This window comes from Pararhizobium antarcticum (assembly GCF_001885585.1).
Lineage (GTDB): Bacteria > Pseudomonadota > Alphaproteobacteria > Rhizobiales > Rhizobiaceae > Pararhizobium > Pararhizobium antarcticum.
The window spans coordinates 1-55,571 of the sequence record NZ_LSRP01000078.1; the positions used below are offsets into that span (position 1 = coordinate 1).

The 55,571-nt window shown below is 61.3% G+C and carries 57 protein-coding genes, 1 tRNA gene and 1 pseudogene (1 of these 59 running past the window's edge); 27 read left to right on the forward strand and 32 right to left on the reverse strand.

All coding sequences use genetic code 11. The annotated features are described in order from the left end of the window. Positions 1–30: 30 nt before the first annotated feature. The 3 genes from AX760_RS09665 to AX760_RS09675 all read left to right on the forward strand — a co-directional run bounded on the left by AX760_RS09665 (position 31) and on the right by AX760_RS09675 (position 1,337). Positions 31–393, forward strand: coding sequence for a hypothetical protein (locus tag AX760_RS09665; protein ID WP_071832681.1), 363 nt, complete (start codon positions 31–33; stop codon positions 391–393). A gap of 117 nt (positions 394–510) precedes the next feature. Then, complete coding sequence (locus AX760_RS09670) at positions 511–738, forward strand: hypothetical protein (protein WP_071832682.1); 228 nt, start codon at positions 511–513, stop codon at positions 736–738. Positions 739–827: 89 nt separating this feature from the next. Continuing rightward, the gene (locus AX760_RS09675; RefSeq protein ID WP_071832683.1) at positions 828–1,337 is read left to right on the forward strand and encodes a DUF3489 domain-containing protein; all 510 of its coding nucleotides are present in this window, start codon (positions 828–830) and stop codon (positions 1,335–1,337) included. Positions 1,338–1,420: 83 nt separating this feature from the next. On the opposite strand, the gene AX760_RS09680 is transcribed toward AX760_RS09675, so the two are convergent. From AX760_RS09680 to AX760_RS09775, 22 genes and pseudogenes are all read right to left on the reverse strand, one after another. After that, a complete protein-coding gene (locus tag AX760_RS09680) occupies positions 1,421–1,861 on the reverse strand; it encodes a hypothetical protein (RefSeq protein ID WP_071832684.1) in 441 nt (146 codons plus the stop codon). Next, positions 1,836–2,126, reverse strand: coding sequence for a DUF7220 family protein (locus AX760_RS27420; RefSeq protein WP_210187372.1), 291 nt, complete (start codon positions 2,124–2,126; stop codon positions 1,836–1,838). The genes AX760_RS09680 and AX760_RS27420 overlap by 26 nt, the downstream gene beginning before the upstream one ends. Positions 2,127–2,140: 14 nt before the next feature. Next, positions 2,141–2,626 carry a hypothetical protein gene (locus tag AX760_RS27425; RefSeq protein ID WP_210187375.1) on the reverse strand — a complete coding sequence of 162 codons (486 nt, stop codon included), beginning with the start codon at positions 2,624–2,626 and terminating at the stop codon, positions 2,141–2,143. Between the two features lie 205 nt (positions 2,627–2,831). Further along, positions 2,832–3,416, reverse strand: a pseudogene (locus AX760_RS27430) (DNA cytosine methyltransferase); the annotation flags it as partial. Further along, a complete protein-coding gene (locus tag AX760_RS09695; protein ID WP_071832686.1) occupies positions 3,340–4,713 on the reverse strand; it encodes a site-specific DNA-methyltransferase in 1,374 nt (457 codons plus the stop codon). The gene AX760_RS09695 and the pseudogene AX760_RS27430, both read right to left, overlap by 77 nt. A 544-nt stretch (positions 4,714–5,257) precedes the next feature. Then, complete coding sequence (locus AX760_RS09700) at positions 5,258–5,704, reverse strand: DUF6362 family protein (protein ID WP_071832687.1); 447 nt, start codon at positions 5,702–5,704, stop codon at positions 5,258–5,260. Continuing rightward, on the reverse strand, positions 5,697–5,900 hold the full coding sequence (locus AX760_RS09705; protein ID WP_083531132.1) for a hypothetical protein: 204 nt from the start codon (positions 5,898–5,900) through the stop codon (positions 5,697–5,699). Before AX760_RS09705 ends, AX760_RS09700 begins: the two co-directional genes overlap by 8 nt. After that, complete coding sequence (locus tag AX760_RS09710; RefSeq protein ID WP_071832688.1) at positions 5,897–6,415, reverse strand: hypothetical protein; 519 nt, start codon at positions 6,413–6,415, stop codon at positions 5,897–5,899. Before AX760_RS09710 ends, AX760_RS09705 begins: the two co-directional genes overlap by 4 nt. 362 nt (positions 6,416–6,777) lie before the next feature. Beyond that, positions 6,778–9,240 carry an AAA family ATPase gene (locus tag AX760_RS09715; RefSeq protein ID WP_210187373.1) on the reverse strand — a complete coding sequence of 821 codons (2,463 nt, stop codon included), beginning with the start codon at positions 9,238–9,240 and terminating at the stop codon, positions 6,778–6,780. Beyond that, complete coding sequence (locus AX760_RS09720) at positions 9,192–9,959, reverse strand: hypothetical protein (RefSeq protein ID WP_071832689.1); 768 nt, start codon at positions 9,957–9,959, stop codon at positions 9,192–9,194. The genes AX760_RS09715 and AX760_RS09720 overlap by 49 nt, the downstream gene beginning before the upstream one ends. Beyond that, positions 9,959–10,159, reverse strand: coding sequence for a DUF6511 domain-containing protein (locus tag AX760_RS26245; RefSeq protein ID WP_083531133.1), 201 nt, complete (start codon positions 10,157–10,159; stop codon positions 9,959–9,961). Before AX760_RS26245 ends, AX760_RS09720 begins: the two co-directional genes overlap by 1 nt. A 266-nt stretch (positions 10,160–10,425) precedes the next feature. Beyond that, on the reverse strand, positions 10,426–12,117 hold the full coding sequence (locus tag AX760_RS09730; protein WP_071832690.1) for a DEAD/DEAH box helicase: 1,692 nt from the start codon (positions 12,115–12,117) through the stop codon (positions 10,426–10,428). Between the two features lie 12 nt (positions 12,118–12,129). Further along, complete coding sequence (locus tag AX760_RS09735) at positions 12,130–12,795, reverse strand: hypothetical protein (protein ID WP_071832691.1); 666 nt, start codon at positions 12,793–12,795, stop codon at positions 12,130–12,132. A gap of 13 nt (positions 12,796–12,808) precedes the next feature. Next, positions 12,809–13,696 (reverse strand): ATP-binding protein, encoded by an 888-nt coding sequence (locus tag AX760_RS09740; protein ID WP_071832692.1) that lies wholly within the window; start codon positions 13,694–13,696, stop codon positions 12,809–12,811. Then, a complete protein-coding gene (locus tag AX760_RS09745) occupies positions 13,693–14,166 on the reverse strand; it encodes a hypothetical protein (protein ID WP_071832693.1) in 474 nt (157 codons plus the stop codon). The genes AX760_RS09740 and AX760_RS09745 overlap by 4 nt, the downstream gene beginning before the upstream one ends. Next, on the reverse strand, positions 14,156–14,938 hold the full coding sequence (locus AX760_RS09750; RefSeq protein WP_071832694.1) for a hypothetical protein: 783 nt from the start codon (positions 14,936–14,938) through the stop codon (positions 14,156–14,158). Before AX760_RS09750 ends, AX760_RS09745 begins: the two co-directional genes overlap by 11 nt. Then, positions 14,935–15,471, reverse strand: a complete 537-nt coding sequence (locus tag AX760_RS09755; RefSeq protein WP_245294972.1) for a hypothetical protein — start codon at positions 15,469–15,471, stop codon at positions 14,935–14,937. The genes AX760_RS09750 and AX760_RS09755 overlap by 4 nt, the downstream gene beginning before the upstream one ends. Beyond that, positions 15,468–15,812 carry a hypothetical protein gene (locus AX760_RS09760; protein ID WP_071832738.1) on the reverse strand — a complete coding sequence of 115 codons (345 nt, stop codon included), beginning with the start codon at positions 15,810–15,812 and terminating at the stop codon, positions 15,468–15,470. The genes AX760_RS09755 and AX760_RS09760 overlap by 4 nt, the downstream gene beginning before the upstream one ends. A gap of 75 nt (positions 15,813–15,887) precedes the next feature. Continuing rightward, positions 15,888–16,037: a hypothetical protein gene (locus AX760_RS27145; RefSeq protein ID WP_175552038.1), complete on the reverse strand. Its 150-nt coding sequence runs from the start codon at positions 16,035–16,037 to the stop codon at positions 15,888–15,890. A 10-nt stretch (positions 16,038–16,047) separates the two neighbouring features. Next, a complete protein-coding gene (locus tag AX760_RS09765) occupies positions 16,048–16,257 on the reverse strand; it encodes a helix-turn-helix transcriptional regulator (RefSeq protein WP_071832695.1) in 210 nt (69 codons plus the stop codon). 204 nt (positions 16,258–16,461) lie between these two features. Then, positions 16,462–18,324, reverse strand: coding sequence for a 7-cyano-7-deazaguanine synthase (locus AX760_RS09770; protein WP_071832696.1), 1,863 nt, complete (start codon positions 18,322–18,324; stop codon positions 16,462–16,464). Further along, positions 18,321–19,124 (reverse strand): hypothetical protein, encoded by an 804-nt coding sequence (locus AX760_RS09775; protein WP_139276478.1) that lies wholly within the window; start codon positions 19,122–19,124, stop codon positions 18,321–18,323. Before AX760_RS09775 ends, AX760_RS09770 begins: the two co-directional genes overlap by 4 nt. A gap of 457 nt (positions 19,125–19,581) precedes the next feature. On the opposite strand from AX760_RS09775, the gene AX760_RS09785 reads away from it, so the two are divergent. From AX760_RS09785 to AX760_RS28160, 7 genes are all read left to right on the forward strand, one after another. Beyond that, positions 19,582–20,037: a DUF2924 domain-containing protein gene (locus tag AX760_RS09785; protein ID WP_071832699.1), complete on the forward strand. Its 456-nt coding sequence runs from the start codon at positions 19,582–19,584 to the stop codon at positions 20,035–20,037. Next, positions 20,034–21,350, forward strand: coding sequence for a recombinase family protein (locus AX760_RS09790; RefSeq protein WP_071832700.1), 1,317 nt, complete (start codon positions 20,034–20,036; stop codon positions 21,348–21,350). Before AX760_RS09785 ends, AX760_RS09790 begins: the two co-directional genes overlap by 4 nt. Continuing rightward, entirely contained in the window at positions 21,347–21,736 is a 390-nt protein-coding gene (locus tag AX760_RS09795; protein ID WP_071832701.1) for a hypothetical protein, read from the forward strand. The genes AX760_RS09790 and AX760_RS09795 overlap by 4 nt, the downstream gene beginning before the upstream one ends. Before the next feature lie 109 nt (positions 21,737–21,845). Next, positions 21,846–22,034, forward strand: coding sequence for a type II toxin-antitoxin system Phd/YefM family antitoxin (locus AX760_RS09800; protein ID WP_071832702.1), 189 nt, complete (start codon positions 21,846–21,848; stop codon positions 22,032–22,034). 3 nt (positions 22,035–22,037) lie between these two features. Beyond that, complete coding sequence (locus AX760_RS09805) at positions 22,038–23,588, forward strand: site-specific DNA-methyltransferase (protein WP_071832703.1); 1,551 nt, start codon at positions 22,038–22,040, stop codon at positions 23,586–23,588. Positions 23,589–23,598: 10 nt separating this feature from the next. After that, positions 23,599–26,229 carry a DEAD/DEAH box helicase gene (locus tag AX760_RS09810; protein WP_071832704.1) on the forward strand — a complete coding sequence of 877 codons (2,631 nt, stop codon included), beginning with the start codon at positions 23,599–23,601 and terminating at the stop codon, positions 26,227–26,229. 91 nt (positions 26,230–26,320) lie between these two features. After that, positions 26,321–26,653, forward strand: coding sequence for a phage portal protein (locus AX760_RS28160; RefSeq protein WP_083531135.1), 333 nt, complete (start codon positions 26,321–26,323; stop codon positions 26,651–26,653). A gap of 285 nt (positions 26,654–26,938) precedes the next feature. Here the strand turns inward: AX760_RS28160 and AX760_RS09820 are convergent. Together AX760_RS09820 and AX760_RS09825 are read right to left on the reverse strand one after the other, a co-directional pair. After that, positions 26,939–27,028, reverse strand: a tRNA-Ser gene (locus AX760_RS09820). Between the two features lie 231 nt (positions 27,029–27,259). Next, positions 27,260–29,485 carry a caspase family protein gene (locus AX760_RS09825; protein WP_071832705.1) on the reverse strand — a complete coding sequence of 742 codons (2,226 nt, stop codon included), beginning with the start codon at positions 29,483–29,485 and terminating at the stop codon, positions 27,260–27,262. Between the two features lie 375 nt (positions 29,486–29,860). Between AX760_RS09825 and AX760_RS09830 the strand changes: the two genes are divergently transcribed. The 4 genes from AX760_RS09830 (at position 29,861) to AX760_RS09845 (ending at position 32,543) form a co-directional block, all read left to right on the forward strand. Beyond that, positions 29,861–30,217 (forward strand): PilZ domain-containing protein, encoded by a 357-nt coding sequence (locus AX760_RS09830; protein WP_071832706.1) that lies wholly within the window; start codon positions 29,861–29,863, stop codon positions 30,215–30,217. Positions 30,218–30,306: 89 nt separating this feature from the next. Further along, a complete protein-coding gene (locus AX760_RS09835; RefSeq protein ID WP_071832707.1) occupies positions 30,307–30,720 on the forward strand; it encodes a DUF2177 family protein in 414 nt (137 codons plus the stop codon). A 207-nt stretch (positions 30,721–30,927) separates the two neighbouring features. Then, on the forward strand, positions 30,928–31,296 hold the full coding sequence (locus tag AX760_RS09840; protein ID WP_071832708.1) for a PilZ domain-containing protein: 369 nt from the start codon (positions 30,928–30,930) through the stop codon (positions 31,294–31,296). 131 nt (positions 31,297–31,427) lie between these two features. Further along, entirely contained in the window at positions 31,428–32,543 is a 1,116-nt protein-coding gene (locus tag AX760_RS09845; protein ID WP_071832709.1) for a pyridoxal phosphate-dependent aminotransferase, read from the forward strand. A gap of 148 nt (positions 32,544–32,691) precedes the next feature. On the opposite strand, the gene AX760_RS09850 is transcribed toward AX760_RS09845, so the two are convergent. Together AX760_RS09850 and AX760_RS26700 are read right to left on the reverse strand one after the other, a co-directional pair. Continuing rightward, positions 32,692–32,958: an SEL1-like repeat protein gene (locus tag AX760_RS09850; protein ID WP_071832710.1), complete on the reverse strand. Its 267-nt coding sequence runs from the start codon at positions 32,956–32,958 to the stop codon at positions 32,692–32,694. A gap of 240 nt (positions 32,959–33,198) precedes the next feature. Next, positions 33,199–33,453: a hypothetical protein gene (locus AX760_RS26700; protein ID WP_139276076.1), complete on the reverse strand. Its 255-nt coding sequence runs from the start codon at positions 33,451–33,453 to the stop codon at positions 33,199–33,201. Between the two features lie 29 nt (positions 33,454–33,482). Between AX760_RS26700 and AX760_RS09855 the strand changes: the two genes are divergently transcribed. The 5 genes from AX760_RS09855 (at position 33,483) to AX760_RS09865 (ending at position 36,574) form a co-directional block, all read left to right on the forward strand. After that, positions 33,483–33,824, forward strand: coding sequence for a DUF2147 domain-containing protein (locus AX760_RS09855; protein WP_071832711.1), 342 nt, complete (start codon positions 33,483–33,485; stop codon positions 33,822–33,824). A 333-nt stretch (positions 33,825–34,157) separates the two neighbouring features. Further along, on the forward strand, positions 34,158–34,325 hold the full coding sequence (locus tag AX760_RS26470; protein WP_087149210.1) for a hypothetical protein: 168 nt from the start codon (positions 34,158–34,160) through the stop codon (positions 34,323–34,325). Positions 34,326–34,338: 13 nt separating this feature from the next. Then, the gene (locus tag AX760_RS27150) at positions 34,339–34,515 is read left to right on the forward strand and encodes a hypothetical protein (protein WP_087149211.1); all 177 of its coding nucleotides are present in this window, start codon (positions 34,339–34,341) and stop codon (positions 34,513–34,515) included. 139 nt (positions 34,516–34,654) lie between these two features. Continuing rightward, the gene (locus AX760_RS09860; RefSeq protein ID WP_071832712.1) at positions 34,655–34,981 is read left to right on the forward strand and encodes a YnfA family protein; all 327 of its coding nucleotides are present in this window, start codon (positions 34,655–34,657) and stop codon (positions 34,979–34,981) included. Between the two features lie 90 nt (positions 34,982–35,071). Beyond that, positions 35,072–36,574: an AMP nucleosidase gene (locus tag AX760_RS09865; protein WP_071832713.1), complete on the forward strand. Its 1,503-nt coding sequence runs from the start codon at positions 35,072–35,074 to the stop codon at positions 36,572–36,574. 15 nt (positions 36,575–36,589) lie between these two features. Here the strand turns inward: AX760_RS09865 and AX760_RS09870 are convergent, their stop codons facing one another. Both AX760_RS09870 and AX760_RS27155 read right to left on the reverse strand, forming a co-directional pair. Continuing rightward, on the reverse strand, positions 36,590–37,504 hold the full coding sequence (locus tag AX760_RS09870) for a diacylglycerol/lipid kinase family protein (RefSeq protein WP_071832714.1): 915 nt from the start codon (positions 37,502–37,504) through the stop codon (positions 36,590–36,592). Positions 37,505–37,548: 44 nt separating this feature from the next. Further along, the gene (locus AX760_RS27155) at positions 37,549–37,710 is read right to left on the reverse strand and encodes a hypothetical protein (protein ID WP_175552039.1); all 162 of its coding nucleotides are present in this window, start codon (positions 37,708–37,710) and stop codon (positions 37,549–37,551) included. Here AX760_RS27155 and AX760_RS09875 point away from each other — a divergent pair. Further along, positions 37,709–38,248, forward strand: coding sequence for a histidine phosphatase family protein (locus tag AX760_RS09875; protein WP_245294973.1), 540 nt, complete (start codon positions 37,709–37,711; stop codon positions 38,246–38,248). The genes AX760_RS27155 and AX760_RS09875 overlap by 2 nt on opposite strands. A gap of 70 nt (positions 38,249–38,318) precedes the next feature. Here AX760_RS09875 and AX760_RS09880 read toward each other — a convergent pair whose 3' ends face one another. The 3 genes from AX760_RS09880 to AX760_RS09890 all read right to left on the reverse strand — a co-directional run bounded on the left by AX760_RS09880 (position 38,319) and on the right by AX760_RS09890 (position 44,449). After that, a complete protein-coding gene (locus AX760_RS09880; protein ID WP_071832741.1) occupies positions 38,319–38,936 on the reverse strand; it encodes a L,D-transpeptidase in 618 nt (205 codons plus the stop codon). Between the two features lie 398 nt (positions 38,937–39,334). Continuing rightward, complete coding sequence (locus tag AX760_RS09885; RefSeq protein WP_071832742.1) at positions 39,335–40,999, reverse strand: electron transfer flavoprotein-ubiquinone oxidoreductase; 1,665 nt, start codon at positions 40,997–40,999, stop codon at positions 39,335–39,337. Positions 41,000–41,185: 186 nt separating this feature from the next. Then, positions 41,186–44,449, reverse strand: a complete 3,264-nt coding sequence (locus AX760_RS09890; RefSeq protein ID WP_083531137.1) for a type ISP restriction/modification enzyme — start codon at positions 44,447–44,449, stop codon at positions 41,186–41,188. A 425-nt stretch (positions 44,450–44,874) separates the two neighbouring features. Between AX760_RS09890 and AX760_RS09900 the strand changes: the two genes are divergently transcribed. The 5 genes from AX760_RS09900 (at position 44,875) to AX760_RS09910 (ending at position 49,193) form a co-directional block, all read left to right on the forward strand. Continuing rightward, on the forward strand, positions 44,875–46,173 hold the full coding sequence (locus AX760_RS09900) for an Hsp70 family protein (protein ID WP_071832716.1): 1,299 nt from the start codon (positions 44,875–44,877) through the stop codon (positions 46,171–46,173). 46 nt (positions 46,174–46,219) lie between these two features. After that, on the forward strand, positions 46,220–47,164 hold the full coding sequence (locus AX760_RS09905) for a uracil-DNA glycosylase (protein ID WP_071832743.1): 945 nt from the start codon (positions 46,220–46,222) through the stop codon (positions 47,162–47,164). 154 nt (positions 47,165–47,318) lie between these two features. After that, complete coding sequence (locus tag AX760_RS26480) at positions 47,319–47,495, forward strand: hypothetical protein (RefSeq protein ID WP_087149212.1); 177 nt, start codon at positions 47,319–47,321, stop codon at positions 47,493–47,495. A 50-nt stretch (positions 47,496–47,545) separates the two neighbouring features. Further along, positions 47,546–47,692 carry a hypothetical protein gene (locus tag AX760_RS27160; RefSeq protein WP_175552040.1) on the forward strand — a complete coding sequence of 49 codons (147 nt, stop codon included), beginning with the start codon at positions 47,546–47,548 and terminating at the stop codon, positions 47,690–47,692. Positions 47,693–47,912: 220 nt separating this feature from the next. Next, positions 47,913–49,193: an MFS transporter gene (locus AX760_RS09910; protein WP_071832744.1), complete on the forward strand. Its 1,281-nt coding sequence runs from the start codon at positions 47,913–47,915 to the stop codon at positions 49,191–49,193. Between the two features lie 18 nt (positions 49,194–49,211). Here AX760_RS09910 and AX760_RS09915 read toward each other — a convergent pair whose 3' ends face one another. Continuing rightward, entirely contained in the window at positions 49,212–50,150 is a 939-nt protein-coding gene (locus tag AX760_RS09915) for a DMT family transporter (protein WP_071832717.1), read from the reverse strand. 460 nt (positions 50,151–50,610) lie between these two features. On the opposite strand from AX760_RS09915, the gene pepN reads away from it, so the two are divergent. Together pepN and AX760_RS09925 are read left to right on the forward strand one after the other, a co-directional pair. Then, positions 50,611–53,259, forward strand: coding sequence for an aminopeptidase N (gene pepN, locus AX760_RS09920; protein ID WP_071832718.1), 2,649 nt, complete (start codon positions 50,611–50,613; stop codon positions 53,257–53,259). Between the two features lie 209 nt (positions 53,260–53,468). Then, positions 53,469–55,571 carry the 5' portion of a PAS domain-containing sensor histidine kinase gene (locus AX760_RS09925; protein ID WP_071832719.1) on the forward strand. The gene runs 225 nt beyond the window's last position, so only the first 2,103 of its 2,328 coding nucleotides appear in the window; it begins with the start codon at positions 53,469–53,471; the stop codon falls past the right edge of the window.

A 55,571-nucleotide genomic window follows, 5' to 3' on the forward strand; every position in this document is an offset into this window, starting at 1 on the left:
AGATACCCCCATGCCCGAAAGGCCCCAGCTATGACTTTTACCCTGAACTGCCTGCCCGAAGGCGAGGTCCTCGCCGACCTGATCCGCCGCAACTGCGCCATCGGCTTCGACCTGCGCTTCTGCCGAAGCGTTGCAGTCAGTCCCGACGACCGCGACACCATCACCTGCGACCCGGGCGACGCCGAATTCGCCACGCTCTACGCCCTCACCGATCTGGGCGAGGCCATCGCGATCCATGACGTCACGCTTTCCAGCGCTGGAGCCGACGAAGTGGCCGCCGTCGCCCGCGCGCTGTTCGTGGCCATGGTCAACGCCCGACTCGACCCGCCAGATGCTGCGCAGCGCCATGAGGCCGAACAGACGGCGCTGATCGATCCCGACCGGATTGGATGACATGGCGACGCACGATCATAAAGCACTGATATTGCTTGGATTAGCCTACGACAATCAGCCCAGCAGAGCGATGGTTGTCACAGGAAAACGATGCAACTCACCCCCGGAGACCAAGCCATGACCACCCGCCGCGCCACCGACAATTCCAAAGCCCTCGACGCATTCCTCGCCGCGAAGATCGAGATCGACACGATGCTCGAACGCCTGACCACCCTCAGCGCGGACCATTTCGACGCCCATCCTGACGAGATCAATTGGGGCCATGTCGGCACCCTCAATCATCATGCGGGCCTGCTGCGCCAGATCACCGACAGCGCCTTCAAGGAAGGCGAACATGCCGAGTAACGCACCAGCCATCGCGCCAGCCCCGCCGTGCGGGGCTTGGCCTCGTAGAAGGGCCCGCATTCCGCGTTGCCTCTTACCGGGAGACCGTCATGACCCAGATTCAGCTGTCCGATGCCCAATCCATCATCCTGTCCACCGCCTGCGCCCGTGCAACCGGTCTGATCTTTCCCGTCACTTCCAGTCTCAAGGGTGGCGCTGTGGGAAATGTCTGCAAAAGCCTTCTGAAGCGCGGGTTGATCGAGGAAATCTCCGCCGCTGATCCCGACACGGTCTGGCGGCATGACGACGCGGGCCCCCTTACCCTGCGCGCCACGCAATTGGCCCATTCGGCGCTCGGGCTTGGCGACGCTGACGGCGATGCGGCCGCTCCGCAACAAGACCCGATATCTCCGACCCCGCGCAAAGGCACCAAACAGGAGGCGCTGATCGCCATGCTGCGTGCCGACGGCGGCGCGACCATCGAGGAGATCATGACTGCCACAAATTGGGCGTCGCACACGATTCGAGGTGCGATGTCCGGGGTCCTGAAGAAGAAGCTCGGCCTGACCATCACTTCAGAAAAGGTCGACGGTCGGGGGCGGTGCTACAAGATTTCTTGAGTCTGACCTCAGGCCGCAACACTGCCCATATTGCCGCCGTCGACCGAACCCGGTCGGCGGCTTTCACGTTCAGGCCAGTCTGATTATTGGCCGATCTGGCGCTGCTCCAGTGTTTCGTCGTCACCGTCCGACTTCATTACATCGGCGATGAGGTGGTTCACCATCTCGTCGAAATAGCGGGTCAGTTCCCGATGAAGGCTTTGAAACTCGGCAGCGATTGTCGCCTCGAAAACACTCTTGCGGGCCCGCACCATGACCGTCGTTCGCCGCTGACGAGGGTACCGATAAGGCTTCACATCATGCTTGCGGCACAACGCCACGAACACTCGCACGGCCCAAACATCCGGAAGGATATATTGCAATTCGGTTTCTGGCTCACCCTTCTTGCTTCCGGCCAGATCCAAGCGTGCCTGCATCCGCCCGAGCGCTGCCCCGGCTGCTGCCCGTTCTCCGGGTGTTGCCCCACGCGCGAAGAGCGCCTCGAGCTTTATCAACTTGTCACGGATGTCTTCGTGGTTGTTCATCTTCACCGCGCCCTGTTGCTTCCGGAGCGGCCGTAAAGCACCACCGCTTCAGCAGGTCAACCACGGCTTGGGCGTCTCGTCCTCGCTCGAACAGCCGCCGTAACAGATAGCCACGCACCAGCGAGACGCCGACGAAGGCGAGCCCAATGGTCAGGTGCTCTGCAAGGCCGGTCGCGATGCCGAACCATGGGAACACCACGATTTGCGTCGCAATGGCCAGCACGTAGCCAACCACGATATTCGTCGCTGCCTCGCCCAGCGACATGGCGCGCTATTGCTTCATGCTGGCGCCCCGTTATCCAACGGCCAGCAATTCAGCTGCCAGAGTTCGCAGCGCATGCGCTGCAACCAAGGGAACCACTCCGTTGCCACAAAGGCGAAGCCGGTCCACCCGGTGGGCCAACCCATCAGCGCCTCGACGAACAGCGGGTTCAAGGTCCGGCGCACATCGGAGGTATCGCTCCCAGCCATCGGCGTCACCAGGACCTGGCGGCCAAGCAGGCCGTTGACCGGCGTGTTCGCCAATGTCGTCGCCCCGTCCTTGTGATCCCGCGCAGTTGGCGTCATCCAGAGACGGCTGACATGGGTCAGATCGGCCGTCCGGCGATTGCCCGCGCTTGGCTTGCAGCCGTCGTTCGCCATCGGTGTCGGCCAGTCGCGCGCCATCCCGTCCAGACCCTTCTCGTCTTTCCGCTCGCCACCCCGGCTGCGGAAACTGTCGGTCTGCGGCGTCGGCCACAGCGCAGCCGTCGTCGCGAGGTTCATCCCATGCTGGCCCGCTGCCTGTGACGGTGTCGATTTCGTCTGCCGGTTCTCGTTGGCACTGGCGCGGGGCGTCGGCCACAGCCGCATCATTTCTGTCCGGTTCCCGCCACTCGACCGGGTCCCAGAGCAGGCGCGCGGGGTCGGCCAACTCGTCACCCTCGCGGGTGGCGAGAATGAACAGCCGCTCGCGCCGGTGGGGCGCACCGACTTCCGCCGCCGTAAAGAGGCCTGCCGCAAGCTTGTAGCCCATGCCGACCAGTCCGCTGGCGACTTCGGGGAAGCCGAGGCGGAGATGATGGGCGACATTCTCGAGGAAGACGAACGGTGGTTCGCATTCACCGATGATGCGTGCGACATGCGGCCAGAGATGGCGCGGATCCTCGGTACCGAGCCGTTTGCCTGCAACCGAAAACGGCTGGCATGGATATCCTGCGCTGAGGATATCCACCGCGCCGCGCCACGGTCTGCCATCGAAAGTGGCAACGTCGTCCCATACAACAGCCTGATCCAAGGCCGCGTCTTCCACCCGCGCCACGAGAGTGGCTGCGGCGTAGGTTTCCCGTTCGACATAGCCCACAGCACGATATCCGGGGATGGCGATGGTGAGGCCGAGGTCGAGCCCGCCTGCGCCGGAGCAGAGGGACAGGCCGAAGAGGCATGCGTCTTCGGTTCCGGAAGCGCGTCCGGTGGGATGTAGAGCCAGGTCATGCATGTCACGCTGCGGATTTGGGTTTGCGGGCACGTTCTGGATCGGCGTCTTTGTCGGGTGCATCGGCGGGGGCGTCAGCATTATCGCCCAGCCGCTCGGTTCTGATCTGTGCAAAAGCTCTGCCATCGCCATCAAGGATCGCGTCGCGGCCGGTGTCGGCCTGCCAACGTTCGACCGCGACGTCGATGTAGGCCGGGCTGATCTCCATCGCGAAGACGCGTCGCCCGTTGGCCTCCCCCGCCATGATCTGCGAACCCGAACCACAGAACGGCTCGTAGCAAAGCCCGCCGCGCGCCACATGCTGGCGCATTGGGATCCCAAAGGCGTCCAGCGGTTTCGGCGTCGGATGATCGGGCCGATCAAGCTTGGCGAAACTGGGCAAAGCCCAAGTGGATGCGAGGGTTTCCTCGGCCACCTTCGGCGGGCGATTGCCCCTGATCCAGCCCATGAAGCAGGGCTCGTGTTTCCAGAGGTAATGCGACCGGGTGAGAACACCGCAGTCTTTCACCCAGATGATCTGCTGATGGACGAACGCCCCGACCTTTTCCCAGCAGGCCTCCAGCATCGCTTGGCGACGCGAGGCGTGCCAGCAATACCAGGCTGCATTTTCTTCGATGGCTTCGGCGACAGCCGCCGCGATGAAGCCATCGTAAAGTTCGGCACCTTGGCTGCTGTCGTCCCAGGTGACACCATAGGATTGCGACCAGTCCTTGTTGCGGGTCGGATGGTTCGATCCGTCATAGTCGACGAGGTAAGGTGGATCGGTCGCAAACAGGATCGCCCGCTCGCCGTTCATCAGGCGGCGCACATCGGCGGCGCTGGTGCTGTCACCGCAGAGCAGCCGGTGCTCGCCAAGGATCCAGAGATCGCCGGTGCGCGAGGCCGGGTTGCGCGGCGGTTCCGGGATCACGACTGGCGGCGCGCTGGCCCCGCCGCCTTCTTCGCCTTCGACTTCCGGCACGTAGGCCAGCAGCTTGTCCAACTCGCCGTCGGAAAACCCGACCAGCGACAGGTCGAAATCATCTGCCAGCAGATCGTTCAGTTCCGCCGACAGCAGCGCCTCGTCCCACGTGCCAAGTTCCGTAAGCTTATTGTCCGCGATCCGATAAGCCCGTCGCTGCGCTTCGGTCAGATGGCCGAGCACGATCACCGGCGCTTCGGTCAACCCGAGTTGCGTGGCGGCAAGCACCCGGCCATGGCCTGCGATTAATTCGCCGTCCTCTGCCACGAGGCAGGGCACCGTCCAGCCGAACTCCGCCATGCTGGCAGCGATCTTGGCAACCTGATCCGCGCCATGCGCCTTGGCATTGCGGGCATAGGGCTGCAAACGCGCGAGCGGCCATTGCTCGATGCGCTCCGGGGCGAAGCTGAGGGTCATGTGGATTGTCCTGTTGCAGGATTGTCTGGCTTCCGCGCTGGACTCCGGTTGCGGAATCCATGCTGGATTTCACTGGCTTCAAGCTGGACTCCGGAGTCCAGGGTATCCACCCCGGAGTCCACCAGCCAAGTGTCTGTTATATTGCGCTATTTCGGGGCTTCAGGGGTGGCTTCCCGAGGGGGTGGCTTCCCAAAAAAATCGCTCTGACGCTGGCGATATGCCGCGCTGCGCCCCCCAGCATACGTTTTCGGCCAAAAAGGAACCGGAAAACAATGGCTTAGGGTTTTCGCTCAGTCCCGTTCGGTCATCCCTTGGTCCGAAAAAACTGTCGCCACCCTCGCACACCGTCAACCGCCTGCCGCTCGCCTTCGAACCGTCTGGACTCCGATCTGGATTCCGGTTCGGACTCTGGGGTCCACCACGGAATCCATCCGAAGATCGTTTGCGCTGGCGGTCACCCGCACGCGCCTCTCCCGAGCATATCCCTTTTCTAACGCTCTGGCCGAAATGTGTAAGGCCCTGCGATGTACACCCGAAAATTCTTTCACAGGACGATTTTCCTTGACAGCCGATTGGCGTTTTCGATGACGAACTGCTGCGAACGACGCGATGACGGCACGCGTCCGTGCAGCCGCCAGGTCATCACCGCCAGACCGAACTGCCAGCGCCTGGTGGCAGCCGTCCGCGACAGCCCGAACTGCCAGCAGATCGGTTTCCATTCGATACCATCGGCCCGTGCCCAGACGAGCCGTGCATCGTCGGGCTCCAGCCAACGCAGCCAGAGCATCGCTTCCTCGGCTTGCGTGATCTGACGCGGGCTCGGGCGTGGCCGCCGCATCTGCGGCTCCTGACCCACCTTGTCCGCGAAGCTGTGGAAATACTCGGGCCAGGCGTTGAAGAAACCCACCGGCTTCACGCCGGGGATCTGCCGCATCACGCCTGCCGCGAGTTCCAGCCGGTCTTGCACCAGCACTGTCGTCCACTCACCCATGGCGCACCTCCGGTTCGCGCTTGCCGTAAAGCTTCTCGCCCAGTTGCCGGACGAGCTCGCGTTCCGGCCAGGACAGCCGGTTGTCATCGACAGCCACCGCAAGCAGCCCCTGTTCCTTCCAGCCCTCGCGCTTGATCTGGTCGGGGTTGCGGCGGCAGCCGCCGTACCCTTTTGGTGTGAACCGCATGCCGGTCATTGCAGACCTCCCCGGGTCGCCAGCGCCCAGAATAGGATCGCGATGGCATCGGCCTCGTTGTCATCGACCGGGCTGAACCCACGCGCACGGGCCGCAGCCATCATCGCCTCCTTGGGTGCGTTACCCTTGCCCGTTGCGTGGCGTTTGATGGTGCCGACCGGTACGCCCTGATAGGCGATGCATGAAGTTTCCGCCCATGCCGTCAGCGTGGCAAGCAGCCCGCCATAAACATGGGCCGCATCGGTACCCACATGCCTGCGCACCTCCTCGAAATGAATGGCCATGATCGGACCGGCATCCCGTGCAAGCTGCTCGAGCCAGCCCCGAAACCGAAGGTAGCGCATGCCGCCACCGTCGTAGCGGCTCGGCCGGAACGACACCGTACCGCTGGTGATCAGACCGTCCGCGGCCTGCACTGCCCAGCCAGTCGTAGTGCCGAGATCAAGCGCGAGGACGATGGCTGCGCCGGGAAGCTGGGCGATCATCGGTGTCGGGGTCAGGGAGAGTTGGGCCATCGGGGGCTCCTTTCCGGTTTGTGGTTTATGGGGAGGATCGGGCCAGGACTTGGGTCCGAGAACGATGCCCAAGGGGTAGGTGGTGAACTTCCCGCGCTTAGCGGGGAGGTCACCTACCCCTTTAGGGGGACTTTTTGCCAAATCTGAAATCTGGCAAAAGTCCCTGAATTCATTGGTTAAATTCAGATTTGGATTCAGATTTGGCAGGCACCCCAGCCAAATCTGGAATCGACGCATCAAGTCATTGAAATCAAGCGCAAAATGCCAGATTTCAGATTTGGAACAGATTCCAGATTTGGCAAAATCTGGCCAGATTTGGCTCCGGACAGTCCAGATTTGGCATGGCATTTTTGGGGGGTTGATCATGGTTCCTGGCCCTCGGCACAGACCCAGACACTTCGGTTTTCGACCGGCAGCACAGCTCCGGTCTGGGAGCATTTGTAATGGCTGGGCAGGATCCGGACGGCCTCGGGCAGCACCTCGCCGGTGTCGGCGTCGACAGTTTCGGCGCCGGTCGCGAGCACCATGTCCTCCACGCAGAGATAGCCGTATTTGCTGCGGTCGGACGGCAGGCCGAGTGCGCTCGCTGCATCGCCCTTGACGAACTTCACGACACCCTTGGTCGTGAGGACATTCAGCCTGTCACGGATGCCCGATGCGCCGCTGAGGCCGCTCTGGTTCTCGAAAGACTCGGCGAACAGGGTCATCGTGTACATCTTGCCCTTCAGGGCCTCGTCCAGAAGGATGGTGACGATCACCTCGCCCTTGCGATCCCGCTCGGCATCGTGCCTGGCCCCAACCTCGGCGCGCACCAGACGTTCGTTGAGCGGGTTGATCTCGACCCATTGGCCGCCGACCTTGTCGATGAGCTTGGACGGCAGCGCCGGGCCGTTGCGCAGTTCGATCTCCAGCTTGCGCTCGGCCGCCTCCTCGTCGGGCCGGTGCAGGATCAGGCCGGAGGTGTAGAAGCCGCGCAGCGCGCTGGCGCCGGAGAGGGCAAGAAACGGGTCGTCCTTCAGCTGCAGCTTCGAGAGCTTCTTGGTGTGATGGACGAGGATCACGCCACAGGCGGGATTGATGTAGTCGCGCAGCACCTCGACGCGGTCCTTCAGAAAGAACATCATCGCGGTATTGTCGTTTTCGCCGCCGCCGTCGGGTCCGCCGTCGAATAGGTTGCGGATCGGGTCGATGCAGATGACGTCGACTGGAGCGTCCGGGAACGCCGCTTGGATGGCGCGCGCCGCCCGCACGCTGCCGTCGGTGTCCAAGAGCATCTTCAGCTTGGGCGTTGCCACGAAAGTGTCGCGCGCGGCGGCAAGGATCTTCGGTGGCAAGGCGATCTGCTTCAGCCGTTCGCGCAGGTAGTGGTATTGGATTTCCGCCTGCAGGTAGAAAATCCGCAGCGGGCGCGGTGGAGTGAAACCAAGGAACGGCACGCCTGCGGCCATGTGCACCAGCCAGCTGATGGTGAGATCGCTCTTGCCCACCTTGGGCGCGCCGCCCAACACCAGAAGACCGCCCGGCGTCAGCACGCGCGGCGCAATGATGTCCTCGGGCATCGGGCTCTGGTCATCCAGCAATGCCCCCAGCGTGAAAGCGGGCGTCTCCTCCGGACCCGGTGCCCCGGTGGCCAGCCTGATCAGCGGCGGGCCGTTTTTCTGGACGTGCAGTTCCCACAGACGCTGGGACTCGCGCTGCAGCCGCTCCATCGGCCAGGCAGGCCGCAGCATCGCGGCATTGTAGCCGCAGATGCCTTCCCAGCCCTCGTCCTTCGACATCCGGCCTTCGTGGACCATGCGGATGAAATGCCCGATCGCGGCACTGGCGCCCTCAAAGCGCGACCAGTCATCCTGCGCAGCCTCGCGCACCGGTGTGACCAGGACATCATCGACGGCAGGTTTGTCGGGATGGGTGAAGTCCGGCTGCAAGGACACCCCCGGCGCAGGCGGCATGTCGGCAACGGCCTCGATGAATTCGCCAAGATCGCGTTCCAGCGCGGGGTTCATTTCCACGATCCGAACTTGGGTCTTGAGGTTGTTCTTGTAATAGACCGAGCCTGCCACCCGGATCGGCTGGTGCGCCGAGCGGAAGTGCATGTCACCGCCGACCTTGGCGGCGATGTCACCGCGCAGGCGGCACACCCGGCGAATGTCATCGCCCTCGGCGGGCTCGCTGAGTTTCCACCAGACATGGGCCTTGTGCTGCCCCTCTGGCGTCACGCCGCCGCTTTCGACCACCATGGTCGGTGCGCCCAGATGGCGTTCCAGATGGGTGCGCTTGGCGGCAATATCGCCGGTGTCGATATCCACGACCACGGTCTGCATCTGCAGGATTTCTGCCGCCTTGGCCTGACCCGGTGCAGCGACTGTACCTGGGATGACATAGACCGCTGCCCCCTCACGCGACGCCCATGTGGCGAAGGTGGCCATCTTGTCGGGGGTGGCCTGACCCGCCTCGATCCAGATGTTGTGCGGGCGGCCATCGATGCCTTGGCCCTTGTCGATGAAGCTGCGCACCGGGATCAACCCGTCGCAATAGCCGAAAACCACCCCCATGAACTGGGCGATTTGCGCAGGGTCCGGCTCGTCTCCGAAGACATCCACCAGCGAGACCGCATCGTTAAAATCCCGCCACGGGTTGAAATGGATCAGATTTTCCTTGTGCTGGTCGATGGGCGGCGGCGTGTCGGACGGCGCGTGGTGATCGTCGTGATCAGTACTCATTTTGGATCCCTCGAATTGGTTTGGTAAGCTGGGTTGGTCTTTGGGTGAGTCGGTCATGTTGGCATCCCCCAGCAGCGCTCCGCCCATGGGCAGAAGCGGCATTCAAAGAAGTCGCGATTTTGGGCCACACGCGGCAACAACTCGCCCGCGTCGGTGGCCTGCAGGATCCGCACGCCGCGATCCGACATGCGCTGCGCGAGATCGGCATCGAAGGGCACCAACTCGTGGTGCATCTCGGCGGTGTCCTTGTTGATTGCGGTGAACAGCGCTGGTGCGGCCGCGATGCCGAGGACCGTCGCGTCCATGTAGGCCTGGTAGACCGCGATCTGGGCGGCATAGACCGGCTTGGACTTTGTGACCCCGTCCTTGACGCAGGCGCGCCAGTTCTTGGCATTCATCGTCTTGCATTCCCAGAGCGCAGGAACGCCAAGGTCAAAGACAGCTGGTCCTTCTGCGATGATGCCATCGACATGGCCACGGATGCGCCCACCTGCGACAGAGAAGCCGAACTGGCCGCCATCGGGGCGATTGCCCTTCCGCGTGTAAAGATCGAATCCCGCGCTGCGCAACCAAACCACCGCCAGATCCTCAAGTGCATGACCGATGGCGAAGATGCGCAGCAATTGTCCGCTGAAATCCTGGCCCTCGTCTTTCGGCGCATGCGTGAACTCAAACTGCAAGGCGCGGTCGCAGGCATGGCCAAGGCGCGAACCGCCGAGATAATCGCGTGGCGTGCGGGCGGCATTGTCGGTGGTCAGCGCTGCGTCGACTGCGGCGTTCACCTTGTCGGCAAAGCTGGGCCTGTGATTATAGTCTAGCATCAGAAGGGGATCTCCGATTGGCTGGCGATTTCGGCCATCTCGGCGCGGAATGCCGCGATGATCGTCACGATCAGCCGGTGCATGTCGTTCCGGGTCAGCTGGCCCAGCGAGCGGTCCCAGCCGATGCGCTCCATCTCCGGGGCGAGAGCGCGCATGACGGTGGGCAGCGCCTGCGTTTCCTCTTCGGTGAAATCGACCATTTTCAATCCTTTCCGGGCTTTGAGAGTGAAGGCCGCCTGGCAGCCCATGGAGCAAAACCAGCGGCGGGTTCGGTGAGCCGGATCAGGAAACGGTCCGGGGGACCGTTTCCCCGGCGAACGGCGCGGCTGGTTGGGATCGAACCAACCGAAACCTCGGGTGCATGATGTGCAAACGGCGCAAAGCAGAGGACGCGGGTGCCAGAGGCGATCAGGGCGCGGCCGATCCGGAGCCGCTGCGGGCTGGGACAGGATTTGCGCGACATGGCTCATGCGGCCCTCCGCTGGTCGGGGGCGGCGGTCATGACGAGATGGCGGATCGCCCGCTTGTTGAAAGTGAAGGTCATCAGTGCCGAGGCGTGATAGCGGGTCAGCCCGTAATCCTGCCGATAGGCGGGCGGCAGATATTGCAGCTGCTTGTCCGTGGCGGCCTGTTTCAGCCAGCCGCGCGTCTTGAAGGCGCTTTCATCAGTCTCGACTTCGTTCAGCCAATCATCGGCTTGCGCGAGGCAGACCGTCCTCTCACCGATGCCCAGCAACCGGGGGCTTTGGCCCTTCGCGCCACCGACCGCATGCCAGCGTCCTTCCAGAAAGAAGATGCCGCCCCAGGCGTTGAACCCGTTGGCCATCAGGGCGTCATCCGCCCCGAAAAGGTCGATCCAGGCGAAGCTGGACCGCTTCAGAAGATCGATCTCCGTCATGATGAAGCCGGTCAACTCGGCGCGCCCCTGCGCATCGGCCTCGCCGTCTTCATCGTCGCCAAGAACCTCGCCACACAGCGGGCATTCAAAGCAGGCCAGAGGAATGTCGGCGCCACAGGCAGGACACGCTTTGGTCGGGGCGTCGCCGGTCTCGGTTTTGCCGTCGAGATCGACATCCTGCTCCAGCGTGCCGTGGATCAGGCTTGAGGTGCCAAAATCCAGCACGACGCAGTCGGTCTTGATGACTCCGGGGTGTTCCTCCGGATCGATGGTGCGCAGCCCGCGGCCCACCATCTGGATCATGGTGGATTTATAGGATGAGGGCCGCAGCAGCACGACACAGGAGGTCGGCGGGTGGTCCCAGCCTTCCGTCAGTACCGCCACGTTCACGATGACGCGAATATCTCCGGCGGCGTAGGCGGTTAGAATATCGCGGCGATCCTCGCTCGGTAGATCGCCGTGGATCAGCCCGGCAGGCACATCTGCAGCGTTGAAGGCCTCCGTGACATGGGCGGCGTGGGCGACAGTGGAACAGAACACCACGGTTTGCCGGTCACCCGCCTTCTCCTTCCAGTGCCGGATGACCTCGTCGGTGACCGGCGCGCGGTCCATGATCGACGCGACCTCGGCCATGTCGAAATCTGCCAGCGACTTGCGTACAGCGCGCAGCTTGTCCTGCACGCCCACATCGATCACGAAGGTGCGCGGCGGGACCAGATGGCCCGAGGCGATCAACTCGCCCAGACGCACCTGGTCGGCGACATTATCGAACACCTCGCGCAGGCCCTTTTTGTCGCCCCGGTTTGGGGTGGCGGTAACGCCGAAGATGCGGGCGTCAGGATTGGCATTGCGGACATGGTCGATAATGCGGCGGTAGCTTGCCGCCACCGCATGATGCGCCTCATCAATCACCAGCAGATCAAGCTGTGGCATGGCCGCGAGATTGCCGATCCGGGCCAGCGTCGGCACCATGGCGAAGGTCACCTGACCCGCCCACGACTTGGCGTTGGCATCGACCACCGACGTGGTCAGGCCCGGATTGACCCGGGCAAACTTGCCCCGGTTCTGATCGGTCAGCTCGTCGCGGTGGGCGAGTACACAGGCCTTGGCGGCGCTGTCGCCGATCACCTCACCAGTGACCGCCGACAGCATGATCGTCTTGCCAGCACCGGTGGGTGCTATGCCCAGCGTGTTGCCATGAGCGTCGAGTGCTGCAAGGCTGCGCTCGACGAAGGTTTTCTGACGGGGGCGCAGCCGCATGGTTTGTCCCCCTCACTCGGCCCAGCTGGGACGCCCGGAAAAACCGGGTGTCGCAGGGGTTTGCGGTGTCTGCTGCTGGGGGCTGGGTGCAATGTAGCCTTGCGGCGGCGGGACATAGCCCTGCTGCGGCGCACTGGTTGCCGGGGGCTGGCTGTAACCCGGCATCTGGGCAGCATTGCCGTGTCCCATCAACTGCGCATAATCTCGGTGACTGGGTGTGACGGCCGCGCGGACCTCGTTCTTGTCCTCGCCATTGGTGTCAGACCCGATGTCCATCCGGGCGATGAATTCGATCCCGTCCAACTCGGCGAAGCCGCTGATCCGGCGGCGGGCCTGCGCCTGTGCCGAATTGTCCTTGTCGGCGATGCCACGCGCCGAGTTCAGGATGCCCTTGATCAACCCGCGCCCAGCGTTGCCCCAATCCGGGCCCTTGGGGCTATAAAGCCCGATCAGCGACCAGATTTTGCGTTTGGCGTAAGGCCCCTCGACCACGGTGTATTCGGCGTCGAGATAGACAGCGCCGGTCACGCCGCGCTTGGCATAACCGCCGGTCCAGCCTTGCGAGGGATCGTCGAAACCGCCGGGGCGGATGGTCAGGCGGACCTTGACCAGCGTGCCCTTCGGGATGACGGTGCCGTTGCTTTGTGCAGAGTTGAAATCGTTCCAGAGTCCGGTCATCGGATTTGTCCTTTCAATTGACGTGGGAGGGGTTTGCGGCGGCAGCGGCAGGCAGACCTTCGACTGCGGGAGCATAGGTCAGGCGGGCTGCCGCGGGGCGCACCGGGCCGTGGATCTTGGCCATCAACTGGCCCAGATGCGGCACTTCGATCATGTCGAGCCGCCCGGAGCGATCCTTGGCCGGAAACCCGAAGGGGTTCAGCGTCTGACAGACGAAGGCGCGTGCGGGCTGGCCATCGGCACTGGCAATCTCGGCCATGGTGATGACCTGATCGACGATTCCGGGCAGTTCCAGCCCGGTCTTGGCGCCGTCGATCTGCGGCGAGAACACCTTGCGATTGAAGTCATCGAGCTTCTCGTCGAGGATGCCGACGAACCAGATGTTCTTGCGGCGCGTGTGCTGCAAATGCGTGAGCCAGGCGATCATCTCGCGGCCATGGAGCCCATAAGCGCCCCGGACATCCGGCTTGCCGGTTTTTTCCGAGAACGCCTCGGGCTGGCCCTTGCACCACTGGAAGCAGAGCCGCCCGGCAACGGTGATGGAATCGACGAACAGCGTCTCGTAGCGGTCAACGGCAGTCGGATCGCCGAACTTCTGGCAAACGGCGGCATGATGCGCCGGGCTGTAAGCCTGATCATCGCGCAAGCTGGGGTTCGCACCACCGATGAACACTGCAAAATCGCGGCACTCCATCCAGGTGCGCGGCCGGATCGCGTCGCCCTGCCAGCCCTCGATGGCGAGATCGCCCGCCTCGAGATCCATGAACAGGGTCGTCGTGGCATTCAGCGACCACAGCAGGCTGGTCTTGCCGATACCACTTTTCCCGAAGATGCAGCCCTTGATGCCGCGCGGTTCGGCCAGCCGCTGATCGGCAGTGATGATGGGCAGCGCGCCGGTCATGCCGACACCTCCTGACGCGCATCCGGGTCGTCGGCGGTCACCGCGACGTAGAGCGCATCCAGTCGGTCAGCTTCGTCGAGGCATTCCTTGCCCTTGCGCCGCATGAAACGACGGGCATCGTCGAGGAGCTCGGGTTCCGCAATGAGGGCCGGGATCGCGACGTATTCCTCGGCACTTTCCACAAAGTAGGACTTCGAGCGCAGCTCTTGGACAAACGGGGTGAAAATCTCGCAGATTTCCGAGAAATCCGACTGGCTCAAAATGTCGCTCCGGTTGCGCAGGATGCGCTTTACCTCGGTGATGATGCCGGTGCGCAGCATCCGCATCGCACCTTCCTGCCGCGCCTGCGTACAGGTGAGCGGAAAGGCCGCCTCCATCATGTCATCGGCGATTTTCGGGGCGTTGTTCCCGAGTTGAGAGGCAACCTCCCAGACCCGTTCGGCAAAACCCGCTGATTGGCTATCGAGCATCAAACCACTCCTTGATTGTTGTGAACGCTGCTGACCCTTGGGCGATGGCCTTGGCATCGAGGTCGTGAAACGGGGTGTCCCGGGCCTGACGCATGCCCTTGCGGGCAAGGACGAGGTTCCCCTCCGATGCCCACTCGGCAAAAGCGCGGAACGTGCCGGTGACATGCCGCCACGCCGCCTGCTCGGGCGTCGGCGGAACATGGAGCGGGTTGCGCCGGCTGGCGGACCGCTGCGGGCGCAACCCGCGCATCGCGGCATCCACCACCATCTTGCGCAGGGCCGCGCGCGTCGGTTCCTCGCCGCGCTCAAGGCGATCATCCAGCGCGCGCCGAACGATGCCGGGGTCTGCGGCCTCGGCGTCGCGGATTATGCGGGCTTCGTGGATCTCGTCGCGGCGCAGGCCGAGCTCCGCGGCGGTAGCGGGCCGGACATCGTTCAAATCTCCAACGATGTCCGTGCGCACCGAACCACGGGCGACTTCGCCCCGCGCTTGTGCGGCATCGTATTCGTCTGCCAGCCGTCGTTTGGCGCGGGCCTCGATTTCCAAGGCATGGGCCTGTGCGCGGTGCGCGGCGGCCACCAGATCATCATGGGCGTTCTTGGCGCGCTGCAGCCGGGCGGCGCGTTTGGCCACATCATAGGCCAGACCGGCCACCTCGCGCGCTTCAAGCACTTCGGCGGCAGTCTTCGCGCCCAAAAGCATGCTGGTCGCGCGGTCGATCAGGCTGGGCAGATCCTGCGACGGGGCCGAAACAGGGGCGAGCAGGCTCATTGCTCGGCCTCATCGGCAAGAAGCTGAATGCCGAGTTGACCGGTCCGCACCGTGCGCGCGGGCTCGAAACCCTGCTGGATCGCCTCGGGCCAGGCCGCATATTTGCGCTCGGACACCTTGAAGCTGATTTCGACATATTCGGCAGGATCATCGCCTGCGGCGCGGATGCGCTCGACCATCTGGCCCAGCTTTTCCTGATCCCAATCGACGCGCTTGGCGAGGTCGGCAACAACAGTGGTGGTGCCGTCCCTCAGCCGTACCGTCCCGGAATCCTTGCCCGCCAAGCGACGGGCCTCGGTGGCCAGATCCCCATATTTCAGCGCGAGCGCTGCATCGAGGCGGGCCTTTATGGCCTTGATGTGCTGGAACGCTTCGCCGGCTTCAAATTGCAAGGCGGCAAGCATGTCGGCGGGAAGGGCTGCGATTTCCCTTGCCGAAATCTCCGGCAGATTGGCGAGAACAGGACAGTTCGTTGGAAAGGGCATTTTCGGATCTCCGGGTTTGGCAATGCGGTTTGATCTGTGCAGGGTCATGCCGCGATCTCCTTCAGCAGGAGGGCGGACAGCGAGACGGCGGCGGCTTTCGGTTTCGGCCGGGCGACGGCGATGTAGGCGAACTGGTCCGGGCCGATCCGCTCCTGCACGAGGTGGACGAGGCCTGCTTCGGCCGCCCAGAAGGCCCGGAGCCCCAGCAGGGCAAGGCGCTTGCGGTCCGGATCAGCCAGCTTCGAGATCACCGGAAAGGCGTCCAGCACCAGAAAGCCCCGATGGTATTCCAGCCGGTCGCCGGGAACGGCCTGGCCGACCCAGCCGCAGAAATCGATCTCGCTGATCGGGTGCGGTGCGCGGGCGTTGGTAAAAGCGGTGTGTTTCATCAGCATTGTCTCCTTCTCTCCCCTCTACTCACGCGGCCCGAAAACCGTCCCAGGCCGGGCCGAGGCCGCGCGCGGTCAGATCGAGGCGCAACTCACCGGTGCGGCGGTAAAGGGCTGAACGTGACCCCACCCCGCGCGCCACGAGGTCGCGCAGCGGGCATTGGCCGAGGGCTGCGCAGAAAAACCGGGCTGCGGGTGCCAGTTGATGCGGTTGGGGATGTTCATGGCCGTCCCCTTACGCCGACTTCAGTTCGGGCTTGGCCGATGTGCTTGCGCGTACCTGACCACGTTCGAACGCTTCGACGTCTTCGAGCCGATAAACGACCCGGCCGCCCAGCTTGACGAACTGCGGACCTTCACCGGTCCAACGCCACCGCTCGAGGGTGCGGTGCGAAATGTTCCAGCGATCGGCGAGATTGATCTGGTTCAGATGCCTGAGTGACATGCTGGCCTCCGTTGAATTGCCTCCGGGTATGTCCAGCCGCGCCGAAGCACTTGGACACACGAGCATTTTCAACGCGTTACGCCTGGTTTGATATAATCAGGCGTCGCTTTTCTTATGACATCCGGACGTGAAAAAGCCCCGGAAAACCGGGGCCAACTCAAGCCAGATGTGACATCGACCTCGGCCTACTGTGACAACCGCTCTTCAGGCAGAGTCGCGGGGCGGCGTCGGATCCAGAATGTCAGCGACTGAAATCTCGCGGCACAGGGGATTGATTCGATACCCAGACCGTTCCTTCGTCTCGATGAACGTGTCCTGACCCATCGGAATGCCCATCGACACTGCCAACGGCTCGATGGCGTCGCGCAGGCGCTTGACCTGTGTGCGCATTGCCTGTTCAGAAATATTCAGCGCCGTCGCCAGATCCGGCGCTGGCAAGTAGGGCACTTCAGACCGTTTTGTCTTTGCCAACCTGAAGGCATCCATCAGAGCGCTGACCAATTTGAAATTAGTGCCGTCCAGCGCCAGCCCGCCACGGAAATGGACGCGCTTCTGGTCCTTGTCGAAGGCGAACTCCAAGATCGGCGTCGATAGCCGATCCATGAACGCTTTGGCCTCCGCGTCGTAATTCGAAGGCGGAGTCTGTTCGACGACCTTTCTGCTGTAACAAGCAGCAAGTAGAGATGCTGGTGGAATTTCGTTCCGGTAAAGTGCCGTACTGTGCTCTTTGACCGCCGACGAAATCACATCTTCCACTGCCTTGGCGTGCCGCTGAAACAAATCGTACAGCCGGTCGCCCGCCTCCGAGGCCGGCATGTCGGGAAAATGGCCGACGGCAGAGACGATCTCGGAAAAATCAACGAGGAACCTTTCCTTCGGTGTTGCTGATACCTTCTTGAACAGCGTCACGTAGGCCAGCGCCATCCGCAGTTCGTCGCCATCGTCCCGGTTCGCGAGAAGCAGGTCGTTCATATAGAGGTCCGACGCCTCGTAATTCCCCAGCCCAGCGGCCAGTATGCCGAACCGACGATCAATGCACTGCGAACAAAGCCCGCAGTGCTTTTGCTTCTCGTTCCACTTTCGTGGTCGAGTACAACTGGCCGTCTTGCTCAGAAGATCGACCATACCCCCCGCTTCGATCAGTTGGGTCACCTCCGTCTTGGTCAACCATTGAAGCGGCGTTTGAATCCGGATCTGGCGTTCCAGCAAAAGCGAAAACAGCCTTTCAAGTCCCCGTAGGACCTTCGGATGGGTCGTCCTGGTTGCCCGGCCGCCGATCACGTCACCGGCCAACGGGAGATTGATGCTGACCACGCCGTTCTCATAGAAACTGAACGCGTCCTTGCCTGACATCCGCGCAACGACCAAGCCGAGGCAGGCGAAAAGGAAAGAACGCGTCCGCTGGGTGTATTCCCGCGCCGTGACGTTTTCGTTGCTTACCCAGACCGGTATGAACGACAATCGGTGTTCATGGCCCCGTCGCTTCAGTTCGGCGATCAAGTGCTCTTGGACATTCCGGACCTTGGTGGATGAATAGTGTCCGACGAGGGTTAGCGACCGACCATTGGCAACCAAGTCTGTGACCGCGCCAGCGAAGGAGTCGATCCCACCTGAAAACAAGGCGACGCCGTCGTGCTCGTCTTCGGGGTCGATCAAGTCATGGAAATACAGCTCCTTGGGCTGGACAGGTGCCATGGCTTGTCGGAATTCGAACGAATAGGCATCGTCGGAAAGAAAGCCCAGTGTGTCGATGAGTGCTTCCTGGACTTCGCTGTCTTGCCAAACCAACAGCTCGCGCACTGGGATCAAGAACTTCAGGCTACGCCGCCAGTTTTCGCCGTACTTCGAAAGTTTATCGGTTCCTCGGTCAAGGCGCTGATCGGCACAATAGACATAGGAAGCGATTTCCAGCAGATCGATCAATAGATCTGGAAGGTTACCAAGCATCGTCCGGCTGATATAGTCGATACGCAAGTTCACGTTCTTTGATGGGCCTTGAACGTTCATTGCAATCGCGCCTTCTGAAGCCGGCGCATTAACTCCGCATTCGACAAGGTGTTGCTTCATGGTTTCCCTTTCCGAATTGCAAGCTCGATCCGAATCTTATCAGCGGCATGCGACGAAAAAGCACGCACGTCGGCGCGAGAAATTGCTTTCCCGTCCCTGTAGTGATTTTTTCCCAGCCAATCTCGAGCGAAGGTTCGCATGATCAATGCTGACTCATTGCAATGGCGCCGGATCGCGCCGTTGAAGGTTTCAAGATCATGGATGGAACGGGCGATCCGGTCGTGACCGACCATGTGGTGGAGATTTCGATCAATGTAATAGTGGATAACGCGGTCGACGAAACCGGCGTAGAAATTGTGCGCCAGCCCCGCGAACTTTTCGGTCCCCTTCAGTCCTGCAAGCGCCGAATGCACATCCGCCGGGCTAGGACTCCACAAGGAAGGCAAGTTCGATTGCAGTCCTTCGGCTAAAGCGGACAGCCCGGCTCTTCGGGCGACCTCGCCAAGGTCCGTGGTGCCTTGGTGAAGTCGGCGTTGTACCCGCTCTACGGTCTGATCGTATTGGAAAAGGATATCGGCGACCGAAGTTAATGCGGAAACCTTGATCCCCAATTCAGCAAGAGCTGCTGTAGGATCTTTGCTCGCGGCGGCCTGGGGCAAACGAACCAACAGCCAGAGCGCCTCGATAAAGACATCGTCTTTCAACGCAAAATTCAGGGCGTCTCGGCCGAATTCAGTAATTTGATCGACGACTTCTTCGGTTGGGCTACCGCCGTCCACGAGAAAACGAATGATGTCGGGCAGAAGGCGGTATGCTGGCAGTTTTCCAAGTCGCTGATGCCCCATTAACTCTTCTTTCAACCTTGTCGGCGCTCGAAACGGGTAGGCGCGCTCCTATCGTCCTTTTTGGTCAACTCAGACCTGCACAGATGATGATTCTCTTTTTGGGCGTTGTTAAGCCCCAATAATGCTCGTGTAAGGCGAGGTGCGCGCTGTCGGCGTCTTTGAATGATTTCGAACCAACCCGCAGAACCATGATAACATATTGAATCTGATTGTTTTTTTAGGCCAACTGCATACCACTTCGCTGCATGAAGCCCTCTCAAACAATCTCAGGCATGAAACGCCCAAACGCCTTGATGCCGGACCAGATGCCTCCCGCCCAGCGTCGCGCCGAACTCTGCGCGTTGCTGGCGCTCGGCCTGATCCGGCTGCGGATGCCGGACCGGATCGAAGTCTCTGACACGACTGGAGAAAGTTGCCTACACTGTCCGCCCGACCAATGCCTTCATGCAACTCCAACCCACCGGAGAACCGCATGACGAAGCCCGACCCCATCCCCGCGCGCCTTGCTGCGCTGAAGACCACCTCGACGCCAGACCTGAAGGCACAGTGGCGCGACCTGTTCGAAACCGAACCGCCGCCGTTCAACCGCCGCTACCTCGAAAGCCGCTTGGCCTACCGCATCCAGGAACTGGCCTATGGCGGGCTGAAGCCCGAAACCATCAAGCGGCTGGAGGCTTTGGGCGAACAGCTTGATGGCGGCAATATCACAACCCGTCGCATCCGCGCTGATCGCGACCGTCCTATCACCGGCACCCGTTTGATCCGGGAGTGGCAGGGTGCCGAACAGGTTGTCACGGTTCTGCAAAACGGGTTCGAATGGCAGGGCCGTCCCTATCAGTCGCTCTCCGCCATTGCCCGCGCCATCACCGGCACGCGCTGGAACGGCTGGGTGTTTTTCGGGCTGAAAAACCATCGGAGGGCGGCATGAACGCACCGAACAAACCCGTCGTCCGCAAACTGCGCTGTGCGGTTTACACCCGGAAGTCCTCCGAGGAAGGGCTGGAGCAGGAGTTCAACAGCCTGCACGCACAACGCGAGGCCTGCGAATCCTACATCGCCAGCCAGCGGTCCGAGGGCTGGGTGCTGGTGCGCGATCAGTATGACGATGGTGGCATTTCCGGCGGCACGCTGGAACGCCCGGGCCTTAAACGGCTGCTGGCCGATATTGAGGACGGGCTGGTTGATGTGGTGGTCGTCTACAAAATCGACCGCCTTTCCCGCTCGCTGATGGATTTTTCGAAGCTGGTCGAGGTGTTTGACCGCAACGGCGTGACCTTCGTTTCGGTGACCCAATCCTTCAACACCACCACATCGATGGGGCGGCTGACGCTGAACATTCTGCTGTCCTTTGCCCAGTTCGAGCGCGAGGTGACGGCCGAACGCATCCGCGACAAGGTCCGCGCCAGCCGGATGAAGGGCATGTGGATGGGCGGCTGCCCGCCGCTCGGGTACGAGGTCAAGAACCGGAAACTGGCCGAAAACCCCGCTGACGCCGCCCATGTCCGCTGGGTTTTCGCCCGGTTCATCGAGATCGGATCGGGCACGGTGCTGGCGCGCGAACTTGCCGAGCGGGGCGTCAACACCAGGCGCGGCCACCGCATCGACAAGAAGTTCATCTACCGGATGTTGAACAACCGGGTCTACATCGGCAACGCCGTACACAAGGGCACCAGCTATCCCGGCGAGCACGCGGCGATCATCGACCGCGCGACATGGGACAAGGTCCACGCCATCCTGACGGTAAGCCCGCGCAAGCGTGCAGCCCAGACCCGCGCCGACACGCCCGCGCTGCTTCGGGGTTTGCTCTACGGCCCCGATGGCGCTGCGTTTTCGCCCACCCACACCCGCAAAGGGGGACGGTTGTATCGTTACTACGTCAGCCAGACTGTCCTAAAACATGGTGCTGGATCATGCCCGGTCAGTCGCATTCCCGCGGGCGAGATCGAAGCCGCCGTCATCGACCAACTGCGCGCTGTGTTCCGCCAGCCGGAAATCGTTGCTGGCACAGGAAAAGCGGCGCGCGCGCAGGAGGACGAAATCACCGAAGCCGAGGCGCGGGATGCATTGACCCGGCTTGACCCTCTGTGGAACGAGTTGTTCCCCGCCGAACAGGCCCGCATTGTGGCGCTGCTGGTCGAACGGGTCGACATCGGCACCGAGGGAATGAACGTCCGGCTGCGAATGGATGGGTTGGCCGCGCTGGAGCGTGAAATGACCACCGATGTTGGAGAAGCTGCATGACCCGCACAAAGGCAATCCCCGAAACCATCACCATCCATGTCCCGTTCCGCATCGTGAAGCGTGGCGGGCGCAAGGAGATGGTCCTGCCGCCGGGCGCACGTGCGCCTCGCCAGACCGACAACACGTTGATCAGGGCGCTGGCCCGGGCATTCCGGTGGAAGCGGATGCTGGAGTTAGGTGACTTCGCGAGCATCGCTGAGCTGGCCGAACACGAAAAGGTTGCGCCGTCCTACATGACGCGGGTCATGCGGATGACGCTGCTGGCGCCGGAGATCGTCGAGGCAATCCTTGACGGCACCCAGGGACCGGAGTTGACGCTGGCGGGGCTGCTGGAGCCGGTTGCGCTTGAATGGAAGCAGCAGCATCAGGTGTTCCAACCCCGATAATCACATCGGCTCTTGTCGGTCTGCCAAATCGATCATTGTCGATGGGGTAATGGCGGTTGACCATGCCACCCCATTATGGTCATTCTGACCACAAATCAGGGAGGGGCCGATGAAGGCCATGTCTGCCCGCGAGGCCAAGCATCACTTCGGCCAGCTGATCGACGATGCGCGCGCCGAAGCGGTGGTGGTGGAAAAACACGGTCGCCCGGTGGTCGTGGTGCTGGCGGTCGAGGAATATGAACGGCTGACGGGACGGACGGTTTCGCCTTCCAACAAGATCAGCAAGGACGAACAGTAACCGATGCCCATTCTGAACTGGCTGACCCGAGACGACGACATCCGCACGGCGGCCCGCGTGCCCTATCGGTTGCTGGAGGAGGACCCAAGCCTGTCGGCGGGCGACGGTGGCGCGGGGAACATGCTGATTCAGGGCGACAATCTGGAGGCGCTGAAGGCGCTGCTGCCGTTCTATGCGGGCCGGGTGAAATGCATCTACATCGATCCGCCCTACAACACGCGGTCGGCCTTCGAGCATTACGACGACAATCTGGAACATACCCAGTGGCTGGCCCTGATGTGGCCAAGGCTGGAACTGCTTTGCGACATGTTAGCAGACGATGGGTCGATCTGGATTAACCTTGACGAAAATGAAGGGCACTACGCGAAGGTCATTTGTGATGAAGTCTTCGGCAGAAGAAATTTTGTTAGGCAGATAAACTGGCAAAGAAAGTATAGTGTTAGCAATAACTTCAAGGGAATAGCTACTATCTGTGACTTGATCCTAGTTTATAGAAAATCTCCGGCCTTTCAGAATAATCTTTTGCCACGGTCTGATGACGCTTCCGCTAGATACTCTTGTCCAGACGATGATCCCCGCGGACCATGGAAAGCTGTGGATTACCTAAATCAGGCTAGCACAAAGAAGCGACCGAACCTTGTATTTGACATCATCAATCCCGTAACTGGAAATGTCGTCAAAAACAAAGAGAAGGCTTGGAAGTATGAGCGCACGACGCACGAAGAGCACGTGCGAGAGGGTCGGCTTTGGTGGGGTCTGAAAGGCGAAAATACTGTTCCCGCCTTGAAGTTATTTTTGTCCGAAGTTCGAGACGGCATGACACCTCACAATTGGTGGCCGCACACCGATGTTGGCCACACGGATGAGGCCAAGAAGGAAACTAATTTGCTTTTTGGTAGGGAAGAAGGTTTCGACACACCCAAGCCAGAGCGACTTTTGAAGCGAATACTCGAATTGGCCACCAACCCCGGCGACCTCGTGCTCGACTCCTTCCTCGGGTCCGGCACCACCGCCGCCGTCGCTCACAAGATGGGCCGCCGCTACATCGGCATCGAGATGGGGGACCACGCCCGCACCCATTGCGTGCCGCGTCTGCAAAAGGTCATCGACGGCGAACAGGGCGGCATTTCGGAAAGCGCAGGCTGGACGGGCGGCGGCGGGTTCCGCTTCTATCGCCTCGGCCCGCCGGTGTTCGACGAGGGCGGCCATATCCGGCAAGATATCCGTTTCCCTGTGCTGGCGGCGCATGTCTGGTTCTCGGAAACCGACCGTCCTTGGGACGGCAAGGGTGACAGACCGCTGCTCGGCATCCATGACGGCCGCGCCCATGCCCTGCTTTACAACGGTATCCTCGGCGACAAGCGGCCTGCGGGTGGCAACGTGCTGACCCGCGCGACGCTCGCCCTGATCCGCGACGATATCGCCAAGGTGGCACCAGACTTTGACGGCCCCCTGACCGTCTATGGCGAGCAATCCCGGCTGACGCCCGTTACGCTCGACCGCGAGCGGATCACCTTCAAGCAGACGCCCTACGACGTCAAAGCACGCAAGTAAGGGGCATCTGATGAAACTGAAGCAATATCAGACCGATACTCTGTCCACCCTGCGCCGGTTCCTGGAAGAGGCTCGCGTAGCGGGACCGAAGGGCGCCTATGAGGCGATCACCAAAGAGCCTGAGCAGGCCAAGCGGCTGGGGCGCTTTGGCGGCAGCTACACCCCGCTCGCGGAACTGCCGACCGTGCCTTACGTCTGCCTGCGGCTGCCCACCGGGGGCGGCAAGACGATCCTCGCCGCCCATTCCATCGGTATTGCGAGAGATGCGTGGGTGGAAAAGGACTATCCCATGGTCCTGTGGCTGGTGCCATCCAACACCATCCGCCTGCAAACAGCCGAGGCGCTGAAGAACGCCCGCCATCCCTATCGTCAGGCACTGGACGAAGCGTTCGACGGCCGGGTGCGCGTGTTCGACATCGCCGATTTCACGCATATCCGCCCGCACGATATCCGCGACCATTGCTGCATCGTCGTGGGCACGATCCAGACTCTGCGGGTGTCGAACACCGAAGGGCGCAAGGTCTATTCCCACAATGAGAACATGGAGCCGCATTTTACGGCGCTGCCCAAGACCCTGCCCGGGCTGGAAACGCTGGAAGGCGGCGGTGTGAAGTTCTCGTTTGCCAACCTCATGCACATTCACCGACCGCTGATGATCGTGGACGAGGCGCACAACGCCGTCACCGGCCTGACGCGAGAGATGCAGGGCCGGGTCAATCCGTCGGCGATCATCGAATTCACGGCGACGCCGCGGCTGAATTCCAACATCCTGCACAGTGTGACCGCACAGGAATTGAAGCTGGCAGAGATGATCAAGCTACCGATCATGCTGTCCGAGCATGACACCTGGCAGAACGCGGTGAACGGGGCCATCTCATCGCGGGCGTCGCTGGCCGAGGAAGCCGACAAGGATCCCGACTACATCCGCCCTATCGTCCTGTTTCAGGCGCAGCCGAAGAACCAGGAAGTGACCGTCGAGGTGCTGAAAAAGCATCTGATCGAGGTTGAGCAGATTGCCGAACACAAGATCGCCGTGGCGACAGGTGATCAGCGCGAACTGGACGGGATCAACCTGTTCGATCCGAAATGCCCCATCGAATACGTCATTACCGTCGAAGCGCTGAAGGAGGGTTGGGACTGCTCCTTTGCCTATGCGTTCTGCTCGGTCTCACGGATCCAGAGTGCGGTGGACGTTGAGCAGTTGCTGGGGCGTGTCCTTCGGATGCCCTATGCCAAGCGCCGCAAGGCAGAGGATCTGAACCGCGCCTATGCGTTCCTGTCGGAGCCATCCTTTGGCGTGGCGGCTCGCTCACTAGCCGACAAGCTGGTGGCGATGGGGTTTGAAGAGGACGAGGCGGTCGCCAACATCGAACCAGCGCAGACCTCGCTCGACGTGGACACCGGGCTGTTCGGCCCGCGTGACAAGCCTAAGCCAACCTTCACGCACACGGTTATAGCGACGCCTGAGATGGTTGCCGAACTGAAAAAGCGTGACGGGGTAACCGTCCGCGAGACCGAGGATGGCAAGGTCGAGATCGCCGTAACGGGACGCGTCGATGGCGGCCTTGAACAGGCGATCATCCAAGCCCTACCCGAAACCGAGCGGAGCGGCTTTTCAGCGGCCGTCACCAAGTATCGCGTCGAGGTGAAAGATCAGCTTTCGCCCGCAGAACAGGGCGAAACGTTCCGAGTTCCGCGGCTGGTGTCGGAGATTCAAGGCGCGTTCGAGTTCGCCGACACCGACGTTTTCATGGAATTTCATGACTGGTCGCTGTTGAAGCATTCATTCAGGCTGGGTGAGGTCGAGTTTGCGATCCGCGAGACGGCGCGCAGCTTCGAGATCGACCTCGACGGCAACCGCATCACCTATCAGTTCGCCGATGAGGCCGAGCAACTGGCCTTGGATGTCGATGTCGATGGCTGGACACCGGAGGCATTGGTGCTGTGGCTCGACCGGCAGGTGCGCCAGTCGGACATTCACCAAAGCGAACTGCTGCGGTGGCTGCGCGACCTCGTTGGCCACTTGATCACCGCACGGGGCATGCACATCGCGGCGTTGATGCGTTGCAAGTTCATCCTCGCCCGCAAGGTTCGTGAAAAGCTCGCCGCCATTCGCCAGCAGGAACGCAACGGCGTCTACCAGCGATACCTGTTCGCGCCAGAGGCCAAGGTCGATGTTTCGTTCGATCAGGCTTTCGCTTTCAAGGACGGGATGTACTGGGATCAGCGCCGATATCGCGGGCGCTGGAAACCCCGCAGACACTTCCTTGGCCCGGAGAATGTTCCTGCCTTCGACGGCGCGGAGAATGGTGAGGAATTCCAGTGTGCGCAGGCCGTCGACAGCTTGCCCGGCCTGAAGTTCTGGATCCGAAACGTTGCACGCCACCCCAACTCGTTCTGGTTGCCGACTGCGACCGACAAGTTCTATCCAGACTTCGTAACTCAGATGGAGGACGGCAAACTGCTCGTTGTCGAATACAAGGGCGCGCATATCGCCGACGGCGCAGACACTGCCGAAAAACGGACCATTGGCCAGTTGTGGGAAAGAAATAGCGGTGGCAAGGGCTTGTTCGTCGTGGTTGAGAAGACCTTGGATGGCAAAGATATGCGGACACAGATGATCGAGAAGATCGGCGTCTGATAGCGAGGTGGTCGGTTGGGTACCGACCATTCCCGACGAGTCCCAACCACTCGGACACCCCGTAGAGGCTTGAAATGAGAGATTCGGCGCCATATCGACGCTTCGCAATCGCCTCCTCGGCTTCTCGCGCACGCGCGGCTTCGACGCTGCGGGCAGTAGGCGGCGTTGGGAAGGGGCGCGGACGGTCGATGGGCGGAGCGCGGCGATCCTGCCGGACGCGACCACGACGGCGCTGCGGGCCGTGTGGTATGCACGCAACGAACCGTGGGTCGCAGCTGCGGTAGACCGCCTAGTGGGCAATGTCGTCGGCGCGGGGATCAAGCCGCAATCCACCTATCCAGCTGGGGCGGTGCGGGGTCAATGCAAACATCTTGAATGGGACCCAGAGACGAACCAAGTCGCGCTCGGCCAGAGTGAAACTTGAAAAGTCAGCTTTCGACAGCGTTTTTCCGACGCCAGTCTTGTCCGCGAGCCGAACGTTTTTGGAAACTCACGAAAGCTACCACTGAAAAAATCCATTCACATTCAACGTCTTAAAGCTGAGCACTAAATCTGAAAAGTCATGAGGTCCGGAGAATATTGGCCCAGAGAGAACGCTTCCAGCTCACCTGGTGCCGGGGCCACTGCTCAGCCACACGTGCATAACCCCCGAAAACAACGGAAAAATCCGGGCTTGGCCGGAAGGGGAGAACGCTTTGGCAAAGGCAAGTGGCGGAGAAGATGGGATTCGAACCCACGATACCCTTCCGGGTATACTCCCTTAGCAGGGGAGCGCCTTCGACCACTCGGCCACCTCTCCGTTAGCGCCTGACTAGAGTCCAATAGGTGTCATTGCAAGGCTTTTTTCGGAGCGGGATGAAAAAAGCGGGGTTTTGCGGTGGGTGTACGGATGATCCGCATTGGCGCGGACGGTATGTCGGTGGGTATGACGCCAAGATCCGGGCGAAACCGGCTTTTCCGGCGGCTGGCGGCCGGTGCGCACGGTCCGGATGCCGGGCCATCAGGGCCCGGCAGGGTTTGTATCCGGCGATCAGGTCTTTTTCGCCAGGCGGTCGATGGCATTCAGCGTCGATGCGCCGAAATCGCCGTCGAGCGGGCCGCTGTAAAGACCGCGGTCCTTGAGCAGTGCCTGCAGCGCCTTGCGGAATTCCGGGGTGAAATTGTTCGGGGACGACTTCATTTCCTGGAATTTGGCCGGGTCGCCGCCCTCGATGCTGGCCGCAGCCCAGCGGGCAGCCTCGCGCGCATCCGATTTCGTGCCGAGGCCATAGTCGTAGAGCCGGCTGAGATTGCCCATGGCATAGGCGCTGCCGGAATTCGCGGCCATTTCATACCAGGCGCGCGCTTGGGCGTAATCCTGCGGGACGCCGTTGCCGACATCGTAGAACCAGCCAAGAAGCGCCATGGAATAGGAATCGCCAACATTGGCGGCCTTTTCGTACCACGCCTTCGCCTCGAGATAATCCTGCGCCGTACCCAGGCCGTTCTGGTAGGCCCAGCCGAGCGAGGACATGGCATTGGCGTCGCCCGCTTCCGCCGCCTTCTGGTACCAGGAGAGCGACAGGAACAGGTCTTTCTGCAGGCCAAGCCCCTCGCGATAGAACCAGCCCAGCGTCGCCATGGCATTGGCATAGCCCTGGTTGGCCGACATCTGGTACCAGCGGACGGCTTCATTGTAATCCTGCGGGATGCCGCCATAGCCTTCGCGGTAGAGCCAGCCAAGCGAGGCCTGGGCATAGGAGTTGCCGGCATTGGCGGCCTGCAGGAACATCTGCCGGCCCTTCTCGACATCCAGCGCGCCATCGGTGCCGTAGATCGAGAACCAGGCCAGATTGGTCAGCGCATACATATTGCCGCCGTCAGCCGCCTTCTGATAGTTCTGGCGCGCTTCCGGATAGTTGCGCCCGGAATCCTGGGCCCGGCCGAGCATATTGACGAGCATCATGTCGTCAGGATTTTCGTTGACCGCCTGGGCGCAGGCCGTCAGTGCCCGGTTGGAATCGAGTTTCAGGAAATTGACGCCGAGGAAGCCGGGCATCGACTGCGGCTCGCCAGCCAAAAGATAGCAGTCCCTTGACGCCTGCGTGTCCTTGCCGGTTTCCGAAATATTGAGCCCGCGCTGCGGCGCAAGTGCTGCGATCTGGATCTCGGCCTCGCCCTTGTGCTTGCTGTCCGGATAACGCTCGAGGAAGCGGGTCAGGGCCGCTGCATCGGTCGACTGCCTGAGCGCATCCCAGGCGATTTCGTCCGGCGCGACATTGCTGGTCTCGGCCGCCTCGGTCAGAAGCTTCAGCTTCTTCTCGGCCAGCATCTTGTAGACCGGATCCCCGCCATGCTTGGCGAGGAAGACGTCGATCAGATCCTTGTCGGCAAGGTCGCGGATGTTCTGCCAGTCGGCGGCGGCTTCAGACTGGCCGTTCGGGGAGACTTCCTGGGTGCTGTTGCCTGTTGTCGTGACGTTGATATTGACTTCCTTGATATTGAGGAAGATCTGCGCGCCGCCGAGCGATCCGTAGACGAAGGGCTCCTGGCCGCGATTGGTGGCGTTGACGACTTCGTCGCGGACCTTGCCCAAGGCGATACGGACATCAACGCCCGGTTCGGTCAGGTATTTCGACAGCGCCGTTGCAAACGGACTGTTTTTGCCTTCACCGTCCAGCGCGACCGTGCCGGCCTTGGAGGCGAAAGCCACCAGCAGATCGGCCGATTCGGGCTCGACACGGGCAAGGCCGCGGCTGACCGCACGCGTCGAGATCGAACGGGTCATCGACTGCTCGAACGGATTGTTGCGGCAGGCATCGAGAATCACCAGCTTCAGCCGGGTCGCGCCCTCCAGCGAACGCTGGATGCGCTCCAGCGGAATGGCTTCATCCTCGACATCCTTGTCCGTCTTCAGATTGACATCGACCGGCAGCAGATAGTTCTGGCCGTTCATTTCCATGCCATGGCCGGAATAATAGATGATCGCGACTTCCGCGCCTGTCGCGCTGTCCTCGAAATCGCGCAGAGCCCGCACCATGGTGGCACGATCGACGTCATGGATCGTGGTGACGGAATCAAATCCCGCCTGCTCAAAGGATGCCTTCATCAGATCGACGTCGTTGGCGGGATTGTTGAGCTGCGATGTCGCCTGATAGGCGGCATTGCCGATCAAAAGCGCCACGCGCTTTGCCTGCGCCTGGCCCGCCTGAACGAAGGCCATCGAGACAACGAACAGAAACAACGGCAGCCACCGCCATGAACGACCATTTATCATGTTTCTTCCTCCGCAATCCGAACCGATAGCCGGCAATCCCGTTTGCCGATGCAGGGTCTGGCAATTCGCCTGAACGTCCGGCATGTCTTGACCATCGGCTATGTCTTTTGAACAGACCCGATGACGGCGCCACGGCTGGTGCCCTCGACTGCCCTTCGTGTCAAACTATTACGTATGGCCCCGATGCTTTCAATGTCTGCCTTTCAAGTTTTTTAATCAAGCGCTCGCTTGCGAAAGGCCGCCACAAGGCCAGTGCAAGGCTGACAGCGCAAATGGTCTTGACGCTGCGTCAAAAGCAGGCAGAGTTTGGCTCTGCCCGCACATGGACCGGCGAGCAGAGCCGCAGTCAAGAACCAACCCTTTCCGGAGCGTCCCATGTCCATGCTGATGCACGTTGCTGACGCAAAGCCAGGTCAACTGACCACCACACACAAGCACTATTACATTGAGCGGCCCTGCCGGATCCTGATCATCGGCCAGCACCTGAAGGCAAAGACGAAATACAATTGCCTGCTGCGCCATATCTCCATCGGCGGCGCGATGCTGGACTTCAATCCGGTGATCGAACTGCCGAAGAATTTCTTCCTGGAGGTCGTCGGCTTTCCGGAGGAAACCGGGTGCACGCAGGTCCACCGTCGGGGAACGGAGCTTGGCGTTCGCTTCAACGTGCCGCTGACGCAGGAATTCGTCAGACGGCTGATCCGGCAGGCCTTCTCCAGCGCGGCGCTATAGGCGTCGCATCGGCCCACATCGCTTTTTTCGCACGGGGTTCAATCCAGCTCTTCCGGCAGTTCGTAACAGAACAAACAAGGGAGCGTCGGATGAAGACCTTTTTGATCGCCTATGCCGGGACCTTCACGTCCCTTCTCATTGCCGATGCCATCTGGCTGGGGCTTGTCGCCAAGACCTTCTATCGGGATCAGCTCGGCGACATGATGCTGCCTTCGCCCAATCTGACGATCGCGGCGCTGTTCTATGTGTTCTTTGCCGGCGCCGTCGTCCTGCTTGCCGTCTTGCCGGGCCTCAAGTCCGGATCCTTCACCATCGCGCTTGTCTACGGCGCTGTCCTCGGCCTTGCCGCCTACGGTACCTATGACATCACCAATCTGGCGACGCTGAAGGGCTGGCCGCTGACCATGAGCATTGTGGATATGACCTGGGGCACGTTTGTCACGGCATTTTCCGCAAGCTGCGGTTACTTCCTTGCCAGAAGCCTGGCCGGCACGGCCTCCTGAGCGCGCGTTCGGCATCCGGCATCCGATTCCCGGGGAGCGACAAAACCTAAAATTTTAGTGAATGCTTTCAACGGATTGCAATGTTCCTGCGCAAACATGCAGCAAGACGGAACACAGGTCCGAACATGACCTGCGCCGTCTCGAAGGCGCCAAGGCTGAAAAACCAAGGTTGCCGGCGGACAGCAGAGAGCCACTGAAGGGTTTACCATGTCGCAGTCGTCGATTTTATCCGTCGTGAAATCCGAAATGTACACGCGCCGCTACGAGCACTTCAACATCGGCCAAGTCGGCACGTTGATGGCCGTGCGGCCGGCACTCGGCGGCGTCACGACGCGCACCTGCAAGATGATCGATATCTCGCTCGGCGGCGCCACCTTCTCGGTCAACACGACGATGGGCCTGCCGCAGCATTATTATCTCAACATCATCGGTACCAACAAGCGCATCGGCTGCGCCGAGGTTTACCGCAAGGACAACCGGGTCGGCGTCCATTTCATCAAGCCGATCGACGAAAAGTTCCTGCATGAAATCGTGCGCTATGAATTCTTCACCGGACAGGCGCTGAAAAAGCATTGAGGCGCGGCAAACTGCAGGCCAAACGATCGTTTCGGAAGCGCAGCAAACGGGCGAATGGACTGGTTTCCATTCCGCTCAAACGCCGCTAGATTGAACGCTGTTTCCCTCCGGTTCAGGTTCAGCACACTGCAATGTCGGCATTTTCCCGTTTCACGCCCCTCGTCAACGCCCTGCCTTCCACCATCCCCTTTGTCGGTCCCGAAGCCATCGAGCGCCAGCGCGGCCGCACGATCGCAGCGCGCATCGGCGCGAATGAGAGCGGCTTCGGTCCGGCGCCGTCCGTCTTCGACGCCATTGCCAGGGCTGCCAGCCAGACATGGCAATACAACGATCCAGAAAACCATGACCTGAAGCAGGCGCTTGCCACCCATCTGGGAACTGCGCCCGCCAACATCGCTGTCGGAGAGGGCATAGACGGGCTGCTCGGCCAGATCGTCCGCCTCGTCATCGAGCCAGGCATGCCTGTGGTGACTTCGCTCGGCAGCTATCCGACGTTCAATTTCCATGTCGTCGGCCATGGCGGGCGTCTTGTCACGGTTCCCTATGCCGAAGACAGGGAAGATCTCGACGGTTTGCTCGACGCGGTGCGCCGCGAGGATGCGCCGCTGGTCTATTTTGCCAATCCGGACAATCCGATGGGCAGCTGGTGGGATGCCGGGCGCGTGATCGATTTTGCCCGGGCGCTGCCGGAGACGACACTTCTGATCCTGGACGAAGCCTATTGCGAGACTGGCCCGGACAGTGCCCTGCCCTCGGTCGCCTCGCTGATCGAGATGCCGAATGTGTTGCGCACCCGCACGTTTTCAAAGGCCTACGGTCTGGCCGGGGCGCGTGTCGGCTTTGCTGTGGGCACGCCGGGAACCGTGCAGGCTTTCGACAAGATCCGCAATCATTTCGGCATGAACAGGATCGGAACCGCGGCCGCGCTCGCGGCACTGGCCGATCAGGATTATCTGAAGGACGTTCTCACCGGGATATCCGCCAGCCGTGCGCGGATTTCGGCCATCGCCCGCAATGCAGGTCTTGTGCCCCTACCATCCGCCACGAATTTCGTGGCGATCGACTGTGGACGGGATGCTGCATTCTCGAGAGCGATCGTTGATCGCCTGATGGATGTACACGGGATCTTCATCCGCATGCCGGGTGTTGCCCCGCTCAACCGCTGCATCCGCATCAGCACCGGTCCGGAGGCGGACATGGCGCTGCTGGAAGAAGCCCTGCCGCAGGTGGTTGCGGCATTGGAGTAGCTTGTCGGCAGTAGGCAGTAGGCAGTAGGCAGTAGGCAGTAGGCAGTAGGCAGTAGGCAGTAGGCAGTAGGCAGTAGGAAAAAAGATCCCATTACTATTGGCTATTGGCTATTGGCTATTTCCTATTTCCTATTTCCTGTTGCCTCAATCAGTGCATCGTCATCCATTCGCGGGCGGCGCGGAGCGCTGCGGCGAGTTCGAGCTTGTTCATGCTGGCAGCGAGATCGGCGCGCAGGGCGGCGGCCCGGTCTGAGCCCTTGATGGCAGCGATGTTGAGCCATTTATGGGCTGCGATGAAATCGACGTCACAACCACGCCCGGTTGCATACATCAAACCCATTTCACAAAAGACGTCTGCGCGATTTTCACCACCCATCGTCGCATCCGAAGCATTCTGAATATCAAAGCGTGCCATTGTCCGTGTCCCTGTTTTGCCTGGTTGATCTGCTTGCAGTCCCTGTTTTTGCTTGCCTTTTTTTGGCGCCCTGGGGGCCGGCCGTCTTTTGCGGCTTTCGGCCCCCAAGGGGTTCGGCGGGTGTTTTTCCCTGCTCGTCTTATGGATTTGAGTATGCACCGGTGGTTTCAATACACGCTTAAAACGCATGCTTAATTTGCAACGAACAAAGTTCAAACGATTGGTAAACTTGGGTTTTTGTTAAACATCGCAGGTCCCGGAAACGCTGGCTTTTGCTTCAATCTTTACGAAAAATTCAACTGCCGATTTCAACCAATCGCTAACCACGAAAACGGTCTGCATTCTCGGCGCATCGAAAACAGTCCGCAAAAAAGGGCTTCGCAGCAGTGCAATTTCCTGCAAAAGCAGCGGCCAGGCATATTTACCTTTACGTTCGCGTAAGTTATTTTCGGATGATCGAGCGGTGAGGAGACCGCTCGCCAACATCATGCGCATCGTCTGATGCGGAGCCTGGAGGAGGAAACATGATCCGGACACTGATTTTGAGCACGGCCTTTACCCTTGCAGCTGCGGGCGCCAGCCTCGCTGCTGAACCGATCGTCGGCAACTGGAAGACCGCAAGCGGTGAGACCGCTGCCATCAACCAATGCGGCGGCGGCTACTGCATCACCCTGAAGACCGGCAAACACGCCGGCCGCAAGATCGGCGCGATGGCCGGCGGCGGCAATGCCTACAACGGCGAGATCACCGATCCGGCCAATGACAAGACCTATAGCGGCTCGGCCTCGATCAATGGCGGCTCGCTGAAAATGCGCGGCTGCGTTCTCAAGGTGCTGTGCAAGTCGCAGACCTGGACACGCATGTAGTCCAAACCGCATCGACCCGGCCCTACCGGGTCGATGCCCGCGCCAGCCCGCAGCCATCCTGTCATGCCTTACCGGTCGACGGATGATGCCTCGCTCCGCGCCCGGAAGCCCGGCACCTTAGCCAAGGCCCAAACCTTTCTTCCGATTCGACAGGCCTTTCATCTTGCGAACTTTCGTCGTGCGAGGCGCTGGACGCTGCACTCCCCTGCCCGGCCCACACGGCACCGCTGTTGAAAGATGAACGGGAGATGAACCGCAGTCTCAGCCGCAGTTCAGTTTGCGTGTGGCAAAACACAATCATCGCACTAAACCCTGATTACGACGGACAGAACCATGGACATTCTCGCACGGCGCCTCACCATCATCAGCCTCCTGATGGTCATCTTCGCAATGCTTCTCGCAGCCGCAGTCAGCGCCGACACACAGCGGCGCAACGGCTATGCAGGCGCGATGGCCGACTGCACGGCGCATACCGCGCAATTCTGCCAGGCCCGGCTCTAAACGAGAGAAAATCATGTTCGCCACCCTGATCCACTCCGCCACCGTCTCACTGCGCATCATGACGATTACCGCGATCCTGATGTCGCCGGTGGCCGCCCTTGCCTACAGCAAGGCTTCGGATCTGGGGATCAGCAAGCAGGGTGCCGGCCTTGTTCTGTTCGTGACGCTTCAGCGCCAGGCAATGATCTGAGGCCGATACACTGGCGCCGGCCATCCCCGCCGGGATGTTCTGTATAGGCCAAGCGGGGGGCGAAGTCGGGGGCAAACCCGCAGAAACATCTTGCGGCCCTGTCCCCCTTGCCTTTCTATCGCCGGGCGAAGGGACAAAGATGACTAGATCCACCCTGCTAGCCTATAGCGCCGCCGCCATCTTCGAGATCGGCGGCTGCTTTGCCTTCTGGGCCTGGCTGAAGCTGGACAAATCGGCGCTTTGGCTCATGCCCGGCATGGTATGTCTGGCACTTTTCGCCTGGCTCCTGACACTTGCCGACACGGCGGCGGCCGGCCGTGCCTATGCTGCCTATGGCGGCATCTACATCGCCGCTTCGCTTGCCTGGCTATGGCTGGTCGAGGGCGTGCGTCCCGACCGCTGGGATATGACCGGCGTCGTGCTGGCCCTGGTCGGCAGTGCCGTGATCCTTGCAGGACCACGCTGAACAGGCGGCGCATGCCGGCATTTGCGGTGGACGAGCAAAGGCGCTCGATCTTGTCGTTTGCTTGTCAATAACAGCATCCTATAATACCGCATGAGCAAACGAATCTCTTCCCTCTCCGCCCTTTCCATCACCACGCCGGATGCCTACGAGCCGCAGTCCTTCGACGATGCGGTCAAGGCCGTCGACGCGCTGGCAACACTCTACGAGCGCAACACCACCTTTCTGGTGAATGCCTTTGTCGAGCTTGGCAAGACGGGCACACCGACATCGCGCTACCGCGCCTGCTACCCGCAGGTCAGCATCGAGACGAGCAGCTACGGCCATATCGATTCGCGCCTCTCCTATGGTTATGTCAGCGCGCCCGGCGTCTACACGACGACGATCACCCGTCCGAAACTCTTCCGGCATTACCTGAAGGAGCAGCTCGGCCATCTCATTCGCAACCATGGCGTCGCGGTGACCGTCTCGGAATCGTCGACGCCAATCCCGCTGCATTTCGCTTTTGGCGAAGGCGCCTATGTCGAGGCATCGCTTGCCGAAAACATCGACGTGCCGCTGCGCGACCTGTTCGATACGCCGGACCTGACAACGACGGATGACGAGATTGCCAATGGCGCCTACGAGCCAGGCCCCGGCGAGCCTTCGCCGCTCGCCCCGTTCACCGCACAGCGGATCGATTATTCGCTCGCCCGCCTCAGCCACTACACGGCAACGAATGCAACGCATTTCCAGAACTTCGTGCTGTTTACCAACTACCAGTTCTACATCGACGAGTTCTGCATCTGGGCGCGCCAGCAGATGGCCGATGGCGGCAATGGCTACACCGCCTTTGTCGAGCCAGGCAACATCACCACCCAGGCCGGGGCCGATGCGCCGGACAGTGAGCTGACCTTGGCGCGGCTACCGCAAATGCCGGCCTATCACCTGAAGAAGAAGGGCCATGGCGGCATCACCGTCGTCAATATCGGCGTCGGCCCTTCGAACGCCAAGACAATCACCGACCATATTGCCGTGCTGCGCCCGCATGCCTGGCTGATGCTGGGCCACTGCGCCGGCCTGCGCAACAGCCAGACGCTCGGCGACTATGTGCTGGCGCACGCCTATGTGCGCGAGGACCATGTGCTCGATGACGACATACCGGTCTGGGTGCCGATCCCGGCGCTGGCCGAGGTGCAGGTGGCGATGGAAGATGCCGTCGCTGAAATCACCGGCTATGAAGGCTACGACCTGAAGCGGATCATGCGGACCGGGACCGTGGCGACGATCGACAACCGAAACTGGGAACTGCGCGACCAGCGTGGCCCGGTCAAACGACTGTCGCAGTCGCGCGCCATCGCGCTCGACATGGAATCGGCCACGATCGCTGCCAATGGCTTCCGCTTCCGGGTGCCCTATGGCACGCTGCTCTGCGTTTCCGACAAACCGCTGCATGGCGAATTGAAGCTGCCGGGCATGGCGACTGCCTTCTACAAGACGCAGGTCAGCCAGCATCTGCAGATCGGCATCCGCGCGCTCCAGAAACTCGCCGCCATGCCGCCGGAAAAGCTGCATTCGCGCAAGCTCAGGAGCTTCTTCGAGACGGCCTTCCAGTAGGACCCCGTCCCGACATCACGCTGCCGGCGCCTCGTCCTTGCCGACCAGGAGCTTCAATTCACCCGGATGGATGCGCAGGCTGACGTCGCCCTTCAGCGGCACCAGTTCGCCGTCGAGGACGCAGTTGATGCCGCGCCGTTTTTTGGGAAAGTGCAGCTCGATTTCGGAGGCGCTGGTTTCGGTGATCAGCGCACTCTCGCGGAACTTGCCGCGAATGATGTCCGTGGCAAGCTTGGCCACGCCGGAAGGTTTGAGCGGCGGTGCGGTGTAGAAGCCGAGACGACCGCCTGTGACATCGTCGGCATACATCAGCGCATTGGCGCCGAAATGATTGTTGGACACCGAAAGCGCCGAAATATCGCGATGCTCGCGCACACCATCAATGTGGAAGTCGATGCTGAATTCCGGCGGATTGAAGATGACGTTGACGGCGGCGCGCGTGCTGGCGCGGATCTTTCCCCAGCGCGAGGCGAAATCATAGCTGTTGCGATAGCGCACCATGCGCGCATGCAGACCCATCGAAAACTGGTGCACGAAGGCGCGGCCGTCGACGCTGCCGATATCGGCAGCGATGATCCGGCCATTGGCGAGAACCGGCAGCACCTGATAAATGTCGAGCGGCAGCTTCAGCGATCGGGCAAACAGGTTCATCGTGCCGGCCGGGACGATGCCGAGCGGCATGCCGTTCTTCCAGGCGACGCCGGCCGCCGCAGAGATCGTGCCATCGCCACCGCCGGCAATCATGGCATCGAGATCGTCACGCCCGGCGGTTTTTTCCAGGACATCGCCCATGTCGTCGCCGGAGACAGTGGCGATCTCGATCTGATGCCCGGCCGCATGGAAAACCTCCTCCACCTCCGTGGCATAGGCCTCCATATCGGTCGTACGGAAGGTTCCTCCGTCACGATTGAAAATGGCTTTGATCTTCATGAGTTTTCCCGATTGATCGCCTCGAGGCGGAAGACAGGTTCCGTTCACATCCGATCCGGATGCACGCTGCCATAGATAGGTGTGAATTTGCCGCAGAACAGGGGCTTGACCCAGACGGGCCGCGCCGCATCTTTGATCGTCAACGAAGGTGCGAGGATGATGGCGAAAAAACCGATCCGGTGGGCAATGCAGGCGGCGGCACTCATGCTCTTCTGTCTGGCGACGATGCCGGCCCGGGCCGATGACGGCTGGGCTTTCCTGCTGGCGCCCGGCACGCATGCGCTGATGCGCCATGCGCAGGCGCCCGGAACAGGCGACCCTGCCAATTTCCGGCTGGGCGACTGTGCGACCCAGCGCAATCTCGATGACGATGGCCGCGCCCAGGCACGGGCCGCCGGCGCAGCCCTCAGGGCCAAGGGCGTCAGGTTCACCCATGTGCTGTCCGGAGAGTGGTGCCGGACGAAGGAGACGGCGCGCCTCCTCGATCTCGGGCCAGTTGAGGACGAGCCGCAGCTCAATTCTTTTTTCACCGACCGGTCCACGCGGGCGAGGCAAAGCGCAGCCATCATTGCCCTTCTGAAATCCTACCCGGCGCAAGAAAAGGCGATCCTCGTCACCCATCAGGTGAACATCACCGCGCTGACAGGGATCGTGCCGCGATCCGGCGAGATCACGGTCGTGTCGATCGATCCGCAAGGCGCGCTCGAGGTCGTCGGCCGGATCGACGCGCAGGCGCTGCGCTAGGGAGACGCAGCCGGGAAACGCCTGTTCCTGCGGAGTTATCCTGCCTCTGGATAGGGGATACCGTCCGCCCTCAGGCCTGCAGCACCACGACGCGACCGCCGGACTGGACGCGGCCGTAGAGGTCGATGACGTCGTGGTTCATCATGCGGATGCAGCCGCTCGACATGGCAAGACCGATGGATTGCGGCTGGTTGGTGCCGTGAATGCGGAACAGCGTGTCGTTGCCGCCGCGATAGAGATAGATGGCGCGGGCACCGAGCGGATTGTTGGGGCCGCCGGCAAGACCGCCGGCATATTTCAGGTTCTTGCCCGGATCGCGGCGGATCATGTTCGGGGTCGGCGTCCAGGTCGGCCATTCGGCCTTGCGGCCGATCGAGGCGACGCCGGCCAGCGCATAGCCGTTGCGGCCAACGCCAACGCCGTAGCGCATGGCGCGGCCATTGCCGAGCACGTAATAGAGGCGGCGCGCCGGCGTATCGACGACGATCGTGCCGGCCTTTTCAGTGGTGGCATAGGCCACTTCCTGGCGGCGCAGCTCCGGCTTGATCTTCTCGAGCGGCACCGCCTTCAGCGGATAGGGCTCGTTGGGAAGGGCCGCATAATTGGCGCGCTGATCGACGCCGGATGAGGAACAGCCTGCCAGAAGGGCAGAAAAACCGAGGAGCAGGCTGCGGCGCGAGATCGACATGAACAGTCCCTTAAGATTCGATGGATGCAGCGAATTTAAGGAAAACATGGTTAATACAGGGTTAAGTGCCGGCGACGCAGTTCATGCCTGTGGCAAAAATGTGCGCGACGGGCGCGTTTGCGGCCGGCCCCTCGCCACGACCTGATGGTGCAGCCGTCGATACAGACCATTCTAAAAACTATTGATTTATACGGAGATAAAAACTCTCCACCGTCATTCCCGGGCTCGTCGCAAGGATCCAGCCACGACGCGTCTGCGTCGTGAAAGGAGACTTCTGCGTTCACGGACTTGAACGCGCTGGATCCCCGCCACAAGGGCAAGGATGACGGAAAGGAGTGGATCCGCATTCCGCCGGAAGCCCCGATGGCGGCGCTCCGGGCGGGCCTGCAACCCGAGTATTACATATTCGGATAGACCGGACCCTCTCCGCCCTGGGGCGGGACCCAGTTGATGTTCTGGTTGGGGTCCTTGATGTCGCAGGTCTTGCAGTGGACGCAGTTCTGGGCGTTGATGACGAAGACGTCTTGCCCGTCCCTTTCCACCCATTCATAGACGCCGGCCGGACAGTAGCGGGTCGAGGGGCCAGCATAGATGTCGTGTTCGGAGCGCTTCTGCAGCTCCATATCCTTGACCTTCAGATGCACCGGCTGGTCTTCCTCATGGTTGGTGTTCGACAGGAACACCGAGGAGAGGCGGTCGAAGGTCAGGACGCCGTCGGGCTTGGGATAGTCGATTTTCGTGTGTTTTGCGGCCGGCTCCAGCGATTGCGCATCGGTCTTGCCATGTTTCAGCGTGCCGAAAAACGAGAAGCCGAACAGCTGATTGGTCCACATGTCGAGGCCACCGAGCGCGACGCCGGCTGCGGTGCCGAGCTTCGACCAGAGCGGCTTGACGTTGCGCACGCGCCGGAGGTCGGTGCCGATATCGGTGGCGCGCCATTCGTTTTCGATCTCGACCGGCTCGTCATTGGCGCGGCCGGACGCGATCGCCTCGGCGATCTTGTCGGCGGCCAGCATGCCCGACAGCACGGCATTGTGGCTGCCCTTGATGCGCGGCACGTTGACGAGACCGGCGGAACAGCCGATCAGCGCGCCGCCGGGGAAGGACAGTTTCGGCACCGACTGGTAGCCGCCCTCGGTGATGGCGCGGGCGCCATAGGACAGCCGCTTTCCGCCTTCGAAGGTGCCGCGGATCGTCGGATGCGTCTTGAAGCGCTGAAATTCCTCGAAGGGATAGAGATAGGGGTTCTTGTAGTTCAGATGCACGACGAACCCGACGGCGACCATGTTGTCTTCGAGGTGATAGAGGAACGAGCCGCCGCCGGTCTTCATGCCAAGCGGCCAGCCGAACGAGTGCTGCACCAGACCCTGCTTGTGGTTCTCGGGCTTGACCTGCCAGAGTTCCTTGATGCCGAGGCCGAATTTCTGCGGTTCGCGATCCTTGGAGAGGTCATATTTCGCGATCAGCTGCTTGGCGATCGAGCCGCGCACGCCCTCGCCGATCAGCGTGTATTTGCCAAGCAGTTCCATGCCGCGCGCGAAGCTCGGGCCGGGCTCGCCGTTTTTCTCGATGCCCATATCGCCGGTGGCAACGCCGGTGACGGCGCCCTTGTCATTGTAGAGCACTTCGGTCGCGGCAAAACCCGGATAGATCTCGACGCCGAGCGCTTCGGCCTTTTCGGCGAGCCAGCGACAGACATTGCCGAGCGAGACGATGTAATTGCCGTGATTGCTCATCAGCGGCGGCATGGCGAAGTTCGGCAGGCGGATCGAGCCGGCCGGGCCGAGCAGCAGGAACTGGTCGTCGGTGACTTCGGTCTTGAAGGGATGCCCCGCCTCATCGCGCCAGCCAGGCAAGAGCCTGTCGATACCAACGGGATCGACCACCGCGCCGGACAGGATATGCGCGCCGACTTCAGCACCCTTTTCCAGGACAACGACCGAAAGGTCCGGATTGACCTGTTTCAGCCGGATCGCGGCCGATAGACCGGCAGGCCCGGCACCGACGATCACCACGTCGAATTCCATGCTTTCGCGCTCGGGCAGTTCTTGTGGCTCGGTCATCTGGTCGTCTCCCGTCACATCCGGATATTTTTGCCCGGTTTGTTCCCAATCCTGCATTCCGTCATGGCAAATACAGCCGAACTTGTCGAGCCAGTCTGCGACGGCAGCCAAGCGCATTTGCGCATGAGGTCATGCGGCAGGATACCAATATCTAACGTGCACGTAAACGTCAAAAATTTGACGACACTATCGCCGCGCCACCTTCATCGCTTCGGTAATCGCCACCGTCTCGACCGAAACGCTGACGACGCGGGCGATCAGGTCGATGACGTGGTCCTTGTAGTCGGCAAAGCGGTAGGTGTTGAATTTCTCGCGGATGGTCGGGTCCTTCGGGGTCTTTTCCTTGTACTGGTCAAGGATCCATTCGACGCCGGAGCGGTTGCCGAGCCGGTAGTCCCAGACTTCGGCCGGAATGCCTGATAGCGTGGTTTCGCTGTCGAGCCGGATGATGCCGTTGTCCTTGTCGGCCTTCAGCACGGCCTTGGGCGCAACGCCTGCACTGCGGGCCTTTTCATCCGGCGTATCGACCCGCGCAATCGGAAAGGGCGCAACCGTCTCATAGCCGATATGCAGCGCCATCAGCCGCCTGCCCCAATCGGCCCAGACCCAGAAATCCGGATAGAAGGGAATGCGCGGAAACTCGCGCTTCAAATTCTGCGCATAGGTCTCGCGGTAGACCGGATCATGCAGCACACCATAGACATAATGGAAGATGTCGTCCTTGGTGATGCTTTTCTTTCCCTCCCCCTTGCGGAGAGCGTGGCCCGAAGCGGGCGGCTCCGGGTTGATCTCCCCCCTTGTGGGGGAGATGTCGGCCGCGCCGACAGAGGGGGGTATCGCTGCAAATTCGGAGGTTGCGGCTTCGCCCGCCTCTGCCATCAAAGCTGACTTCTCGCCTTCAAGCGGGGAGATCAACCCGTTTTTGCCATAGGCCTTCTGAAACTGCTTCAGGCCCCAGTCGGTGATATTGTCGATCCGCTCGCCATCGGGGGTGTAGCGGTAGCGGGGGGTACAAACAGTTCCGGCAGCTGCGCCGACGTAGTGTAAGTCAGGCAGTCGATCTACAGCACTCACCATCCACGGTTTCTGCGCTGACGGGTCACTGAAAACAACAAGCTTGTTGGTTTCGTAGCTCTCATACGGAAAAATTGAATCCTGTTGATACAGCCTGTGAGTTACTATGCGGTCATAATATGTGAAAGGCGCGCAAAATGGGCGATAGGCTGCAGCCCTAATTCTAGAATCTCGAAATTTGAGCGGTACTCTATTCTTAAGGTAGGTTTCGAGTTCGGATGTCCATTTTATGGATCGCGATACCCAATTGTTCGTATTCTTCGTGTCTGACTGAGAAGACCAGCGCGTCCTTTCAGACTCGTAAGTATCGATGAACAGTTCGACTTTTTCCGAAAGACGCTTCCTATTAACGTCATAGACCCACTCATCGCGAGCTGTCACGACGCCAAGAGAGTGAAGCTTGAATATCGCTCTCTCCTGCCCCGCTGTCTTCGCCGCCTTGGTCTTTTTGTCCGCCACGGGAATCAGACTGTCCCAGTCATTCTCGGTCAGATTGATCCAGTTGGCGCTTTTGTCCGACACGATCCGCTCAAAGGCCATGGAGGACAGTTTTGACGCGCCGAGAAAAGCCAGCTTGTCATCGGCGGTGTCCATTTCGGGACGCCGGGCATAGAAAATCTTGCAGCCCTTCTGCTTGCGGCGCTTGACGAAGAAGGCGATGGCGACGCCGGTCTGGATGCCGAAGACGTTGTTTTTGGTGCCCGAGAGTTTCGGATTGGCCCTGATGTCACCGCCGAGATCGACCACGTGGATTTCGTTGAACTCGGCTTCCACGGCACGGCGGAAACCATCGAAAGTGCGACTGTCGATGAACGAGCGGTTGGTGATGAAGGCCAGCACGCCATCATCATGCATGCGGTCCGATGCCCAGCGGAAGAAGCGGGCATACATGTCGTAGACCTTGGTCTTCTGCGCCGTCGATAGTCTTATGTAGCTCGACTTGATCAGCTCATCGATGCGCGGGTAATCGCGGTTCTTGTTGTTGTCGTTCTCGTTGGCCTGATTGGCATTATACGGCGGATTGCCGATAATCACCGAGATCTTGCGGGCATTCTGGCGCTTCACACGCGCGACGTTTTCATCCGAAAGCCCGGCAAACATATCGTGCTGGAAGCCGGCCTTGATGCCGAGGCCTGCGACATTGTCGAGCGTGTCGACAAAACACAGATTGGGATATTCGGCGAACTGGCCCGAGATCGCAGCATAGGTCGCCTCAATGTTCAGGTTGGCGACGTAATAGGGCAGGATCGCCACTTCATTGGCGTGCAGCTCGTTCTTGTATTTGTGGGCGAGCTTTTGCGGGTTGCCGCGAAAATGCTCCATCAACTCGCAGATGAAGGTGCCGGTGCCGGTTGCCGGATCGAGGATCTCGACATGCTCGTCGATCAGGTTCTTGCCGAAGTGTTTTTCGCAGAGCCAGTCGGCGCCCTCGATCATGAACTTGACGATCTCGTTGGGCGTATAGACGACACCGAGCCGATCGGCCTTTTTCTTGTCGTACACCTTGTAGAAATTCTCGTAGATGACCTTCAAGAAGGCCTGCTTTTCCGAATGGCTTGTGATCAGCGCCGCATTGGCCCGGATCGTCGCATAATAGGTTTCCAGCCCCTTCAGCGTCTCGCGCTTGACCTGTCCGGTGAAAAACTTGCTTTCGAGCGAATAGAGCTCTTTGGCGATGTTGTTTTCCCGGTGGAAATCGCCCTGGTCGAAGACATGGGCAAAAATCTCCTCGGTCAGGATATGCTGGATCAGCATTTCGCGCACATCGGCCTCGCCGACGGACGGGTTGATCGTGTCGCGGGCGTGCTGGAGAAACCTGTTGGCTGCCGTCTGGAAGGCCGGATTGTCGGCATAGGCCGTGTCGATCTTGTCGCGCAGCGCCTTCAGCACGGCTGGAATATCGGCCTTGAACTGCTCGACCGCCTTGCGGAAATCGCGGATTTCGGCGCGCTCGTAGGAGAAGAACAGGTTGAGCAGTTTCAGCAGCGCCGGCTCGGTCATCGGGCAGCGCATCACCTCCTGCCGGTTCTGGATCAGCACCGCGACGCGGCTGTCCTCGAAGATGATATTGTCCTGCGGATAACCCTTGGCGAGTTTCTTTGCAATCTCCGCATCGAGATCGTCGCTAGTGTCCTTGGCCTCCCAGTAGCCGAGCGGCACGCGCAGGTCATGCAGGATCGTGCCATCCGGGCGGATGCGGTTCTTCTGGGTGGACTGGAATTCGTACTGGTTGATGAAATGCAGGTTGGAGGAGCGCGACCAGGCTTTCAGGAGATCCTTGAAGGCCTCCGAAATCACGCCCTCGGTCACCGAGCCGGAAAATTTCTTGTAGCGTTCGAGGTCGTTCAAATATTGATTGATCAGTATCTGGCTCATGCACATCTCCCAATGCCCGCATCTAGGCCGATTGCAGCCGCCGGTGGAAGCGGTTTTTCTGCGCAGCCATCATGCGGGACAACTGCAAGGGGATGCGGGGGTTTGCGATGCGCTCCCTCTTCTCCCCCACGGGGAGAAGTGCCGAGCGACTGCGAGGCGATGAGGGGGTGGGTCGGCAGATGAGCGTTGCATGGGTGGAGCCCCCTCATCCGCCCTTCGGGCACCTTCTCCCCGCGGGGGAGAAGAGAGGCACGCCGCCGGCGACGCCGAAGCCCAGGGCGATCCTGCCTTGCTTTGGCCGCGCGGCCATGGCATGAGGCGCGCTTTCGAACACACCAAGCCTCCCTCCCACAGCGCACGCCCGGGCCCGATCACGCCTTTCGCGGTGGCGCGCGCATGGCTTTGACGACAGGAGACATCAGATCATGGCCAAGGCTCTCGGCTTCGATTTCGGCACCACCAATTCGGTTCTGGCAGCCGCGCAGGGCGACAGCACGCAGTCGCTGAGCTTCACCAGCGCAGCCGGCAGCAGCGATTCGATGCGCACCGCGCTGTCGTTCATGAAACATGCCAAGCTCGGGGCGGCCGCCGTCAAGATCGAAGCCGGTCAGGCGGCGATCCAGCAGTTCATCGACAATCCCGGTGATGTGCGCTTCCTGCAGTCGATCAAGACCTTTGCCGCAAGCCCGGTGTTTCAGGGCACGCTGGTGTTTGCCAAGCGCCATGGTTTCGAGGATCTGATGCGGCTGTTCCTCGGGCGGCTTGCCGATTATGCCGGCGATGGCTGGCGCAAGGATTATGAGCGGATCGTCGTCGGCCGTCCCGTGCGCTTTGCCGGCGCCAATCCGGACGAGGCCCTGGCGCTGTCGCGCTACAACGAGGCGCTGTCCTCCTTCGGCTTTCCGCAGGTGCATTATGTCTATGAGCCGGTGGCGGCCGCCTTCTATTTCGCCCAGCACCTGAAGCAGGACGCCACTGTGCTCGTCGCCGATTTCGGCGGCGGCACGACAGACTATTCGATCATCCGCTTCGAAAGCCATGCGGGCCAGCTGACGGCCACCCCGGTCGGCCATTCCGGCGTCGGCGTTGCCGGCGATCACTTCGATTTCCGGATCATCGACACGGTCGTCTCGCCGCTGATCGGCAAGGGCAGCCAGTTCAAGAGCTTCGACAAGCTGCTCGACGTGCCCTCCAGCTATTACGCCAATTTCGGCCGCTGGAACCAGCTGTCGATCTTCAAGACGCTGAAGGATTTTACCGACCTCAAGCAACTGGTGCGCTCGGCCGTCGAGCCCGACAAGCTCGAAGCCTTCATCGATCTGGTCGATCATGACGAGGGCTATCCGCTCTACCAGGCGATTTCGGCGACCAAGATGCGGCTGTCGAGCGAGGAAGAGACCGAGTTCTACTTTGCGCCGCTCGGCGAAAGCAGCCGCCGGACGGTGCGCCGCGCCGATTTCGAAGGCTGGATCGCGCCGGATCTGGCGCGCATCGAGGAGGCGCTGGACGAGGTTCTGGTGACGACCAACACGGCACCCGGCAGCATCGACAAGGTGTTCCTGACCGGCGGCACCTCCTTCGTGCCCGCCGTGCGCCGCCTGTTCGAAAACCGCTTTCCGCTGGACCGCATCGAAAGCGGCGGCGAACTCCTGTCGATCGCCCATGGCCTGGCGCTGATCGGCGAGCGCGACGACATCGAAAGCTGGACGGCGATGGCGGCGTGATGCCAGGTCCCTTCCCTGCCTGCGCCCGCTTCTGTACAAGGGCATGATGATCGCCACCGAAAGCCTCAGCGCCGCCGAACTTGCCGCCCTCCTGCATTTCCATGCGGATGCGGGCGTCGAATGGCTGCTCGAGGAAACGCCGGTCGACCGGTTTGCCGAATTCGAGGCGGCGAAAGTGGCCCGGCGCACCGGCGGCGCAGCCGTGCAGCAAACGCAGGGCGCAAATCCGCAGCCAGCCCCGGCAGCCCGACAGGCACCGGCGCGCCCGCTGCCGCAGCCCCCACCAAGCCGGCAACAAACGGCGCCGCAAACCACGACCGCCTCCGACACCACCGACCGGCGCATGGCAGCGCTTCCGGCAAGCCCTGTCGCCGCCGTGGCGATCCCCGACGAGCAGGCGATCAGCGAGGCCCGGTTTGCCGCCGAATCGGCCCGTTCGCTGGCCGAACTGAAGGCGGCGATGGAGGCGTTTACCGGCTGCAACCTGAAGAACAGCGCCCGCACCATGGTCTTTGCCTCCGGCGAGGCAAAAGCCGAGGTCATGGTGATCGGCCCGGCGCCGAGCGGCGACGACGACCGCGACGGCCTGCCCTTTTCCGGTAAACCCGGCCAGATGCTCGACCGCATGCTCGGCGCCATCGGCCTTGCGCGCGAAACCGTGCTGCTTGGCAATGTCATTCCATGGCGGCCGCCGGGAAACCGCGTCGCGACGCCGCGCGAAACCGACATCTGCCGGCCCTTCATCGAGCGGCAGATCGCCCTTGCCGAGCCGCGCCACCTGCTGATTCTCGGCAATTTCGCCGTCCGGTTCTTCTTCGGCGGCACGGAAACCATCCACAACAGCCGTGGCGAATGGCGGGATGTGCAGATCGGCGGCCAGACCTTTCCGGCCCTTGCCACCCTGCATCCGCAGGACCTGATGTCGGCCCCGGCCAGCAAGCGGCTGGCCTGGCAGGATCTGCTCGCCTTTCAGGCGCGGATTCGCGGTTAACAGCCCGTCAACGGCCAACCTGCCTCATTTGTGAACATTGCATGAAGAAAGCCATGCGGATTGCGCATACCAGCAACGCGTTGGCTCGCCTTGCAGAATCTATGCTGCGCTGCAATATAAGCAGACGGGAGGACTGGAATAAAGGAATTGGACCATGACTGCCCGTTTTCGCCCCATGCACAGCACGTTCGAGACCTTGCGCCATACGGGCTCCGCCCTGCGCACCTCGTTCAACAGCTTCGGTTCGCCAGCCAATGAGCAGATGACCGCTGCAGGCTATGCCCGCACGACGCGCCCAGCCCAGATCTTCGCCGAATTCATCCAGCGCTGAAATCCGGGTCTCGCGACCCAGATCTTGCCAACAACCCAAGGATACCGATCATGTCAGCACCCATCCGCTCGCTCCGGATCCTCCTCGAAGACATCGGCACAGCCGTGCGCGCCTCGCGCGAATACACGCGCCTGAGCCAGGAGGCTCCTTCGACAAAGGCCGATCGCCAGACGATCAGCAATCTCCTGCCGCGCTGAACAGCCGCTCTTCCTTTCAGGCCAAGCCCCATCCCGGCGCGCTGCACCCGCATGCGCGCCAAAACTGCTGTTGCGAAACAGGAAAAATGCGCCACGCCCTGTCGCAATCGACAGGGCCGCGGAATGGCATTAAAGCGACACTCCTTCTTTGATTGCCAGAGCCAACGGTGATTCCCGAAGCGGTTGCGACCGTGTCCGGACCGTCCGCGCAGGAGCCATGATGTTTTCCAGCCTTGCCTCTGTGCTCAGCCTGATGCTGTCGACACTCCTGATGATGGTCGGTTTCGGCCTGGCAAGCTATGTGCTGCCGGTGCGCTCGGTCGCCGAGGGCTGGTCGACGCTGACGATCTCGGTGATTGCCACCGGCTATACGCTGGGTTTCACGCTGTCCTGCATCGTCACACCGAAATTCGTGCTGCGCGTCGGCCATGTGCGGGTGTTCACGGCCCTGGTGACGCTGCTCAGCATCGCCATTCTCCTGTGCGGGCTGGTCGTCGACTGGCGCGCCTGGATCCTGTTCCGGGCGATTTCCGGCTTTGCGATTTCCGGCAGCTATCTGGTGATCGAAAGCTGGCTGAACGAGAAGGTGACCAACGAAAACCGCGGCGCGCTGTTTTCGCTCTACCTGATCACCACCATGCTCGGCACGATCGGCGGGCAATATCTGGTGCCGCTTGGCGATCCCACCAATGGCTCGCTGTTCATCCTCTGCGGCGTGATCTTTTCGGCAGCGCTTCTGCCGACGGCCCTGTCATCCTCGCCCCTGCCGGCACCGCCGGCGCAGGCGAAATTCGACCTGCCCGGCCTTTACCGGCGCTCGCCGGTGGCCGTCGTCGGCGCGTTTCTGGCCGGTGCCATGTCGGGCGCCTGGCTCAATCTGGGGGGCGTGTTCACCCAGAAGGTGGGAATGTCGACGGCCGAAGGCGCGACGCTGCTGGCCTCGCTGCTGTTCGGCAGTGCCCTGTCGCAGATTCCAATCGGCCGCACCTCCGACAGGATCGACCGGCGCATCGTCATGGTCGGCTGCGGTATCGTCGGCGTGATATCCTGCCTGACGATGGTGGCCTTCATCGGCGCAAGCCCGACGGTGCTCTACATCATCGCCGCCTTCGTCGGGTCCGTGCTGTTTCCGATCTATGCGCTGAACGTCGCCCACGCCAATGATCTGGCCCGGCCGAACGAATATGTCGAGGTGTCCTCCGGCATGATGATCACCTATGGCATTGGCACGATCTCCGGGCCGCTGATGGTCGGCCCCGTCATGGACCGCTTCGGACCCGGCGCGCTGTTCCTGGTGCTTGCGGTTTACTTCGCGCTTTATGCCGCCTATGCCGCCTGGCGCATTGCCCAGCGCGAGCAGCATGACGGGCTTGTCGGCAAAACGGATTTCCACGCCAACACGGTGCCGCAACCGGGCACCGAAGCGGTCAACGCGATGAACATGGCACCACGGCCGGAGACCCTGATCGACGACGACACGGCGCCGAACGGCGGCACCTGAACGGCAGGGCCCTGGTGTTCAGCCCTGCGGCGTCACGTGCTTGCGGGCGCCCTTTCGCTCGAGGCCAAGACGGTGTTCCCGGAAAATGATGAAGATGCCGGCGCCGACGACGATCGTGGTTCCGATCAGCATGACGCCGGTCGGCACCTCGTCGAACAGGACATAGCCGATGCCCATGCCAAGCAGGATCGAGGTGTATTCGAACGGTGCAATGGTCGACATGTCGGCATAGCGATAGCTCTGGGTCAGGAGGATCTGCGCGATGCCGCCGCAGAAGCCGGCCGCCATCAGCAGTGCGAAGGTGCTCCAGGGCAGCGGTTCCCAGCCAAAGGGCAGCGTCAACAGCGAGAAGCAGGATGCCGACAGCGAGAAATACAGGACGATCGTGTGGGTTCGTTCTTTCTGCACAAGGTTTCGCACCAGCACCATGGCGACAGCGCCGAGTGCCGCCGACAGGAGCACGGCAAGGGCTCCGAGGGCTTCGTCAGACCCTGCATCACCATCGGTGAGCAAGGTCAGCCGCGGCCAGGTGATGATCATCACGCCGATCAGCCCGACCAGAACTGCCGACCAGCGGTAGAGGCGGACAGTTTCCTTGAGGAAGATGGCGGCGAAGACGACGGCCAGGAGCGGCATGGCATAGCCGATGGCGATCGCTTCCGGCAGCGGCAGGTGCACCAGGCCGTAAAATCCGCAACTCATCGCGAGGATGCCGATGAAACCGCGGGTCAGGTGCCCGAAGATGTCGCTGGTCTGGAAGGCCGTGCGCAGATGGCCCTTGAGCGCGAGATAGAGCAGGATCGGCACCATGGCGAAGGCCGAGCGATAAAAGGTGATCTGCCCTGTGGCAATCTCGGTTCCGGCGGCCTTGATGAAGGTCGACATGCAGACGAAGACCAGAACCGAGAGGACCTTCAGGAGAATGCCCTTCATCGGGTTGATGTGTTCTGCATCCATGCGTCTGGCTCGTTGGACTTGCGGCAGCAGGCCGAGCATCGGAAGCGACAGGCTGCAAGGGATAGGGCGACCGGGAACCAGTCGCATGAGGTAGCAAGTCCATATTAGCGCGCGGATCCCCGAAATAGGATCAATTTTCGTGATGTGGGCTTGAAATATTTGATGAAAACGGAAGCTGGCCTGCTCTCTTCGGAAAACAATCGCGATCCGTCATGGAAAAAATATTTAAGCAAGGCGAAAAATATCAAACGAGTTTAAATATTGTTAGGGCGATTTTCGTACATCTAGGCTCCACTAAGGCAGAATGGTTCAAATCGGGACAGTCAAAGTGCTGTGCCGGCGGGCCGACCTGATAGACAACGCAGCAGACCGGCGTATTATTTGACCACGGCGGCCTTTCCACCATCATCGGCATCAGCCAAAACGTCTGACGTCCGGATGATGCAAAGCAGGACATCCAATGCGCACAGATACCGGCGAAATCATTCATCTGGAAGACTACCGGCCGACCGATTTCGTTTTGGAAAGAGTGGATCTCACTTTCGAACTGGATCCGTCGGAAACCAAAGTCGAGGCGCGGCTGATCTTCCATCGCCGGGAAGGTGTCGATGCGCGCGCGCCGCTTGTTCTCGATGGCGACGAATTGAAGATGACGAGCCTGCTTCTCGATCAGGATGAGATCCCGAGTGCGAATTTCGACGCGGCCGATCATTCGCTGACGATCCGCGGACTGCCGGAAACGGCCCCCTTCGAGATCACCATCACCACCGAGCTTTCGCCGCAGACCAATACCAAGCTGATGGGCCTTTACCGCACCAGCGACGTCTACTGCACCCAATGCGAAGCCGAAGGCTTTCGCCGCATCACCTATTTCCCCGACCGCCCGGACGTACTCGCCCCCTACACGGTCAACATCATCGCCGACAAGGCGACTGCGCCGCTGCTTCTTTCCAACGGCAATTATCTCGGTGGCGCCGGCATGGGCGATGGCCGGCATTTCGCCGCCTGGTTCGATCCGCATCCAAAGCCGAGCTATCTGTTCGCGCTGGTTGCCGGTGATCTCGGCATCGTCGAAGACACGTACACCACTCTCTCCGGCCGCGACGTGGCGCTGAAGATCTATGTCGAGCACGGCAAGGAAGCCCGCGCAACCTATGCCATGGACGCGCTGAAGCGCTCGATGAAATGGGACGAGGACGTTTTCGGCCGCGAATACGATCTCGACATCTTCATGATCGTCGCCGTTTCCGACTTCAACATGGGCGCGATGGAAAACAAGGGCCTGAACGTCTTCAACGACAAGTATGTTCTGGCCGATCCGGAAACCGCGACCGACGCCGACTACGCCAATATCGAGGCGATCATCGCGCATGAATATTTCCACAACTGGACCGGAAACCGCATCACCTGCCGCGACTGGTTCCAGCTTTGCCTGAAGGAAGGTCTGACGGTCTATCGCGACCACGAGTTTTCCGCCGACCAGCGGTCGCGCACGGTCAAGCGCATCGCCGAGGTCCGGCACCTCAGAGCCGAACAGTTTCCGGAGGATGCAGGCCCGCTCGCCCACCCGGTGCGCCCGGTCAAATACCGCGAAATCAACAATTTCTATACGACAACGGTCTACGAAAAAGGCTCCGAAGTCACCCGCATGATCGCGACCATTCTCGGGGCCGATCTGTTCAAGCAGGGCATGGATCTCTATTTCGACCGGCATGACGGCCAGGCCGTGACGATCGAGGATTTCATCGCGTGCTTTGCCGAGGTCAGCCAGCGCGACCTCACACAGTTCTCGCTCTGGTATCACCAGGCCGGCACGCCGCTGGTCACCGCGTCGACCAGCTATGACGCCGGCCAACAGACCCTCACCCTGTCGCTCGAACAGATGGTGCCGCCGACGCCTGGCCAGAACATCAAGGAACCGATGCACATTCCGCTGCGCGTCGGCCTTTTGCTCGACGATGGGGCCGAGGTGACAATCACGGGTGTAACGGGCGCCGAAGTCACCGGCGACGTAGTGCATCTCGTCGAACGCAAGCAGACCGTTGTGTTTTCCAACGTCCCTTCCCGGCCGGCCCTGTCGCTCAATCGCGGATTTTCCGCGCCGATCAACCTGCATTTCGAGCAGTCCTCTGAAGACCGCGCCCATATCGCCCGTTTCGAAAGCGACCTGTTTGCCCGCTGGCAGGCCCTGAACGATCTTGCTCTGCCCAATCTCGTTTCCGCCGCAGCGAGCGCCAAGGCCGGCCTGCCGGTCGAATGCGATGCCGCGCTTGTCGAAGCCCTTCTTGCTGCAGCCGCCGACGAGGCGCTGGAACCGGCCTTCCGGGCACAGGCCCTCGCCCTGCCGAGCGAAGCCGACATTGCACGCGAAATCGGCGGCAACAACGATCCGGACGCCATTCATTCCGGTCGCCAACAGATCATGACGGCCATTGCCGCAGCCGGACGCCAGATCTTCACGACGCTGGTTGAGCGTACGGCTGATACGGATGCGTTCAGCCCGGATGCGGCAAGTGCTGGCAAGCGGGCCTTGCGCAATGCCGCCCTCTCCTACCTCGTCTATGCCGAAAATGTGCCCGGCCGCGCCGTGAAGGCCTTCGACGCCGCCAACAATATGACGGATCTGAGCCAGGCGCTGACCATCCTTGCCCACCGTTTCCCCGATGCCCCGGAGACGACGACCGCGCTGGCCACTTTCAAGCAGCGTTTTGCCGAAAACGGGCTGGTGCTCGACAAATGGTTCACGATCCAGGCGACCATCCCGGGCAGCGCTGCACTGGCGCGGGTCAAGATGCTGATGGACGATCCGCTTTTCAACGGAAACAACCCGAACCGGGTGCGCGCGCTCATTGGCACCTATGCCTTTTCCAACCCGACCGGCTTCAACCGCGCCGACGGCGAAGGCTATCGCTTCCTCGCAGAGCAGATCCTTGCCATCGACGCGCGAAATCCACAGCTCGCGGCCCGCATCCTGACGGCGATGCGCTCCTGGAGATCACTGGAGGACGGCCGGGCCGAGCACGCCCGCAACGCCTTGCGCGAGATCGCGGCGGCGCCAAAACTCTCTCCTGATGTCAGTGACATTGTCGAGCGCATGCTCAAGGGATAGGCCCGAAAACGATGCTTTTCCTGTTGAAAACCCCGCATTTCGGGGTTTTCCGCACAGGTTCTGCGGCCGCCCAGCAGTCGGCTATGATTTTCCCATGATTAGAAATGGTTAACAAAGTTTAACGTTTTCCTCTGGACAAGGCGAATCACAATTGATTCATTAGGCTAGATTCGGGCGAGCGGCGCGACGAATCACCAGAGGGTGACAGATTGACAAAGATGGCGGACGCGCGGCGGGGACGCGCAGCCGGCGGGGCATTGCGCTTCAAATTTCCAAGGTTTTCAACCTTGGAAAAGGAAGTCATCCAGCACGCAAGGCTTTTCACGGAACCGGCGGCACTGCGCCTCTCGCGGGCAGAGCCACTGCTGAAGCGGTCGATACCGATCCTGATTATTGCGTTTCTGCTGGTTGTCGCGATCTCGCGGATCAGCGGCATCATGCTGGAATATACCCGCATGGAATCTTCCTACAGCCAGACAGCGATGCTGGCGGCGGCGACAGCGAACGCCGCTTTGAATCCGGACAGCGCCACCCTTTTTGCCAATGCGCAGCGCTGGGAAGTCGAGCAGCGGCTGTCGACCTATCTCACCCCGGATCTCCTGGAGCAGGGTTCCTTCATTCTGGTTATGCAGAAGGGTGGCCAGATTTTTGCCAGTTCTGCAAAGGGCGGCGGTTATATCGGCCGGTCGCTGGCCACCATCGCACCGGAAGTCGCCGCCTTCCAGTATTTCGGCGAACGGTCCACTCTGATGCGGGCCTTCATCGACGGCGCCGAACATGTTGTCGTTCTCACCCAGATGCCGGACGCCGTCGGAACGGTGCTCGTTGCCACCCCGCTGAAACGCATGGAAACGCTCTGGCGCGACGAGGTCTCCCTCAACGTCACGCTGTTTGCCGGGATTTCGGCGATCCTGCTCGTCATTCTCTATGCCTATTACATCCAGGCAAAGCGTGCCCGCGATGCGGATGCGATCTTTGCGGAATCCAACCTGCGTGTTGAAACTGCCCTGTCGCGCGGACGCTGCGGCCTCTGGGACTTCGACATGAAGAACCGGCGACTGTTCTGGTCGCGCTCGATGTATGAAATGCTGGGCATGGGGCCAAAGACGGCCGTGATGTCGTTCGGCGATGCAGCGCGCCTCATGCACCCCGACGACAACGGCATCTACAAGGTGGCCCGCACAATCGCCAAGGGCGATGCAAAACAGATCGACCAGGTCTTTCGCATGCGCCACGCCGACGGCCATTATGTCTGGCTGCGCGCGCGCGCCCAGTTGATCCGCACCTCGTCCGGTCGGATGCACCTGATCGGCATCGCCATGGACGTCACCGAGCAGCATCGGCTGGCACAGCGCTACGCCGAGGCCGACCAGCGGCTTGCGGACGCGATCGAATGCACCTCGGAAGCCTTCGTGCTGTGGGACAAGAACGACCGTCTCGTGATGTGCAACACCCATTACCAGGAAGCCTACGCCCTGCCCGACGAGGCCCTGGTTCCCGGCACCGATCGCGTGGTCGTCGCATCGGCAGCGGCCCGGCCGATCATCGAGCGGCGCATCGCCGATCCGGACCGGTCTAACCAGTCGCAGACGACGGAGGTGCAGCTTGCCGACCAGCGCTGGCTTCAGATCAACGAACGGCGCACCCGGGACGGCGGCCTCGTTTCGGTCGGCACAGACATCACGCTGCTGAAGCGCCACCAGGTTCGCCTGCGTGAATCCGAGCGCCGGCTGATGGCGACGATCGGCGATCTCTCGACATCGCGCATGACGCTTGAACGTCAGAAATCCGAACTTTCGGTCGCCAATGCCAACTATCAGGCAGAGAAGGAGCGGGCTGAGGGCGCCAATCGCGCCAAATCCGAATTCCTTGCCAACATGTCGCACGAACTGCGCACGCCGCTCAATGCCATCCTCGGCTTTTCGGAAATCCTGCAGAACCAGATGTTCGGACCGCTCGGCTCGGAGAAATACGACGAATATTCCCGCGATATCCATGAAAGCGGCCAGCATCTGCTGAACGTCATCAACGACATTCTCGACATGTCGAAGATCGAGGCGGGTCATATGAAGATCAACCGCGAAACCATCGATCTCGCGCCGCTGATCGAGGAAACGCTGCGCTTCACCACCATCCCGGCCGTGCAGAAGAACATCTGCGTCGACCAGCAGATCTCCTCCGGCCTGACGATGAATGCCGACCGGCGCGCCATGAAGCAGGTCCTGCTCAACCTCCTGTCAAACGCGGTGAAGTTCACCAATGAAGGCGGCAAGATATCCCTGCGGGCACGCAAGGTGGCGGGTGCCGTGACA

Bases quoted from the DNA above. Each gene is read 5' to 3' on its own strand.
- AX760_RS09795 (WP_071832701.1), top strand. From the start codon at position 21,347: ATGACCCGCACAAAGGCAATCCCCGAAACCATCACCATCCATGTCCCG.
- AX760_RS09800 (WP_071832702.1), top strand. From the start codon at position 21,846: ATGAAGGCCATGTCTGCCCGCGAGGCCAAGCATCACTTCGGCCAGCTG.
- AX760_RS09720 (WP_071832689.1), bottom strand. From the start codon at position 9,959: ATGCTAGACTATAATCACAGGCCCAGCTTTGCCGACAAGGTGAACGCC.
- AX760_RS09670 (WP_071832682.1), top strand. From the start codon at position 511: ATGACCACCCGCCGCGCCACCGACAATTCCAAAGCCCTCGACGCATTC.
- AX760_RS26700 (WP_139276076.1), bottom strand. From the start codon at position 33,453: ATGCGCATGATGTTGGCGAGCGGTCTCCTCACCGCTCGATCATCCGAA.
- AX760_RS27155 (WP_175552039.1), bottom strand. From the start codon at position 37,710: ATGAGTGCCGCCGCCTGCATTGCCCACCGGATCGGTTTTTTCGCCATC.
- AX760_RS27150 (WP_087149211.1), top strand. From the start codon at position 34,339: ATGTTCGCCACCCTGATCCACTCCGCCACCGTCTCACTGCGCATCATG.
- pepN (WP_071832718.1), top strand. From the start codon at position 50,611: ATGCGCACAGATACCGGCGAAATCATTCATCTGGAAGACTACCGGCCG.
- AX760_RS09825 (WP_071832705.1), bottom strand. From the start codon at position 29,485: ATGATAAATGGTCGTTCATGGCGGTGGCTGCCGTTGTTTCTGTTCGTT.
- AX760_RS09770 (WP_071832696.1), bottom strand. From the start codon at position 18,324: ATGAAGCAACACCTTGTCGAATGCGGAGTTAATGCGCCGGCTTCAGAA.
- AX760_RS09790 (WP_071832700.1), top strand. From the start codon at position 20,034: ATGAACGCACCGAACAAACCCGTCGTCCGCAAACTGCGCTGTGCGGTT.
- AX760_RS09870 (WP_071832714.1), bottom strand. From the start codon at position 37,504: ATGAAGATCAAAGCCATTTTCAATCGTGACGGAGGAACCTTCCGTACG.
- AX760_RS09675 (WP_071832683.1), top strand. From the start codon at position 828: ATGACCCAGATTCAGCTGTCCGATGCCCAATCCATCATCCTGTCCACC.
- AX760_RS27160 (WP_175552040.1), top strand. From the start codon at position 47,546: ATGTCAGCACCCATCCGCTCGCTCCGGATCCTCCTCGAAGACATCGGC.
- AX760_RS09885 (WP_071832742.1), bottom strand. From the start codon at position 40,999: ATGACCGAGCCACAAGAACTGCCCGAGCGCGAAAGCATGGAATTCGAC.
- AX760_RS09840 (WP_071832708.1), top strand. From the start codon at position 30,928: ATGTCGCAGTCGTCGATTTTATCCGTCGTGAAATCCGAAATGTACACG.
- AX760_RS26480 (WP_087149212.1), top strand. From the start codon at position 47,319: ATGACTGCCCGTTTTCGCCCCATGCACAGCACGTTCGAGACCTTGCGC.
- AX760_RS09855 (WP_071832711.1), top strand. From the start codon at position 33,483: ATGATCCGGACACTGATTTTGAGCACGGCCTTTACCCTTGCAGCTGCG.
- AX760_RS09695 (WP_071832686.1), bottom strand. From the start codon at position 4,713: ATGACCCTCAGCTTCGCCCCGGAGCGCATCGAGCAATGGCCGCTCGCG.
- AX760_RS27420 (WP_210187372.1), bottom strand. From the start codon at position 2,126: ATGTCGCTGGGCGAGGCAGCGACGAATATCGTGGTTGGCTACGTGCTG.
- AX760_RS09745 (WP_071832693.1), bottom strand. From the start codon at position 14,166: ATGCTCGATAGCCAATCAGCGGGTTTTGCCGAACGGGTCTGGGAGGTT.
- AX760_RS09865 (WP_071832713.1), top strand. From the start codon at position 35,072: ATGAGCAAACGAATCTCTTCCCTCTCCGCCCTTTCCATCACCACGCCG.
- AX760_RS09705 (WP_083531132.1), bottom strand. From the start codon at position 5,900: ATGACCGGCATGCGGTTCACACCAAAAGGGTACGGCGGCTGCCGCCGC.
- AX760_RS09805 (WP_071832703.1), top strand. From the start codon at position 22,038: ATGCCCATTCTGAACTGGCTGACCCGAGACGACGACATCCGCACGGCG.
- AX760_RS09835 (WP_071832707.1), top strand. From the start codon at position 30,307: ATGAAGACCTTTTTGATCGCCTATGCCGGGACCTTCACGTCCCTTCTC.
- AX760_RS09785 (WP_071832699.1), top strand. From the start codon at position 19,582: ATGACGAAGCCCGACCCCATCCCCGCGCGCCTTGCTGCGCTGAAGACC.
- AX760_RS26245 (WP_083531133.1), bottom strand. From the start codon at position 10,159: ATGGTCGATTTCACCGAAGAGGAAACGCAGGCGCTGCCCACCGTCATG.
- AX760_RS09765 (WP_071832695.1), bottom strand. From the start codon at position 16,257: ATGTCACTCAGGCATCTGAACCAGATCAATCTCGCCGATCGCTGGAAC.
- AX760_RS09665 (WP_071832681.1), top strand. From the start codon at position 31: ATGACTTTTACCCTGAACTGCCTGCCCGAAGGCGAGGTCCTCGCCGAC.
- AX760_RS09700 (WP_071832687.1), bottom strand. From the start codon at position 5,704: ATGGGTGAGTGGACGACAGTGCTGGTGCAAGACCGGCTGGAACTCGCG.
- AX760_RS09755 (WP_245294972.1), bottom strand. From the start codon at position 15,471: ATGACCCTGCACAGATCAAACCGCATTGCCAAACCCGGAGATCCGAAA.
- AX760_RS09850 (WP_071832710.1), bottom strand. From the start codon at position 32,958: ATGGCACGCTTTGATATTCAGAATGCTTCGGATGCGACGATGGGTGGT.
- AX760_RS09890 (WP_083531137.1), bottom strand. From the start codon at position 44,449: ATGAGCCAGATACTGATCAATCAATATTTGAACGACCTCGAACGCTAC.
- AX760_RS09830 (WP_071832706.1), top strand. From the start codon at position 29,861: ATGTCCATGCTGATGCACGTTGCTGACGCAAAGCCAGGTCAACTGACC.
- AX760_RS09875 (WP_245294973.1), top strand. From the start codon at position 37,709: ATGCTCTTCTGTCTGGCGACGATGCCGGCCCGGGCCGATGACGGCTGG.
- AX760_RS09715 (WP_210187373.1), bottom strand. From the start codon at position 9,240: ATGCCGCTTCTGCCCATGGGCGGAGCGCTGCTGGGGGATGCCAACATG.
- AX760_RS09735 (WP_071832691.1), bottom strand. From the start codon at position 12,795: ATGACCGGACTCTGGAACGATTTCAACTCTGCACAAAGCAACGGCACC.
- AX760_RS09730 (WP_071832690.1), bottom strand. From the start codon at position 12,117: ATGCGGCTGCGCCCCCGTCAGAAAACCTTCGTCGAGCGCAGCCTTGCA.
- AX760_RS09750 (WP_071832694.1), bottom strand. From the start codon at position 14,938: ATGAGCCTGCTCGCCCCTGTTTCGGCCCCGTCGCAGGATCTGCCCAGC.
- AX760_RS09740 (WP_071832692.1), bottom strand. From the start codon at position 13,696: ATGACCGGCGCGCTGCCCATCATCACTGCCGATCAGCGGCTGGCCGAA.
- AX760_RS09860 (WP_071832712.1), top strand. From the start codon at position 34,655: ATGACTAGATCCACCCTGCTAGCCTATAGCGCCGCCGCCATCTTCGAG.
- AX760_RS09905 (WP_071832743.1), top strand. From the start codon at position 46,220: ATGATCGCCACCGAAAGCCTCAGCGCCGCCGAACTTGCCGCCCTCCTG.
- AX760_RS09680 (WP_071832684.1), bottom strand. From the start codon at position 1,861: ATGAACAACCACGAAGACATCCGTGACAAGTTGATAAAGCTCGAGGCG.
- AX760_RS09910 (WP_071832744.1), top strand. From the start codon at position 47,913: ATGTTTTCCAGCCTTGCCTCTGTGCTCAGCCTGATGCTGTCGACACTC.
- AX760_RS27145 (WP_175552038.1), bottom strand. From the start codon at position 16,037: ATGAACATCCCCAACCGCATCAACTGGCACCCGCAGCCCGGTTTTTCT.
- AX760_RS09760 (WP_071832738.1), bottom strand. From the start codon at position 15,812: ATGAAACACACCGCTTTTACCAACGCCCGCGCACCGCACCCGATCAGC.
- AX760_RS09915 (WP_071832717.1), bottom strand. From the start codon at position 50,150: ATGGATGCAGAACACATCAACCCGATGAAGGGCATTCTCCTGAAGGTC.
- AX760_RS09880 (WP_071832741.1), bottom strand. From the start codon at position 38,936: ATGTCGATCTCGCGCCGCAGCCTGCTCCTCGGTTTTTCTGCCCTTCTG.
- AX760_RS09710 (WP_071832688.1), bottom strand. From the start codon at position 6,415: ATGGCCCAACTCTCCCTGACCCCGACACCGATGATCGCCCAGCTTCCC.
- AX760_RS09810 (WP_071832704.1), top strand. From the start codon at position 23,599: ATGAAACTGAAGCAATATCAGACCGATACTCTGTCCACCCTGCGCCGG.
- AX760_RS26470 (WP_087149210.1), top strand. From the start codon at position 34,158: ATGGACATTCTCGCACGGCGCCTCACCATCATCAGCCTCCTGATGGTC.
- AX760_RS27425 (WP_210187375.1), bottom strand. From the start codon at position 2,626: ATGAACCTCGCGACGACGGCTGCGCTGTGGCCGACGCCGCAGACCGAC.
- AX760_RS09845 (WP_071832709.1), top strand. From the start codon at position 31,428: ATGTCGGCATTTTCCCGTTTCACGCCCCTCGTCAACGCCCTGCCTTCC.
- AX760_RS09900 (WP_071832716.1), top strand. From the start codon at position 44,875: ATGGCCAAGGCTCTCGGCTTCGATTTCGGCACCACCAATTCGGTTCTG.